We start from the raw sequence: 56,108 nt of genomic DNA on the forward strand, positions 1-56,108 counted from the left end.
GGCCAGGATCGACACGCTGCTGCACCGGCAGTTCCTGGAGCCCGTGCTGCGCGGCGCCTATCCCGCCGAACTGCTTCCGGTCATCGAGCGGGCCGCGGGCCTCGACCACATCCAGGACGGCGACCTGGCCGTCATCTCCCAGCCGATCGACCTGCTCGGCGTCAATTACTACGCGCCGACCGTCGTACAGGCCCAGCCGAGTCAGCCCGCCGATCCTGCCTATCCGGGAAGCGCGGGAATTCTCTTCTGTACCGTTCCCACGGCGGTGACCGCGATGGGCTGGCCGATCGTCCCGAACGCGCTCCCGCTGCTGCTGCGCCGCCTTTCCAGGGAATATCCCGACACCCAGTTGATGCTCACCGAGAACGGCGCCGATTTCGTCGACGTGATATCGGGCGACGGCATTCACGACGTCGACAGGATCAATTTCATCGAGGAGCACCTGCGGGCACTCCGGGTGTCGATCGAGGAGGGCGCGCGGGTCAGCGGATATCTGCTCTGGTCATTGCTGGACTGCCTGGAATGGGCCGACGGCTACCAGCGCAAGTTCGGCGTCTACCACGTCGACTTCGCCACCCAGCGGCGGCGGCCGAAGGACAGCGCCCACTGGTACCGCGAGGTCGTCAAGCGCAACGGCCTGGGCGAGAGCCGCCCGAAACGGCCCACACTGGAGACCGTCGCCGCCCGCGCCTCGGTCTCCAGGGCCACGGCGTCACGCGTCATGAACGGCGAGGCGTCGGTCAGCTCGGAGGCCCGCGCCAGCGTGCTGCGCGCCGTACAGGAGCTGGGCTACGTCCCCAACGCGGCGGCCCGCAGCCTGGTCACGCGCCGCACGGAGTCGATCGCGCTGGTCCTGTCCGCGCCCAGGCCCGGCGGCGAGGCACTGACGGCGGCCGTCGTCCAGTACGTCACGAGCGTCCTGGAAGGGGCGGGCAAGCGGATCACACTCATGCTCGCCGACACGGCGGAGAGCCACCGGCGCATCGTCCAGCACGTCGAGGCCCGGCTGGTGGACGGTGTCATCCTCGCCACGCCGGACCGTACCGGCCCGCTGACCGAGCGCCTGACCCGCACGGGCCTGCCGCTGGTCCTGCTCGGCAAGCCGCCGGTCGCCTCCCTGATCCCTTACGTGGACGTGGACAACATCGGCGGCGCGGCGGCGGCGACGAACCACCTCCTGACCACCGGCCGCCGCCAGCTGGGCATGATCTGCGGCCCCCTGGACCTGGTCTCGGTCCAGGACCGCCTGACCGGCCACCGGAGCGCGCTCGAACGGGCGGGCATGCACCCCTTGATCGCCACCGCCGACCCCACCTTGGAGTCGGGCGCGGAGGCGGCGCGACGCCTGCTCGCGGACAACCCCCGGCTGGACGCCGTCTTCGCCACCTCCGACCACCTGGCGATCGGCGCGCTGCGCGCGGCCCGTCAGGCGGGCCGCCGGGTGCCCGAGGATCTGGCGATCGCGGGCTTCGACGACATAGACGCGGCCTCCTGCACCACCCCGTCCCTCACCACCGTCCAGGCCCCGGTCGCGGAGCAGGCCATGGCACTGGCCAGACTCCTGCTGTCGAGGCTGGAAGGCAGACACACCACGTCGGTCATCGTCCCGACCCGCCTCGTGGTGCGGGAATCCACCTAGACGGTCGCACCGCGTCCGGCTCACTCGGCCGGGCGCGGGGGCTACAGCGCGTCGGCGAGATGGGGGAAGACCTTGGACACCTTCGCGAGGAGATAGTCCCCGTACGTGCCGCTGAACGCCCGCAGATCCTGCCCGTCCCAGCGTGCGCGGCCCCCCGGTGTGTACGGGAGCGGCGGCACCTCGCAATCCCACCCGGGATCGAAGAAGAACGGATAACTCAGGCGCTCGTTGCCGCTCAGGTTGCGTACCCGGTGCGGAGTGGACCGGTAGAGGCCGCCGGTCAGCTTGTCCAGCATGTCGCCGATGTTGCAGACGAACGTGCCCGGCAGCGGCGGGGCGTCGATCCAGCCGCTTGAGGTGTGGACCTGGAGCCCCTCGTTGCCGTCCTGAAGCAGGAGAGTGAGCAGCCCATAGTCGGTGTGCTCGCCGACGCCCCACTCGTCCTTGTTCGGCACCGCGGGCGGATAGTGAAATATCCGGAAAAGGATGGTCGGATCGGCCGTGTAGCCGGTGCGGAAATAGTCCTCGGGCAATTCCAGGCTGAGCGCGATCCCCGACATGACGGCCTGGGCGACGCCGGTCATCGTGCCGAGGTAGTCGAGTACGGCCGCGCGCAGCTCGGGCACCTGCTCGGGGAACAGGTTCGGGCCGCGCAACGGCAGCCCGCTCGCGGGCTCCTCGGCGCCGAAGTAGACGCCTTCCTTCTGGTCCGGCCGCCCGGAGGTCAGCTCGTCGCCGACCGGGAAGAACCCGCGCCAGGCCCGGCCGCCGCGCTCCATCGAGATCTCGTTCTTCACCTCGACCGGCAGCTCGAAGAAGCTCCTGGCCGCGGCGTCGAGGCGGGCGACGAGGTCGGGGGAGACCCCGTGGCCGGAGACGTAGAAGAAACCGCTGTCCCGGCAGGCGGCGCCGATCCGCTCCGCCACGGCGTCGGAGTCTCCTTTGGAGAGGAGCGGTGAGATGTCGATCACCGGCAATTCGCTCACGACGCCATTGTTCCGCATTCCCGGCGATTAGCATCGAAAGACAGGACCGCGTTGGAGGCCGCATGGGCTTCACTCGCCGGAACGAGCACGAGCACGGGGACGAATCCGACGAGCCACGACAGGTCGCCCGCATCGCCCCCGCCGCCGCGTACGACGGAGACCTCTACCACCTGCCCGACTGGGCGCAGCGCCGCCGCGAGGAACGCGAGCTGGGCCGCGCCCACGCCACCGACGGCCAGATCGACACCCTCACTCTCGAAACCGGCAGCGTGCCGCGCTTCCACGAGCTGGAGGACGAGCGCCTGGCCGAACTGGCCCAGATCGAGAACCTCACCGAGCGAGAGATCCAGCAGGCCCGCGCCGAGTTCGAGGCACAGAAGATCAAGCTGACCGAGTCGCAGCGCGCGTTCGGCGAGATCCGCCAGGCCCTCGACGACAGCCAGCGCCGGGTGCGGGAGCTGGAGCAGCCGAGCAGGCGCCCCGGCGACGGCCGCCCCAGCTCCATCGCGCTGTCCGGCAGCCGCTGGCCCGTCGTACGCCGCTGGCTGCCCGCCGCGCTGCTCCTGCTGCTCCTGCTGATCGTCGAGGTGCCCATCCTCTACCAGGTCATCCTGAACTGGGGCGACAGCGTGGCGATGACCGCCCTGCTCGCGGCGGGCGCCGCGTTGATCATGCTGGTCGCGCCGCACATGTACGGCAGGTCGTTCCGGGCCTGGCAGGAGAACGGCAGCCCCGCCAAGGGACGCTGGCTGCTGATCGCCGTCGCGCTCGTCTGGCTCGGCCTGATCGTCGCCGTGGCCGTGCTCCGCCGCGAGGCCCTGGTCAAACCGCTGGTCGTGGACGGACAGGAGATCGGGCCCACCTCCTCCGGCGTCGGCCTCCTGCCCACCATGATCCTGCTGCTCGCCCTGCTCGTCGCCACCGCGCTGATCGCCGCCGACCTGGGGCGCAGGATGCACAACCCCAACGACCGCCGCCTGCGCGAACTGCGCGCCAAACGCGACGCCGAGGCCGCCGACTGCGCCGCCGCCCAGGCCGACTACCAGCGAGACGCCGGGTACGCGGAGAGCGTCGCCCAGTACCTCCAGGCCGTCGAGCGGCGGCAGGCCAGCAGGATGAGGCAGCTCGACAGCGGCTTCGACAGCCTCGGCACGGCGTACCTGGGCGGCGTGGTGGAGGGCCTGCGCGACCCGGAGGCGGCGAGCTGGGCCGAACGCATCGTGGTCAGACGCCGCAGCACTCAGGGAAGCTGAGCGTCTGATCAGCTCGCGCGCTCGGCCTCGCCGCGCTCAACACAGAACTCGTTGCCCTCAGGGTCGCGCAGCGTCACCCAACCGCGCCCGTCGGCCTTGCGATGGTCCTCGTGCAGCTTCGCCCCAAGGGAGATGATGCGCTCCACCTCCTCGTCGCGGGTCCGGTCGGTCGGCATCCAGTCGAAGTGGATCCGGTTCTTCACCGTCTTGCCCTCGGGCACCCGGATGAACAGCAGGCCGGGCACGGGCGAGGGCGCCACGAGGAGCACCTCGGGGTCACCCGGCTCGTCCTCGTCGGACAGCGGCCACCCGGTCACCTGACTCCAGAAGGTCCCCAGCTCGTACGGTTCGGCACAGTCGATCGTCACATGGCGCAGAATCATGCCGCCAACCCTAGCCAGGTGATCAGAGCGGTCCCGCCATATCCCCCGATAGGCGGCGATCAGGTAGTGGAGAACGTGAACCAGTTGACGTTGACGAAGTCGGCCGGCTGCCCGCTGCTGAACGTCAGGTAGACCGTGTGCGTACCGGTCACCCCTGAGATGTTCGCCGGAACCGTCCGCCAGCTCTGCCAGCCGCCCGTGTTGGCCAGCGCGAAGTCGCCGATCGGCGTGGCTGTGGGGCTGTCGAGCCGTACCTGTACGAGCCCGCTCACACCGCCCGCCGCCCCCGACGCCACCCTGGCCTTGAACTGCCCGGCGGCCGTGGAGCCGAAGTTCACCCCGTCGAAGCGGAGCCAGTCGCCGTTGGCGATGGCGCCGACGTTCTGGCCGCCGCCCGTGTCCGTGGTGGTCTCGACGATGGTGCCCGACTGGGCCTGGTAGCTCTCTGCCTGGATGGTCGAGCGGGCGTCCACCCCGCCTGGCGGGTTGGTCGGTCCGGAGCCGCCGCTCTGCCATACCGCCACGTAGTCGACGACCATCGGCCGCCCCGGCACGGTGGCCGCGACCGGCGTCCCGCTGCCGGCCAGCGCGTTCGGGAACGCCCCGCCCATGGCCACGTTGAGCAGCAGGAAGTAGCCGGCGTGACCGGTCATGTTGGCCCAGCTCGTGGCGTCCATCTGCGACTGGCTCACGCTGTGGAACTGCTGGCCGTCCACGTACCAGCGCAACTGGTTGGGGCTCACGCCGCGGTCCCACTCGAAGCGGTAGGTGTGGAAGGCCTCCTGGCACGTCGAGCCGGGGCAGGCGCGGTTGGCGCCCAGGCCGGTGGTCTCGTTGCACGGGCCGCCGGGGCTCACACCGCAGTGCAGGACGCCCCAGACGGAGTTGATGCCGTTGACGTTCTCCATGATGTCGAACTCGCCGATGCCCGGCCAGTTCCAGTAGTTACCCCGGTACGGCGAGCCGAGCGCCCAGAACGCCGGCCAGTAGCCGAGGGCGGCCTGACCGGTCACGTTCGGCATCTGGATGCGGCCCTCGATGCGCAGCACCCGCCCGTCGGCCGGCTTGAAGTCGGATCGTGTCGTCTCGATCCGCGCCGACGTCCATTCGCCGGAGCCGCTGCGCTGGGGCGTTATGCGCAGGTTGCCGGCGCCGTCGAGGCCGAGGTTCGAGGAGGAGCCGGTGTAGTTCTGGATCTCGCCGGTGCCCCAGTTGCCCGGTCCGCCCGGGTACGCGTGCCCGGTGTCCACGATCCAGTTGGCCGACGAGGGCGGCGCGCCCGCGGTGCCGTTGAAGTCGTCCGACCAGACCAGTGACCAGCCGGAAGGGGTGGGGGGCACGGCCGCGGACGCGCTCACGGCCACGTGCACGAGGAGGGCGGCGAGCACCGCCAGCGCCATGGCCACCGCCGCCAAGCGCCTGCGGCTCGGAGATTGTGCTGCCATTCCTTGCTCCTGGGGGGATGCGGAGGCTTGAGCAGGGGTTGTTCGTGCTAGAGAGCGCTCTCTCACCGAGACGTAAACACAGGCGTAACGCCGTGTCAACACAGCCTTGACGGCTCAGAGTCAGGCCAGCGGCCGACAGTAGAGAGCGCTCTCGAACACGCTCCGCTACAGCAGGTCGACCGGGCTCGCTCCCGCCGCCTCGAACGTCTCCTTCCAGAAGCCCTCCAGCAGCGGGAAGCGGTCAGGGCTCGCCGTCTTCTCCCGCAGAAACCCATGCACGACCACCCCGTAACCCGCTAGATCGGGCATCAACTGCGACTCCCGCAACTGCTTGGCCTTCTGCTTTCTGGCGGCCTCGCTCAGGTCGAGCTTGTTGATGTTCAGCTCGCCCCGGTTGTTGATGAGGTCGCTGAACACGATGATCTGATGCGCCTTGTCCGGCTGCCGCTGCGCGCTCATCTGCTTGACCAGATACCGGAGCGCGCCGAGCACATCCGACCCTTGGCCTTCGGTCGGGCAGTCGAAAAGCTTGACCGCCCGGGGGAGCACCTCGGTGATGCGATGGGTCCGGATGCGGTCCTCGACGACCGGGTTCGCGTTGGGGTTCTCGGCCTTGGTCGCCGCGATGGACACCGGGTCCTGGCGGCACGTACTGCTTTCGGAGCTTGCGGTCACGGCGGCGTACGCGATCCAGTCGCAGCCCTGGGCGAAGGCGGGCAACTTGGAGGTCACATCGCTGCGGGAGGTCGCCGGATCGGCGTAACTCGTGGAGTCGACCACCACCCCGCACACGGCCTTCGCGTCAGTCCCACACCCAGCGACCCCGCCCACCACCAGCACCACCACGGAGACCGACGCCATTGCCCGTCGCGTGACGCCTGCCCAGGCCGCCGAAGCCGTAGTCCGTCGCCCGACGCCTGCCCAAGCCACCGGCGCCCTTGTCTGCAGCATGGCACCTGCCCAAGCCACTGACCGCCCCCAAACGCCTGGCCGCCGCCTGGCCGCCTGCGTCAGGGGCTCCCCCCGCCCCCCGGCGTCGCCGCCACCTCCGTCCGTCATCGCCTTCCTCCAGCCCTCGGTCCGTCATCCTCCGACCCGGCGTCCAAATCAGAGGCGGCAGATAAACCGGAGGTAGCGTCCGAATCGAAGCCGGCGTCCGAACGGAGGCCTCCATCGGAGACAGCGACCGCGCCGAGGTCTCCAGCGGCAACTTTCGAGTCTTGGTCGCCATCAGCAACCTCTGAATCCAGGTCGGCATCGGCGGTTGCCTCTCTTGGCAGAGAGCGCCGCACCTCGCCGGGCAGCGCCTGCGGTATGACCTCGGCGTGCCATACCTCGATCCGCGCCTCGACCTCCTCCATGATCCGCCCGATCTCCTCCCGCCCGGAGACCGCCGCCGCACTGTCCCCCGAGGAGTCCATCGCGATGACCTCGCCCTTCCACAGCGACGGAATCTCCTCCTTGCGCGGATGAGCCCGCATCACCCCACCCCGATAGGCGGCGATGAGCTGCTCGGCCCTGGCGTGCACGGTCTCCACGGCGTGGTTGCGCTCGATCAGCGCGCTCTCCCACTCCTGCGTGAGCCGCTCGATCTGCGCCCTGGCCCGATGAACCGTGTCACTGGCCTCCTGTAACACCACCCTGCGCCGCGCCTCACCCCGCCGCCGCCTGGCCTCCGCGATGGAAATGAACGCATCCTCCCCACCAGCCGAGGCCCGCGTCGAAGCATCGGCAGAAGCAGCAGCGGAATCACCCGCCGACCCAGCACCCTCGACGCCAGCCCCAACCCCAGCCCCGGCAATGGACCCGGAGCCCGACCCTGACGCCGACGCCGACGCCGACGCCGACCTTGGCCCGGACCCGTTGCCGTAGCCGCCGTCCGGCCTCAGATCCGCCCGCCCAAGCTCCCGCAGTATCGTCTCCCGAGCCCCCACAGCCCGCTCGAGCAGCGCCGTCCTGGTGGCCGCGAGCCGCCGATCAACCTCGGTGATCCGCTCCCGAGCCAGCGCACGCACCTCGGTCACGTACGAAGGCTGGAACTCCGGATCCGTGAATTCCCCAAGCGGATGCTCCCGGGCATCCCGCATCCCCTGCCGGCGCGCTTCCTCCCGCTCGGCCAGCGGATCGCCCGCCCCCCACTTGAACAGCCGCGACCAGAACGCCATCCGCGTCTCCCGGCACAGAACCGCTACCCGACTAGAGTGCCCTGAAGGCCCACCCTAATCGCTCAATCCCCACCCAAAGCGGCCCTCTCCTGTTCCCGCCTTTGGCTATGTCGCGACCGCGTTCCCCGCCGAGGCGGCGGCCCGCGGTGACGTGGGCGACGTGGACCACAACCAGACCGTTCGCAAGGCGCTGCCCTTGGTGATCGCCGGTTTCACTCAGTGATGTCATCAGGGGGATTTCAGGGATCCCCTTGAGGCCGGGTACGGAGCGGGTCGCCCAGAATTGAGCACCATGAAGATGGAGAGAACGGCGGTGATCGCGGGCCTGCTCGGGCTCGCGGCGGTGTTGACCGGATGCGGCGCCGGTATTACGTCCGAGGCGGACACCGCGTCGTACGACCTCACCGACAAGGTGGCAGCACTGCACATCGAAGCCGACGCCGGCACCGTGGACGTGGTCGAGTCGGATCGGCAGGGCATCCATGTGATCGAGCGCCTCAACTGGCGCAAGAACAAGCCGACGACCCGCCGCGAGGTACGGGGTGACACGCTGGAGTTGGCGTTCGACTGCCCGACCAGTTGGGGACTGGGCGCCTGGGGCGTGACCTGCGACGTGAGCTACCAGGTCGAGGTGCCCAAGGGCCTGCGCGTCAAGGTCCGCTCCGACTCGGGGGACCTGACGCTGAAGGGGCTGTCGGGCGCGCTGGATGCCACGAGCGACTCCGGGACCGTCGAGGCCAGCGGCCTGACGGCCAAGGACGTCGCCGCGAAGACCGACTCGGGGGACATGACTCTGACCTTCACCGGACCGCCCGACAAGGTCACGACCGTCACCGATTCGGGCAAGACCGTGATCCACGTGCCGCAGACGCCCTACCGGATCGACGCCGAAACCGACTCCGGGAACAAGGTCATCAGGACCGTCAGCGACACCTCGGCCCCGCGTTCGATCGCGCTGTCCAGCGACTCCGGGGACATGGAGGTCGCGACTCCCTGAAGCCCTCCAGGCGAGCCGTCACAGGGGTGGCGTCGCGAAAATTCAGCCGTGGCCGCACGGCTGACGGCGCTCGACCGCTACGCCATGGTTCGACCGGCGACGGGCACGACGCTGAGGACCTGGTGCTATCTAGCGCTTAGAGGCTCCTAATCTCGCCGGGCTCCTTCGGGCCAGATCACCCGGACGGACATCTCCCGGCCCCGGGCCTCGGCCACCATGTCAGCGGTGCCGCCATAGCCTCGGGCGGGCTGTCCGTCCCAGACGGCGAACAACACATCGGCGTCGTCGAACATGCGCGCACTGGCCGTCATGTGGGACTCCGAGGTGGACTCCACGAAGTCCAGCCTGTGGACCCGGAGCGCCCGGCTCAGCAACTCGTCGTAAGCCGCATGGCACTCGCTCGGCAGCCCGTCTCGATACTCCTTGGCCGGAATCACGGCCTCCAGTACTCCTCCAAGGTCCAGCACCCCGCGAGCGAATATCTGATCGGCTCCATCCGCCAAACAGGACAAACCACTGATGTCGGGCCGGTACTCCGCGAGCGCCTCACGTACCGCCCGATCGACCAGTACGGCAGTCTCGTCCGGCAAGCCCCGATGGCCGGAGACGGCGATGCGGACCATGATCCCCCTCAGAGCAGAGTGGCGTGAAGACGTTCGTCGATCTACGCATGGCACCCCTCCGCCGATCCGGCCCGAGCCGCCCACCGAATCGCCCTGCGCTACGCGGCACTCCGCGTGTCGTACCCGCTCTCGCCGCTGATCGCCGGAGCACCGCCGTGTCCTTGACCTTGCAACAAGTGCTTAGCAGTACCCAAGAACAGCTCTCTCTCCAACATGGGTTGCGGAGAGACCTTGGACGAACTGGCCGGAAATCCACACGCCGAGATCAGACTCCAGAAATCGAGGACATCTGCGGTATGCAGGTAATTCGATGGCAACCTAAGGAGGGGTGGAAGTGGAAATCACTTACGCCGATGTCAGCTGGCTCGCCCGCGGATGGGAGTTAGGCGACATATGGTGTCTGACCTTCGTACGAGGTCTCGATGAGGCGGAGGCGCTACGGCGGTTGGGCACCGCCGAAGAGAGCATCCGGCCGCTGACCTACAGGGAGCTGACCGACGAAGGACTGTTTCCGCGGACGGCTCTAGCTGGGCGCCTTGAGGGCTGGGTGGTGCTCATCGAGCGGAACGGCTGCGAGGCGACAAAACCCGATGCCGTGCGAGCGCTGTCGGCGGGGACGGAGCTCGTATCCGTATTTCGGCACGACTACGCCACCGATCTGTTCGTGTACGCCATCGATGGGGATCGGCTGACTTCCTTCGATCCGAGGAAGCCCGCATGGCGGTACGGCAGCGATCCGGATTGCCTCCTAGAGGCGATGCGGGAGGTGGGTGTCCATCCGACGTACCCCTCGGAAGACCATGTCACGCGAGAGGCGGATATCAGCGCCGAGGCTCCGACAATGAACGAAGCGCTTATGCTCGCGGCCCGGCTGACGGGCGTCGTGCTGACCAAGGAAGTGTTGGACGGGCCGCTAATGGGCGGTGTTGTCGGCGCTCAGGCCGACGCCACTCTAGAAGAGGACGCCGGGCAACTGGCGACAACATCGCTTCGAACCGCCGACCTGTTTGCGGCGATGCGGCGAGATGGCCCGTAGCCGAACATGTCGATGCGGGAGAAGACCTCCCGTAGTCCGGTGAAGGGCATCGAGTTTCGCGGTATATGAGCGGGGGCTGCGAAAGAAAAACACCACCCCTGCAAGACGCGCAGGGGTGGTGCAAGGGGAGGGAAGGAAGTCAGCCCTTCTCGGCCTCGCCGGTGGCCTGTTCCATGGCGTCCTCCGGGGAGGCCTCCAGGTCCTGTTCGGCGTCGGCGCCGGCCTGGGCGGAGGCCTTGTCGAGGCGGACCCAGCTGGTCACGCTCTCCACCGCGAACAGGACGAACAGGTACGCCGTCAAGACTGCCAGCACCGGCGTCAGTACGCCCAGTGCCGCGCCGATCCCGATGATCAGCAGGCGTAGCTCCCAGCCGAGCCCCGCGTGGAAGACCCAGGCGGGCGGCCAGATGCTCTGCCGCGTCCGGTAGACGGTGTCGTACGTGTGGTAACCCACGACGTACACGAGCACGAACAGCAGCCACTTCGGTACGTCGGCCGCCAGCCCCACCGCGATGATCGTGAGGAACTCGGCGCCGCGCAGCAGCGGTGGGGTGAGCCAGTCGAGGCGGCCGAGGTGGTCGCGGGGGGCGGTCGGGAGCACCAGCAGGAGCACGATCAGCGGCGGCAGGAGCAGGATCGGGCCCGGCTTCAGTACGCCGGTGACCGTCACGGCCACCACCGCCAGCAGGGCGACGAGCGTGGCCGGGACCGGCGGGATGCCCTTGCCGATGCGGCCCGCCAGCGCGTGTACGAGAGGGCCGTCGTCGCGGTAGGCGAGGAGGCGGGCGGTCTGGATGCGGCGGCGTTCCTCGTCGGGATCCGGCGTGGGAGTAGCTGCGGCCAGTGGTGCGGTGATCATGCGAGCGACCTCATGAGGCGTCCGGTGAGGGTGTAGGCGGCGGCGACGGAGCCCCAGATCACCAGGGTGAGGAAGGTGATGCGGGCGTCGAAGAGGGCGGCGGTGATCGCGATGGCCGCGAACCGCTCGCCGATGGGGAAGACGATCATCTTACGCGCCCAGTGCACCGCTCGGAACCGCCCGGCGCGGGTCCACATCTTGAGCACGCCGCGGATGCCCTGACTGCGCTCCACCTTACGACGCTCCAGCGCCTTGCGCAGGGCGCGGTCGTCGGGGGCGTCCAGGGGCAGTGTGGGCAGCTGGGCGGGCGGTTTGCGGCGGTTGGAGACACCGAAGGAGAAGTCGAGCAGGTGGCGGGTGGACTGCAGGCCGAGCGCCGCCAGCGCGAGAATCCAGATGTCATCGCCGTTGCCCGACACGACCCAGCCGATGGCCAGGCCGGCGAAGACGACGTATTCCTTGAAGCGGTCGAAGGTGGCGTCGAGCCACGCGCCGAGCACGCCGAACTTACGGGCGTAGCGGGCGACCTGGCCGTCGACGCAGTCGAAGACGAAGGCGAAGTAGATCAGCACGCCGCCCGCCACCATCCACGGCCGGGCCCCGGTGGCGAAGCAGGCCGCGGCCAGCACGCCGAGCGTGATCGAGATCAGCGTGACCTGGTTGGGCGTCAGGCCGCGCCGGGCGGCCCAGCGGGCGATGAAGCGGGAGTAGGTGGAGACGAAATAGGTGGTGAAGAAGCCGTCCGCACCCTTGACCGCGTTGTCGAGTCTGGCGCGGTCCTCGTCAATGCCGGACATCTCGGTGCCGGCCTCGTTGACCTCCTCCTGGGTGGTGACCCGGCGGTAGAAGAGGTCGCGGCGGCCGCGGATGCCGACGGACACGCCCTTGCGGACCAGGCCGAAGACGATCAGCTGGATCAGGTCGTCGTCGGCGCCGAACGAGCCGGCCATGTCGGCGAGCTCGCGGCAGGTCTCCGCCAGCGTGGGAGCGTTGCGCGCGCTCACGTGCAGGGGGCCGAGCAGCGCCGTGTTGGGCCTGGTCACGGCGTGGTTGGCGGTGCCGACGGAGATGACGCGGGACTTGCCGGCGCGCGCGCGGACGGGCAGCCCTTCGAGCTTGTTGAGCCCGATCTCCGGCTCCGCCTCGTCGATCGGGACGATGTCCTCTTGCGCCTGGTCGACCACGTCCGGGCGCGGCTCCTTGGCGACGAGGGCCAGCGCGCCGCGCTTGGCCTTGGTGATCTGGTAGATCAGCTCGTCGTGGACGATCGAGTTGTCCGGGATCAGGAACAGGTTCTCCGTTGCGGACTCGGCTACGTCGGCCAGCGCGCGCAGAGCGGAGGCCACGTCGCCGGGCTCGATCGTGGCCGGCTGCGGATCCAGGGAGAGGATCTGGCTGCGCAGCCGTTCGGCCACGGTGGGATTGCCAGGCAGCGCGGCCAGCCTCAGGCCGGTCGGAGCGGTGTCGGGGCCGGGCGAAGAGCCCAGCAGGACCACGCGGGTCATGACTCCCTTTCGAGGCGGTTGCGGGGGGTTGAACAACGGGTAGAGCGGGGACGGACGTCAAAGTCTAGTGAGGGTTGCGCAAAGTCGCTCCATCCGAGCTCTGCGAAGCCGTTCTACCCGGGCTTTGCGAAGCCGTTCTACCCGGGCTTTGCGAAGCCGTTCCGCCCGGGCTTCGCGAAGCCGCTCCACCCGAGCATGACCTTGGCGCGCCATAGGATGGGCGAGTGAGTCTCTATCGTGACGAAGGCGTGGTTCTGCGCACGCAGAAGCTCGGTGAGGCCGATCGCATCATCACCATCCTGGCCAAGCGCACCGGCAAGGTGCGCGCCGTGGCCAAGGGCGTGCGCCGCACCACCTCGCGCTTCGGGGCCAGGCTGGAGCCGTTCACCCACGTCGACCTGCAGCTGCACACCGGCCGCACGCTTGATGTCGTCACGCAGGCGGAGACCCTCAGGCCCTACGGCGAGGCGCTGGCGATCGACTATCCCCGCTACACCGCGGGCACGGCGATGCTGGAGACCGCCGACCGGCTCACGCAGGGCGAGAAGGAGCCGGCGCTGCGGCAGTTCCTGCTGCTGGTGGGCGGGCTGCGCACGCTGGCCGACGGTGAGCACGAGGCCAGGCTGGTGCTCGACGCCTACTTCCTGCGCTCCCTGGCGGTCGCCGGCTACGCCCCCGCGCTGGACGCGTGCGCCCGGTGCCAGGCTCCGGCGATCAGGGCGTTCGCCATCGTGGCCGGTGGTGTGGTGTGCGGGGCGTGCAAACCGTCCGGATCGGTGGTGCCCGCGGGGGAGACGATCGGGCTCATGACCGCGCTGCTGCGCGGCGACTGGGCCACGGCCGACGCGTCGCAGTCACGGCATCGCGGCGAGTGCAGCGGCCTCGTCGCCGCATACCTCCAATGGCATCTCGAACACGGAATACGCTCTCTCCGACACGTCGAAAGGGAGCCTGCGTGAACGTCCGACCCCCGACCCCGCATCCGTCCGGCGCCGTTGCGCCGCCGATCCCGCGTGATCTGGTGCCCAAGCATGTGGCGATCATCATGGACGGCAACGGCCGCTGGGCCAAGGCTCGCGGGTTGCCGCGCACCGAAGGGCACAAGGCCGGCGAGGCGTCGCTGTTCGACGTCATCGAGGGCGCGCTGGAGCTGGGCATTCCCTACCTGTCCGCGTACGCCTTCTCCACGGAGAACTGGAAGCGCTCGCCCGACGAGGTCCGCTTCCTCATGGGCTTCAACCGCGACGTCATCCGCCGCCGCCGCGACGAGTTGCACGCGATGGGCGTACGGGTGCGCTGGGCGGGCAAGCCGGGCCGCCTGTGGAAGAGCGTGATCTCCGAGCTGCAGACCGCCGAGGAGCTGACCAAGGACAACCGCAAGCTGACGTTGCAGTTCTGCGTCAACTACGGCGGCCAGGCCGAGATCGTCGAGGCGGCGCTACGGCTGGCGAACGACATCGCGGCGGGCCGGGTCAAGCCGTCGAAGGTCAACGAGAAGGTGTTCGCCCGTTATCTGGACGAGCCGGAGATCCCGGAGGTCGACCTGTTCGTACGGTCGTCGGGGGAGCAGCGGTTCTCCAACTTCCTGCTGTGGCAGTCGGCCTACGCCGAGATGGTGTTCCTCGACCGGCTCTGGCCGGACTTCGACCGCCGCGATCTCTGGGAGGCGTGCGAGACCTTCGCCAAGCGCGACAGGCGCTACGGCGGGGCGATCCCCAACCAGATCCCCAACCAGGTCTAGACGATCCGGCCAGGGCGCGTGCTGATCTCACCCCTGAGTCAGGAGAAGCGATCCAGCCCGGTGAGTTCGCTGGAGAGGGCCCATAGCCGGGATGCGGAGTCGGGATCGACCGCCCACGGCTTGACACCGCCGATGAGCATGTCGTCGGTGATCGCGGGCTCTGCGATGTCGCAGTCCTGGCAGTAGGCGCCGCCGTGCTCGTCGAGCAGGGGCGAGGTGGCCGCCCATACGGCCGTCGCCGCGCCCTGGGCTGGAGTCTTGAAACCCTCGGCGTGCCGGCCGTCCCGGGTGATCCAGCCCTGGGCGATCTGCTCCTCTTGGGGGATGTGCCGTTGCAGTTCAGTGAGGATGCTGCCGGGGTGCACCGCGAAGGCACGCACGCCCCTGGCCGCGCCGAGGGTGTCGAGGTGGACGGCGAACAAGGCGTTGGCCGTCTTGGACTGCCCGTAGGCCGACCAATGGTCGTAGCCGTGGCGGAAGTGCGGGTCGTCCCAGCGGATGTCGGACAGGAAGTGCCCGGACGAGGCCACGGACACCACTCGTGCCCCGGTGGGGGGCAGCGCCGGGCGCAGCCGGTTGACCAGAGCGAAGTGCCCGAGGTGGTTGATGGCGAAGTGCGCTTCCCAGCCGGAACCGATGTGCCTGTGCGGGTAGGCCATGACGCCCGCGTTGTTGATGAGGATGTCGAGGGTGCGGCCGGTTTCCAGGAACCGGTGGCTGAAGGTCCGGATGCTGTCGGCGTCCGACAGATCGAGCTCTCGCACCTCCGTTCGCGGAACGCCGTACAGCGCCTGCCTCGCCACCGCGGGACGGCGGGCGGGCACGATGACGTGTGCCCCGGCGCGGACCAGCGCGCTTGTGGCCTCCAGGCCGAGGCCCGAGTAACCGCCGGTGATCAGGACGTTCTTGCCGGATAGCTGGATACCGGCCAGAACGTCGTTCGCTGTGCTGCGCGCGTCGAAACCCGACCCGATCTTGTGTTGCGTGATTGCCATGCCTCGAACGATAGAATCTAGAGTGCAATCTAGGTCAAGCTAGGCGGAACTCCATGAGCGAGCAGGCAACTGAAGATGCCCTATCCATCGGCGACGTCGCGAAGGCGACCGGGCTGGGCGTGCACGCGCTGCGGTTCTTCGAACGGGAGGAGCTCTTCCTCCGCCCGATCCCGCGCACGGCCGGGGGGCAGCGGGTCTATGGCCTGGCGGATGTGGAGTGGCTCCTGCTGTGCAACCGGCTGCGGGACTCCGGCATGCCCATCGCCGGCGTGAAGAGGTTCGCCCGACTTGTTCGATCAGGTCCGGGCAACGAGCCGGAGCGGCTCGCGCTCTTGGAGGAGCATGAAAGAACCGTCCGGGACAAGATCGCCGACTTGACGGCGAGCCTGGAGATCATCCATGGCAAGGTCCTCACCTATCGCAAGCATGTCGAGGACGGAACCGCGGCCGGACTCTGGTCGCCACCGCCGTCTCCGTAGGCGTGGTCAAGATCCCCTTCCGCGCCCAGATCACATTTCATGACAAGTCATGTCTTGTTATGGTCGGGCCCTTGCAAAGCTGACACGTTCTCTTCACTCTTCTCCCCATAGGCGTAAAGATCAGCTCTACTCCATGGCGTGAAGGAGAGCGTGTGCCGTCCACCCCCCATTGGCGTGCGATCTTGATCGCGGTCGCCGCCGCTGTCACCCTCATCCTCCCCCAGGGCGTGGCCCAAGCCGCGCCCGACCCGGGAAAGATCAATCAATCCGTCCAGGCCGACCTGGCAGCCGACGGAAAGGCCACCTTCTGGGTACGCCTGAAGGGCACCGCGGACCTCAGCGGTGCCCGCCGGGCCAAGACCAAGGACGACAAGGCCGAGCAGGTCTTCGAGGCCAAGAACGCCAAGGCCGACAGCTCGCAGGCGGCCCTGCGCAGGCTTCTGGACTCCCACGAGGCCGACTACACCCCGTACTGGATCGTCAACGCCGTCAGAGTGACCGCCGGCCCCAAGCTGGCGGCCGAGATCGCCACCCTGCCGGAAGTGGACCGTATCGACCCCGTACGGACCGTGTCGCTGCCGAAGCCGGAGCCCGGCAAGGCCGAGGCGAAGGTCAACGCCGTCGAGTGGAACATCGACCGCGTCAACGCCCCGCGCGTCTGGAACGAGCTCGGCGACCGCGGCGAAGGCATCGTGGTCGGCACCATCGACTCCGGCGCCCAGTTCGACCACCCCGAGCTGGCCGCCGCCTACCGCGGCAGGAGCCCTGACGGCTCCGTCGACCACAACTACAACTGGTTCGACCCGGCGCGCATCTGCCCGAGCGCGGCGCCCTGCGACAACCTCGGGCACGGCACGCACGTCATGGGCACCATGGTCGGCGCCAACGGCATCGGGGTGGCCCCCGGCGCCAAGTGGATCGCGGCCAAGGGCTGTGAGGTCAACACCTGTACGGACGCCTCGCTGCTCGCCGCCGGCCAGTGGATGCTCGCCCCCACCGACCTCAACGGCGCCAACTCGCGCCCCGACCTGGCCCCGGACATCGTCAACAACTCCTGGGGCGGCGTGGGCTTCGACCCCTGGTACAAGGAGATCGTCGACGCGTGGGTCGCCGCCGGCATCTTCCCGGCCTTCGCCAACGGCAACGAGGGGCCCGCCTGCCGGACCAGCGGCTCGCCCGGCCAGTACGTGAACAGCTACAGCGCGGGCGGCTTCGACGTCAACAACGTCCTGTACGCCCGCTCCAGCAAGGGCGAGGGCGAGAACGGCGAGATCAAGCCGAACCTCGCCGCCCCCGCCGTGGACGTCCGCTCCTCGGTGCCCGGCAACGGCTACGACAGCTACACGGGCACGTCGATGGCCTCGCCGCACCTGGCCGCGACGGTGGCGCTGATCTGGTCGGCCTCGCCGGGGCTCCAGGGTGACGTGGCCGCCACCCGGCCGCTGCTCGACAGCACCGCGATCGACGTCAACGACACCAGCTGCGGCGGCACCGCCGCCGACAACAACGTCTGGGGCGAGGGTCGCCTGGACTCCTTCGCCGCGGTATCCGCCGCGCCGCGCGGGGGTCTCGGCGACCTCAAGGGTACGGTCACCGCCGCGGGCAGCCCGGTGTCCGGTGCCACGGTCACCCTGTCCGGGCCGCTGAGCCGTACGGTGGTCACCGGGACGGACGGGACGTACGCCGTCCCGCGCCTGCTGCCGGGCGACTACCAGATCACCGCGGAGAAGTTCGGCTACGACAAGGGCAGCGCGACGGCGACGATCGCGGCCGACCAGAGCACCACCACCGACGTGGTGATGACCCAGAAGGCCACGGGCGTGGTCACCGGTACCGTCACCACGGCGGGCACGCCGGAGCCGGGCGCCACGGTCGAGGCGGCCGGCACGCCCGTCAGCGCGGTCACCGACGCCGCGGGCCGCTACCGGATGTCGCTGCCGAACGGCACCTACGACCTCACGATCACTCCGGTCTCCCGCTGCGCCAGCGGCGCCACGGCGTCCGTCACGGTGGCCGGGGACGTGACCAAGGACGTCGAGCTGCCGTTGCGCGGTGACGACTTCGGCTACACCTGCCGCAGCGCCGCCGCCCCGTACGTCGCGGGCACCGACAAGCTCGCGCTCACCGGCGACGACGAGGCGCAGCAGGTGACGCTGCCGTTCCCGGTCCCGTTCTACGGGGTGGGGCAGAGCAAGGCGTGGATCAGCACCAACGGATTCGCCACCTTCGCCACCGACAAGGTCGTCACCGGCAGCAACAGCAAGCTGCCCAGTGCTGGTACGCCCAACAACGCCGTCTACCCGTACTGGGACGACCTGGTGGTGGACGCCGAAAGCGGCATCTACACCGGCGTCACGGGGACGGCACCGCACCGCCAGTTCGTGGTCGAGTGGCGCAACGCGAAGTTCTACTCGGCCGCCGATCAGCGCATCTCGTTCGCGGCCCTGCTGGGCGAGGACGGCACGATGAGCTACCGCTACAAGGACATCGAGAGCGAGCGCGAGAAGGGCACCAGCGCCACGATCGGCATCGAGAACGCGACGGGCACCGACGCGCTCCAGTACGCCAACGAGGAGGCCGCGCTGTCCACCGGGCAGGGCCTGACGTTCATCGCGAGCAGGCACGGCCTGGTGACCGGCTCCGTCACCGACGCCAACGACGGCAAGCCGCTCGCGGGCGCGACGGTCAAGGTGGGCGACGTGGCCACCTACACCACCGGTGAGGACGGCGCCTTCTACGGGCAGGTCCTGGCCGGCGACTATGAGGTGGTGGTGTCGAAGGAGAACTACGGCACCTTCACCAAGACCGTCACGATCGCGCCGACGACGGTCACCAGGATCGACACCGCGCTGATCACCGGCCGGGTCAGCCCCTCGGTCAGCGAGCTGACCGTGGTGATGCCCACGAACGCGGCCAGGACCCGCACGATGGAGCTGACCAACCTCGGCTCGCCCACGGCGTACACCGTCACCACCGACCCGGCGCAGAGCTGGATCGGCGTCACACCGACGGCGGGCAACCTGGCCAAGGGGCAGGCGGTCACGCTGAAGGTCAGCGTGTCCAGCACCGGTGTCCAGCCGGGCACCTACCGCTCGGGCAAGCTGATCGTGAAGTCGGCCAGCGGGCGGCAGCCGATCATCGAGGTCACGGTGACGGTCGTGGTGCCCAAGCTCCAGGTGGCTCTGGAGGCCGGCGGCACCAAGGCCGTGACCGACACCGCCGGTGACGCGTGGACGGCCGACAAGAAGTACAGCACGGGCGGCTACGGGTATATCGCCACCTCGACCCGGACGGCCACCTCGTCCAAGGCCATCAAGGGCACCGACGACCAGGCGCTGTTCAAGTCGGCTCGCGAAGGGATGCTGGAATACCGCTTCGACAACGTGCCGGCCGGGACGTACACCGTCGAGCTGGACTTCGCCGACGTCAAGTCGACGCAGATCGGCCGCCGGGTCTTCGACGTGCTCGTCGAGGGCCAGCTCGCGATCCCGGCACTGGATCTGGCGCTGGAGGCGGGCACGTACACGGCCGTCAGCAGGCAGTACACGGTGAAGGTCACCGACGGCCAGCTCAACGTCCGCTTCGCCACGCGGCAGGGCATGACGATCGTCAACGCCATCCGCATCTCGGAGCGGCCCGACAAGGCCTCGTGAAACAGCCGGAATGACCCGGGCCCGCCTCTAAGGCGGGCCCGGGAGGCTCTTCAGCGGGCGCTGTGTAGTATCGCAGGTTCCCCCATCATGGTGAAGGGCGATCGTCCATAGCCGGGGAGGCCAGGGGCAGGGTGACCGCGACCTCGAAGCCGCCTGACGGCTTCGGCCCGGCGGTGACCGTTCCGCCATAGAGCTTGACGCGTTCGCGCATGCCGATCAGGCCGTGACCGTCCCCGTCCGGGGTGCGCGCCGACCCCCTTCCGTCGTCGATGACGCGTAACTCCAGCTCGGCGCCGTAATGGAGCGAGACCGTCGCCGTGGCCGGGCCCGCGTGCTTCAGCACGTTGGTGAGGGATTCCTGGACGATCCGGTAGGCGCACAGGTCGATTCCGGGGGGCAGCGGGCGTACGGCGCCGGTGATCGACATCTGCACCGGCAGGCCGGCCGAGTTCACCCGTTCCACCAGCTGTTCGAGCCGTTGCAGGCCAGGTGCCGGGTCGTAGCCGTCCGTGTCGTCGTTCGCCTCGATGCGCAGGACGGACAGCAGCCGTCTCATCTCGCCCATGGCCTCGCTGCCGGTGTCGGCGATGGTGGTCAGCGCGCCGCGCGCCGTGGCGGGGTCGGTGCCGAAGACGTACCGGGCGAGCCCCGCCTGGATCACGATGACCGACATGTGGTGGGCGACCACGTCGTGCAACTCGCGGGCGATGCGCACCCGTTCCTCGGTGACGGCGCGCCGCGCCTTGTCCTCCTGCTCCTGGCGCAGCCGTCCGGTGAGGTGGGCCAGCTGCTTGTTGCGCTCGACCAGCATCCGGGTGCTGTTGCCGAACGTCCAGGCGACGGCGACCATGATGCTCACCTGCAGGACGTTCGGCCAGGCGAAGTCGGGCGGGGCGAGGAACGCGGCGTGCCACCAGATGGCCGTCATGGGAAGCACGCAGGGGAGCGACACGGCCGGACGCCACCGGCTGGCCACGGTGTACAGCGCCAGCAGCGGCGCCACTTCGTTGAACCTGGAGTCGTAACCGGCCAGGTGGAAGACGAGCGCCGCGGCGCAGGAGATCGCCAGAACGGTGATGGATGCGCGCCGTCGCCAGGCCAGGACGAGGTTGGCCACCAGCGTCAACCCCACACCGACGGCGTCCATGGGACGCTCCGCGTAACCCGCCTCGGTCCCGCCCACGGAGAACAGGAACGTCAAGGTGATGGCGGCGACCGCCGCGCCGAAAGCCAGGTCGACGATGAAAGGGTTCATCGCGGCCAGCCGTCTGAGGGACGACAGCAGCTTTACCCGCATCAGCGCATGTTAGCGGCGATCTCCGCGCGCCGCTGGACGGCTTGGGCGCGGACCATCCGCGCGTACAGGCCGTGCCGGTCGCCGAGCAGCTGCGGTGGTGTGCCCGACTCGGCCACGCGTCCGCCGTCCAGGACGACGACCGTGTCGAACGCGTCCAGACCCCCGAACCGATGGGTGATCATCACCGTCGTCAGCCCCCTGCGGCGCCGCAGAACCGCGTGGACGACCTCGCGCTCGGCCAGCGGGTCGAGCGCGGACGTCGCCTCGTCCAGGACCAGGACGGGCGCGTCGCTCAGGAGCGCGCGGGCGAGGGCGAGGCGCTGGCGTTCCCCGCCGGACAACAGCGCGCCACGCTCGCCGACCACGGAGTCGTAGCCGTCGGGCAGGGCCATGATCCGCTCGTGCATCCTGGTGGTCGTGCAGGCCGCGATCAGGTCGTCCAGGCCGGCGTCAGGGGCGGCGTAGCGGAGGTTGTCGGCGATGGAGCCCTGGAAGAGCAGGGCTTCCTGCGGGGCCAGGCAGACGCGTCCGCCGGTCCGTACCGAACCCTCCGCCGGTTCGTACAGTCCGGCGAGCAGGTGGCCGAGCGTCGTCTTGCCCGATCCGTTCGGGCCGACGATCAGGGTCGTGGAGGCGGCGGGCAGGTCGAGGGTCACCTCGCGGAGCGCCCACCGGGTCTCGCCTTCCGGCCCCGCGTAGGCGTACGAGGCGCCCGCGACGCTCACCTCACCCGCTCCTGCTCCACCCACGGCGGGCGGCGGTCCCGGCGGCAGGTCCAGGTACTCGAAGACCCGCTCGAAGGCCGCCTGGGCGGTACGGAACTCCGTCGAGATGTGCAGGATCTGCCAGAGCGGCTGATAGAGCCTCGACTGCAGGACCACGAACGCCATGAGCGTGCCGGGAGTGATCCCGTCCATGAGCCCGGCCGCGACGAACACGATGTACGGAGTCAGGACGAAGAAGATGTGCCCCGCGCTCAGCACCGACTGAGCGGCCAGGCTCGCGCGGACGCCCAGCCCGGCCAGCCGTTCGCTCTCCGCGGCGAACACCGCGGCCTCGTGGCCGTCGCGCCCGTGCACCCGGGCGAGCGTGATGCCGCCCAGGGAGAGGCGTTCGGCGGCGATGGAGGCGATCTCCGCGCGGGCGCGCTGGCCGGCGGCGGAGAGGATCTTGAGCGCGCGTCCCGAACGGGCGGTGACCCACAGGATGGCCGGCGCCAGGCAGAGGGTGACCGCCGCGAGCCGCCACGATAGCGAGAACATCGCTCCCAGCGCGAACAGGAACCCGAGCAGGCTGCCGAGCAGGCTGGGCAGCGTGTCCTTGATCGCGTCCTCGATCTGGTCGGTGTCGTTGGCCAGCCTCGACTGGATCTCGCCGCTCCGCGCGGCGGCGAAGAAGCCCAGCGGCATTCGCTGCAGGTGGCCGAACAGCCGCGTACGCAAGGAGTGGATGATCCGCTGGGCCATGCGGGCCGAGATCCACGCCTGGGCCAGGTCGACGCCCGCCGCCCCGGCCGCGACGACCGCCGCGAGTGCGGCGATCAGGGCCAGCAGGCCCGGCCGCGGGCCGCCCGCGCCGAACAGGGCACGGTCGAAAACGACCTGGGTCAGCAGCGGGACGGCCGCGTTCAGCGCGGAGAAGATCGCGACCAGCAGCACGACGAGCAGGACGGCACGACGGTACGGCGCGAACAGCCGGATGATCCTGCGGGTCGTCACGACGTCCGCCCTCTCGGAGATCTGGAACGGCGTGCGGCCGATGCCAAGCCGCACGCCGCTCTCGCCATCAGTTGGTGTCGGTGCAACCCGGGTGCTTGATGCAGTGGCTCAGCAGCGCCGACTCCGAGATGCTCGGCTCACGCTCCTGCAGGTTCTGCAGGTCCTGAACGTCGAAAGACATGTTTCTCCCCCCTCTCTGGTTCCGTTTTCTTCGGGTATCACCGCGCTCGAAGCACGGTGAGCTCATGGGCTGGGCGTCCGATGACGTCGTCGAGCATCCACAGGCGCGGATGTCCGTGACGCAGACGCAGCAGGAAGGCGAGGACGCCCGCGGTCCCGCCCAGGTAGGTCGGCAGGATCCGGCCCAGGCGGTCGGGTACGTGCAGCCGGCCCGCGCGCCTGACGGCCCGCGCGGTCAGGCAGGTGGCCAGATCCTCCGCCCATCGGTGGTACCGCTCGTCCCCGGTGAATTCGGCCATGTCGAGCAGGAAGTCGCCTTCGCCCGGCAGGCCGTGACACAGCACCGAGCCCGACTGCCAGCGGGTCCGGTGTACGGCGACCGCCGCCTGTTCGGCGAGTTCCAGCGCGATCGGGTCGCCGGTGGCGCGCCAGTAGCGGATGAGGAACGAGCCGACGCCCGACGATCCGCTGCACCAATGGGGGCGGCGCGGCCGTACGGACTCGGGCTCGTCACGCCGGTACGGCCACCAGGCCGCACCTTCTTCGACGTCGGCGCAGGCGTAGAACGTGTAGGCCACCTCGCGCACGGTCTCCAGCCACTCCGCCTGGCCGAAGGCGACGCCCCCGTAGAGCAGGGCGGTGCCGATTCCCGCCAGGCCATGGGCGAAGCCGAAGTGGTTGGTGCCGGCGAGGCTGGAGTCATGGGAGGCCGGTGTCAGCCATTGCGGGCGTCCGTCGAGTGAGGACCGCGCGTCGTGCAGGCTCTGCAGCATCCGCGCGGCCCGCTCGCGCAGCGCGGCCTCATCCGCGCGGATGGCCAGGCGCAGGGTGGCCATCGCGCACCCGGCCAGGCCGTGGGTCATGTCGGGGCTGGGATGGTCGGTCGGCAGCCGGTACGCGGCCCGCACCGCGAAGTCCCTCGACTCCGCGTCCCGCGCCGCCTCGTACAACGCCCAGAGGGCACCGGATCGCCCGGCGTAGAGGCCGGACGGCCAGACGTCCTCTTCGGCGAGGCGGCGGCGGAGCCAGCGCGAGACGGCGTCGGCCTGTTCGGGTGGGAGGACGGGGAGGATGCCGGCCGCGCCCGCGCTCACCGCGCAGGGGTCGGCTTCGAGCCCATAGGTGATGTTGGGCCAGGGGGACGGGCTGTCGGGGCGGTCGTCCATGGTCTCGGCCAGCCAGGCGAGCCCGTCGGCGACCAGGTCGTCCGCGCTTGGTGGAACGCGTCGCGCGTGGGGCCGTTCGAGCTGCGCCTGTTCTTGGAGCTCGGCCAGGAAGCGCGCGCAGGCGTCGAGCGTCCAGCGGTCCTCGGGCTCGGCGAGCAGGCCCGCCACCATGGGCCGGAGCACCGCCAGAGCGGGATTGCCCTCGGCGACCCTGGCCAGAAGGTCGCCGGCGCGGGCGCCCCAAGCCGGGCCGGCCTCCTCGTCCTCCGCCAGGCCGAGCTCGGCGCCGACGGTGAGGAAGTACACCAGCGCGCCGAGGCTATAGAGATCCGCCGCCGCCGTGGGTGCCTGGCGGAAGGCTCCGGAGTGCGGCGCCAGCTCCGGCGCGAGATAGCCGGGGGTGCCGCCGATCATGACGGTGCTGTCCCGCTTGGCCGCGTACTCGAGGTCGACGAGCCGGATCTGGCCGTCGGGCAGGATCATGACGTTGCCGGGGGAGAGGTCCCGGAAGACGTAGCCCTGCTCGTGCACCTTCCGCAGCAGATCGACCAGGCGCGCGACGACCGGTATGACCTGCTCGGTCGGACAGCCGAAGCCGTCCTGGCCGAGAGGTGTCGCGTGCGCCTCCGTCCATCGGTGCGCGGTGTGGCCCGGCACCAGCTCCTCCGCGAGGAAGGCATGGCCGCCCTGCTCGAAGGCGTCCACGACGGCGGGCACGCCGCCGGTGGTGGCGAGGTCGTCGAGAGCGGCACGTTCCAGAGCCAGCCGGTCCTTGGCGTCGCGGCCGCTGAGGTCGGAGGAGGCGTGCGGGCGGCCCTCCTTGATGACGACCTCGCGGCCGGTCTTCGTGTCTTCGGCGATGTACACGCCGCCCCTGTTGGCGTGTCTGATCGCCTCCCGCACCACGAACCGGTCGTTGAGCATGACCGCGGCCGAGCCCGTCTTTTTCGCTGGTTGGGGGAAAGGGCAGGTCGCGAAGCTCGGCGGGGTGAAGGAGGCCGCCCGTTCGTCGCGGACCAGCTCCCCTCCCGGAGCGCGCAGCCGTACCTCGTAGAACCCGTCGTTGCCCAGCGTCCGGTGCCCGGAGAAAGCCCCATAGCGGTAGTGGACGAGGCCGCCCGCGCGGTAGGGCCGGTCGGAGAGGATCGCCGGGCCCGGCAGACCTCTGGTGGCCTCGTCGAGGAGGGCGGCCAGGCGTACCGCCTCGGCGTCGCAGGCCGGGTAAGCGGTGACGAACTTGCCCGCCTGCGCCCGCGCGCAGTGCGGGGCGAGCAGCTCCCAGTAGTCGCCGAGCCGGTCGGGGAACTTGAAGGCGCATCCCGCCTCGACGAGCACCCGGGAGACCTGGGCCAGCACGAAGGGAGCCGACAGCATCGTGGCGGAGACGTGCAGCTTCCAGCCCTGATCGGGCATCGGATAGCCGTCGGGAGTGACCCGGCACCAGAAATCGGCCGCCTCGATCGTCCAGCCGCCGTCGCCGGACCGTGCCAGCTCGTCGGTCACGAGGTCGCGCAGAATGGTCGCGTCCGCCGCCATGGCACTACCTCCCGAAGTCCGGCGCCGCTGTTTGGAGCGCTCCATAGGAGGGTGGCCGACGGGTCTTGCATTTCGCTGACAGGGGCTGTCGGCGCCTGACCGATCGTCGCGACGCCGCGGTTGTGTGTGCTCCAAGACCGGCGAGCATCTGGGCCGTGGCCTGCCCGATGCCGGAGGCCGCTCCCATCACGAGGGCCGACTTGCCGGTGAGATCGAACAGGGCACGGTACCGGTTGGTCATCTTCTGTCTCCAGTGTCAGTAAGAGTGTTCTATGGAAGCATCCAGCCCAGTACGGGAGTGGACTGGAGGAGGACCAGCAGGGAGATCAGTGCCAGCAGGGCGAGGCTGTAGCCGATGACCTTGCGGAAGATGTCCCCCTCCTTGCCCTGCAGGCCGACCACGGCGGCCGCGATCGCCAGGCTCTGCGGGGAGATCATCTTCCCGACGACGCATACATGGACAAACCCCTCGGCGGGTTCGAGATGGCCCCTGACACGGGGTCACCGGGGTGGAGGGTGAAGCGGCGATCCCCCGAAGCCGCAAGCCGGGCGGGGTGTCAGATCGTCAGGCCGCCGGGCCGGCGGTGACGAACGCGGGCTTGAGGGTCAGGCGGCGACGATCGCCGCGTTCTCCCCCAGAAGCGCGAGAACGACCGCCGTGTCGAGCAGCAGTGAGGGGATCAGCCGGACCCGGAACACCGCGAGAATGGCCGCCACCTCGTTCGCGTGAGCCGTGTCGATCACCGGGACGGGCAGGCGGGCGGCAGCGGCGGCGGCGTCGGCCAGCAGCTGCTCGCGCGCCGCGGCGTACTCCGCGCTGCGGGCGATCGGCTCCAGCCGCCGCCACACCTGCGGCATGAAGCCGCCGATCGCGCGGTAGTAGCTCAGCACCCGGGGATGGCCGTGTACGGTGCGGATCTCCTCGTACACCCGTGCCAGCTCCTCGCCGGGCGGAGTGCCGTCCGGCACGATGGTGACCGCTTCAGGGGCGACGCCACGCGGGCCCGGATCGGCCGGCGCGGGGGTGGTGCCGTCGAGCGCGAGGGCCGCGGGGGCGCCTGCGGTCAGCCCCCGGTACCAGCACGAGGCCAGCAGCAGGATCTCGGGCAGCAGCCGGTGGAACGTGATCGTGTAGCGCCGGATGTCGTCGCCGGCCGCCAGCTCCTCCGGTGCGGGCAGCAGCCCGGCCGGCACGCCCAGCCCCGCCGCGGCCTGCTTGAACTCGGGTGACCCGATGACCGGCTTGAACCGGTTCCAGGCCGGGACGAGGTAGTCGGGGTAGTTCGCGAGCGCCTGGAAGATCGGGCTGACGAACGGTACGCCCAGGTAGCCCGGTACCTCTTCGATCACCTGGGCGGTTTCGGGGGTCAATTCGGGCTTGCCGGGCAGCGACGGCAGGAGCACCGCGCCACGGGCGGCATCGCCGGGCTCCGTCGTGATGATCGCCTCAGCCCGCGGGCCGACCGACGAGGAGCTCTTCGAAGATTGCATGCAACGTAGGGTACAAACTTGGATCCAATTGCTCAAGAGGGTGTTTCAGCACTGTTTCTGGCCGCTACCGGATGGCCCGTGAACACGCTCCCGACCTGTCCGGGAGCGTGTCGGGTCAACCGGCTATGGGCGTCGTGCCGCCCAGGCGGTCCTCGTGGTGCGGACGTGGAGGTCGCCCCGCCGCAGGATGCCGTCGGGCCTTTCGTCGTCGAGAAGGGCGTCGAGTGCGGCCAGGTCGTCGGCGCTCAGCCGTTCGCCCAGCCCGGTTCGCAGGCGTCGCAGGGCCAACTGGGCGTAGCGGCCGGTGGAGGCGGGCAGAGGTGGCGTCAGGTCGACGGTGAAGACCCGTTCGGTCTCGACGGTGAATCCGGCCCGGGCCAGGAGTGGGCCCCAGTCGGCGCCCATATGCGGGAGTCTGGCGCCGCGCTCCTCGGCCATTGCGGCGCGGCAGCGCGCTTCGAGTCCGGGGCGGCCGATGCCGAGGTCGTCGGGCAGAAAGCGCGGGAAGGAGTCGAGCTCGACCGCCACCAGCAGCCCGCCGGGGCGGAGCGCCGTGCGGACGTCGGTGAGCGTGCGGACGGGGTCGGCCATGTGGTGCAAGGACGAGGCCGCCCACACCAGGTCGACGGGGTCGAGATCGGGCCAGGCCGCGTCCAGATCCGCCTGAACAGTGCGGACACGATGGGCCACGCCCCGTTCCTCAGCCTTCTTTCGGAGATGGTGCAGATAGTGCGCGGACATGTCCAGCGCCGTCACGTCGGCCTTCTCGAAGCGCTCCAGCAGGGCGAACGTGCCGGTGCCGGTCCCGCTGCCGAGGTCGAGGAGGTGGCTGGGGGCCGGGTCGCCGGCGAGCCGGCGGACCCAGGCGGTCACCTCGGACAGGTACGCGTGCAGCACCTCCGCGTCGAGATCCAGGAGTTCGGTCATCACGGCGTCGTCGGTTCCGGCCGCGGAGTGGTCATGGTGGGTTGCCATGTTCGGAGACTATGTCCGTTGTGCTGGTTTGGCATAAGGTCTTGCGTATGAAGCAAGACGGAGACCTCGACGGCTTGGTCCGCAAGCGGATCAGAGGACTGCGTACGGCCCGAGGCTGGTCACTCGACGATCTGGCGGCCCGCTGCTACCTCAGCCCGTCCACCCTGAGCCGGATCGAGACGGGCCACCGGCGCATCAGCCTCGACCAGCTGACCGCGATCGCCCGCGCCCTGGGAACCACCCTCGACCACCTCGTGGAGTCGGTCACCGACGACGATGTGGTGATCAGGCCCCAGCGCAACGAGGCACGGGGGATGACCATCTGGACGCTGAGCCGGGAGTCGGGGCCGCACGGCATGACCGTGGCCAAGATGCGGCTCACCAAGCCGCCCCCACGGGACCCCGCCGAGCTGAAGGTCCACCCCGGCCGGGACTGGTTCACCGTTCTGTCGGGAGCCGTCGTCCTCCTGCTGGGGGAGCGGACCATCGTGGTCGAGGCCGGTCACGCGGCGGAGTTCTCGACCATGATCCCGCACGCCTTCGGCGCCCACGACGGTCCGGCCGAGATCCTGACCATCCTGGAGCACGACGGAGAGCGCACCCATCTCCGCCCTTCGCCATGACCAGGCCAAGCCAGGATCAGGACAGGTACAGCCCGGCGGACGTCCGCAGGGCGTCGAGCCGGCGGCTGGCCGCGGCCTGGACGTCCTCGACATGGATGCGCGCCTGCCGCTCCGCGCCCTCACGGTCGCGGTTCGTCAGCGCTTCGACGATGCGCTGGTGGCCCGCCACGCAGGTGACCACCTCGTCCGGGGTGAAGAGGACGGCCATGTTGTACGTGATGCCGAAGTCGCGGTTGCGCAGCCATTCGTCCAGCAGCCGGCCGTTGCCCGAGGCCCGCACGATGGCCTCGTGGAAATCGCGGTTCATCCGCCCCAGCTCGGCCCGTGGGCGCTGGATGAAGTCCTCCATCGGCCCGTCGTAGAACGCGGCGATCGTGTCCAGTTGCTCCTCGGACGCGCGTACGGCGGCCAGCCCGGTGGCCATCGACTCAAGGGCGCACCGCACCTCGTAGATCTCGCGGATCTCGTCCGGCGTGTGCTCGCGCACCACCCAGCCCTGCCGCTCCCGGACGACCAGCCCCTGATCGACCAGCCGCATCAGCGCGACGCGTACGGGAGTGCGGCTGCTGTTGAGCCGCGCCGCCACCTCGTCTTCCGGAAGCCGCTGGTTGGGCCGGTATTTTCCCTGGAGGATCGCGGCGCGTATGTGCTCGTACGCCTGGTCGCCGAGCGACTCCCCGCTACCCGCGCGGGGCCTCCTGCGCTTGACCGCAGGCTCCTCCGCACGTGCTCCGCCGGGTCGTTCGGCCATCAGTCCTCCGGTCCGTCGCCTGTCATGGAGATTCTCCCAGTATGCGATGAGATCCAGAAACCTGAGGAGCCTGCGATCAAAGCGCCGTTGGCTAAGGTTGTGGCCGTGTCAGGTGTGGCTCAGTTAGAGGTTCCACGGGTGTCCGACGACGTGCCGGACGTCGTCGTCGTGGATGGGCGGGCGCAGTCCTACAGCGGCAACGTCCATGAAGAGCTCAAAGTGGTTCTCGTGCTGGACTCCGGATTCACCGTTCGCAGACGTGGCACGGCATTCCACGCCGCTCCCGGCCAGTTGCTCGCTCTCCATCCGGACGACGCCCATTCCGGGCAGCCGGACGATCCCGGGTCGGCGCACTGGCGGATCATGTGCGTGTCGCCGTCGTTGATCGCCGAGGTCGCCGCGCCTGACGCCGTGCGTTACGGGGATCCGGTGATCCGGGACGGCGCGCTGGCGGAGCGCTTCCGGTCCGTACACAGTTCTCTCTACCTGCCGCCGGGGCAAGCCGGTTCGGCGCTGCGGCAGGAGACGGGGGTGCTGGAGTTCGTCGCCGCGCTCGCTCGGCACGCCTACGATGCCGAGGGCGGAAGGGACACCAGGCAGCGGGCCCCCGAACTCGTACGTGAGTATCTGCGGGCGAACTTCTCCCGCAATGTGACGCTGGACGAGCTCAGCGCGATCGCGGACCTCAGCAAGTATCGGCTCGTCCGCGCGTGCACGGCGCGGTTCGGTCTGCCGCCGCACAAGCTGCATCTGCGTCTCCGGCTGGATCGGGCCAGGGAGTTGCTCCGGCGCGGCACGGGGATCGCCGAGGTCGCGTACGAGACGGGATTCCACGACCAACCCCATCTGACCCGGGTGTTCGCTCGAGCCTACGGAATGACCCCCGCCATGTATCAGTCGACCTATCGAGGCACGGCGTGGACCGGGTGGGCCTCGCGCTGATCCGGGCGGGGCAAGAACGTGCAATACGGATGCCGATCACGGTCGATAGATTCCTTTGCGTCGCCAACTTGGCGTGAATGTGAAGGAGATCCTGTGATGCGATACCGACTGCTTGGTCGTACCGGTTTGAGGGTTTCTGAGGCGTTTCTGGGCACGATGACCTTCGGGCAGGACTGGGGATGGGGCGCCTCCATCGAGGAGTGCCGCAAGATGTTCACCGCCTATGCCGAAGCGGGCGGGAACGTGATCGACACCGCCAACCGCTACACCGAGGGCAGCAGCGAGCAGATCGTCGGCGAACTGCTCGGCACCGACCGCGACCGCTTCGTGCTGTCCACGAAGTACACCCTGACCATGGACGGCACCGACCCCAACGCCGGCGGCAACCACCGCAAGAACCTGGTCCGTTCGGTCGAGGCCAGCCTGCGCCGGCTGGGCACCGACTACATCGACCTGCTGTGGGTGCATATCTGGGACCCCAGCACGCCCATCGAGGAGACCATGCGGGCTCTGGACGATCTCGTACGGGCGGGCAAGGTCCTGTACGTCGGGATCTCCGACGCGCCCGCCTGGCTGATCTCCCGCGCGAACACCATCGCCGAGTTCCGCGGTTGGACGTCGTTCGCCGGCCTCCAGCTGCCCTACAGCCTGGTCAAACGCGACATCGAGCGCGAGTTGCTGCCCATGGCCGCCGCTCTGGAGCTGTCGGTGGCCGCGTGGTCGCCCCTGGCCGGCGGTGTCCTGTCCGGCAAGTTCACCCGGTCCGGTGCCGACGGTCCGTCCCGGGTCGACCGCGCCACCATCTCCGAACGCGACCTGAGCATCGCGCGCACGGTGGACGCCGTGGCCGACGAGCTCGGTGTCTCCTCGTCGCAGGTCGCCATCGCCTGGACGCGGGCGCACCGGCCCTGGATCCACCCGATCCTCGGCGCCCGCACCCTGGACCAGCTGACCGACAACCTCGCCGCCATCGACCTGGAACTGCCCGAAGAGGCGGTGCGGCGGCTGGAGCAGGCCGCCTCGATCGATCTGGGCTTCCCGATGGAGTTCATCATGGACACCACCACCGACTTCGTCTACGGACCCAGCGGAAAGCTGGTCGACGGCCGCCCCGTCGGATAAGCGCGACGCCGGGCCGGATCGGCGGCTGAGCCACCCCTTTTGAAACAGGAGCCGTACCTCCCGGGGTCGGGACGTGGCGGTCTCCGGCGTCGTCCTGGTGCCGCAGGCCCACCCGCGCCCGGCGGGCGGCTGGAAGGTGGTCGTGGACGCGCACGGCGCCAGCGGCATCGCCGCGGACTGCGCGCCGTCGCTGATGCGCGACCTGTACCACGGCGACCAGATGGTCCGCTTCCTGGAGCAGGGGTACGCGGTCGTCGTCCCGGACTACGCGGGACTGGGCACGACCGGCCGTCCGGAACTGGTGAACAAGACCGCTGAGGCGGAGGACATCGCCGGGGCGGTGCGGTCCGCGCGCCAGGCGGTTCCGGGCCTGTCGGGAACTGGGTGCTGTGGGGCCACTCCCAGGGCGGCGGCGCCGCACTCGGCTTCGCCGAACGCCAGGTGACGTGCCCCGAGCCGGGCTACCGGGGCGTGGTCGTCACCTCGCCGGCCCGGGGCACCGCGATGGGCATCGACGACGGCCATGCCCGACATCCTCGCCTGGGTCGGGGCCCGGTTCGCCGTCGTTGAGACCCCTTGATGCGGGTCCTGAAAGGCGTTCCCGGGCGAACACCCGGTGAACGCCAAATGTCGGAAAAGCGTAGATGTGATCGTAACGATAGAGAGACACTTCGGACATATCAGACCGTGAGCATGATCACATGACGACTCCGTCCTCGCGATTAACGGTGACCGATGGCAGAAGCCCCTTCTGAGGGGCTGTCGCGGCCGCCCCTGGAAATAGACCACGACCAGCTCAGGAAGCACGCGGCGCCCGCCTTCGACGACGCGTCCGCGGCGGTGCGGCGGGCCGTCGGGAAGGCCGCCGACGCGCTGGGGGCACTGGGCGGCTGGCCGGTGAACGAGCCGGCCGACAAGGCGTTCGTCGAGTGGTACAAGCCGAAGCGCGACGAGATGCTCCGCATGATCGAGGACTTCGCGGCCGTGTACGCGGACATCGCCGACGGCATCCTGACCATGCGCCGCAACGTGGCCGCCGTCGACTGGGGTATGGCCGACGACATCAAGATCGCGGACGTGCCGGTCTACAGCTGGCCGGTGGAGGACCCTCCGTGATCCCCATCAGGCCGATGCTGTCGCCGACGGCCCTGAACGGGGCCAGGGTCCTGTCACCCGCCACGCTGATGACGACCCTGCTGCTGGCCTCCGCCGGGACGATGGTCGCCCTGCGGATCTACGCCGGCGTCACCGCGCCGGAGATCGACCCGGCGGAGCTGCGCAAGGCGGCCGCCGCCTTCCGCGAGCTGGCCGACGACCTGAACGGCCCGGAGCAGGCTCCCCCGCACGGCCACACCGAAGGCGTCGCCGGGATGGCCGACAGCGCCGCCGCCTCGGTGTGGAACAACAACGGCGGCCAGGGGGTGGACGCCTTCGCCCAGCTTTACATCCTGCGGATCATGGGCTTCCCCGCCGCGTTCGCCAAGGACTGCCGCGTGCTCGCCGCCGGCTGCGACGCCTACGCCGACCTGGTGGAGGGGGTGCGCAAGCAGCTCGCCGAGCTGGACAAGGCCATCGTGCAGCTCCTGTGGCTGGTCTGCTTCCAGCCGCTCACGACCATGCTGTACGGCGTGGCGCAGGCGATGGCCGCCGCCCAGATGGCCCGGCTGGTGAAGCTGGCCCAGACGGCCAAGGCCGTCTTCGGCGTCAACGTCGGCCGGATCCTGCAGATCTGCCTGCCGAAGTACGTACTGACCACGCTCAACTACGCCGCCATCGACGGCCCCGCCTACGCCGCCGGGGCGCTCACGCTGGACGCGGTGAGCGACGCCGCCCACGGCCGGCCGACGCGGTCGGCGGGGGAGAACGCCGGGGAGTTCGGCGGGATCGTCGCCGGGAACACCAGCTACATCCTCGGCTACGACGTGGCCAAGCTGGGCCTGCCCGGTCCCGCCACGCGGGGCGGCGAGCTGGTGGCCCGGCTGTTCGGCTCGGGGTTCGGCTACACGCCGGTCAAGAGCGCCGTGGACGGTGACGGCGAGCTCATGACGACGCCGGAGGAGTGGGCGAGCAAGGTGGAGGGACACGGCCTGCGGGCGCTCATCTTCCCGCCGGGCTGGAAGTTCGGCCGCTGAGTCCCACCAGCCATTCAGCCGGTGCTGCGCGGCGAAGGGGATGACCCGAGTTGATCCCCTCTCAAGCACCCGGCAGGATATCCGGACGTCCTTTACCCTCAATTTACGGATGACATGTCATACCGAAAGCTCCTGCCAGCGATCATCCTCGCGGCCGCGATCACCACCACCGCCGCGCCTCCGGCCAGCGCCAACGGCTTCGGCAGCGCCAACGGCTGCTGTCCCTTCGCCGACAACGGCAAGCACTGGTACAACTACGCGTCCCTGGAGACTCGTACCAGGACCGCCGTGAAAGCCGCTCTGCTCAACCTGGACTCCCAGACTGACATGACCGTGGCCCACGACACCACCGCGGACCCGAGCACCGACGTCGAGTCCTTCGACCAGTACTACGTCGACCACTGGGGCCTCGACTGGGACGGCTCCAGCACGGGCTACAACCTGTTCGCGTACTCGAAGTGCGTCAAGACCGTCGCCCCGGCCGACAGCAGCCAGCCGTGGCGTTGCGACCAGTACGAGGTCCGCTACGATCTGGCCGACATCGACTGGATGACCGCGACCCAGCGGCAGGCCCTGGCCTGTCACGAGGTCGGGCACACGGTCGGGCTCGACCACTCCACCGAGTCGACGTCGTGCCTGAAGACCGGAGCGCACAAGATCATCAAATACAGCGCGCATGATGTCGCCCACATCAACGGCCGCTACTAGGAGACCGGCGATGCGAAACCTCAAACTCCTCACGGCCGTCGCCGCCTGCGCCACCGCCGCGCTGACCGGATGCGCCCAGCAGGCCGCCCCGCAGGCCGCTCAGCAGCCGCAGCGCTCGTTCTGGTCCCAGCTCCACACGGACGCGGGTGGGACGGGCCAGTACCTCTTCGACTCCCTGGAGGACATCACCCCCGGCGCCCGGCCGTCCGGCGCGTTCCGGCCGGCCGCCGCGCTGGTGGAGGGCACGGTCGTCGGCGTAGAGCCGGGCATCGCGTACGCCTCGGACGACGACTCGCTGACGCCGCGGATCGTGCCCTACGAGAGCGGGGAGGCCGCGATCCGCTGGGCCAGCGTCGTGGTCAAGGTGGACAAGGTCCTCGCCGGCAAGCTCGGCCGCGGGTACACCGGGGGACAGATCCGGCTCCGGATCGAGCAGCCCACCGGCACGACGCTCGACGGCCTGCGCCAGTCGATCGGCACGGCCGGCCGCGGCCTGTTCTACGTGGACAACGCCCTGGACCGGGTCAAGCGGCGGGCCGCGTCGCCGCAGGCGCAGGCGTACCAGGCGTCCGTGCACCTCCCGATCGGCCAGGGGGTGTTCGTCGAGGAGAAGCCGGGGGCGGCGCTCGTCGCCCCCCTCACGGACGAGAACCGCGCCGCCCAGCTCCTGGGGACCGACGGCCGGCAGGCGCAGCTCAAGTCCGCCGGGGACTCCCCGCTGGCGCAGCTCCGCGGCCGGGCCCAGAAGTCGGCCTGCGAGAAGGGCACGGCGACGGACCAGTCCGGCTGCTGACGGATGCCACGGCTGGGCCCCGGCGGGGCCCTGCCGTGGCTGATGGCGATCTCGCCGGACCGCCGCTCACCCGGCCAGGTCGCGGACCAGCGACGGGTAGTCCTTGAGGGTGATGTTCTCGGCGAAGTCGTCCGCCATCTTCATCATGAGCTTGAGCATGAAGCTCACCTTGAACATCCAGTTGCGCATCTTGATCCGCCCCTTCGACGGCGGCGCCAGCCACGGACCGGCGTTGCCCTTCTCCGAGACCTTGGCGTACTCGCGGAAGCCCTCCTCATAGCGCTGGAACGCCACCCGGTGGTCGCCGTTGGCCACCGCCAGCTCACCCGCCAGCACGTACGCCCCCACCAGCGCCAGCCCCGACCCGAACCCGCCCAGCGTGTTGGCGTAGGCCGCGTCGCCCAGCAGCGCCACCCGCCCCTGGGAGTACCGGTCGACCTTCACCCGGCTGATCGAGTCGAGGTAGAAGTCGCCGGTACGGCGCACCGCGTCGAGGATCTCGGGCGTCCGCCACCCCATCCTGGCGTAGGCGTCGAGGACGACCCGCTTCATCGACTCGGTGTCGTAGCGGTCGTAGTCGAGGGGCGGGGAGGCGAAGACGAAGAAGGCCGACGCCTTGGGACCGCCGGCGGCGACCATCCTGCCCGGCTCGTTGTACATCTGCGCGTCCGCGCCGAACCGCTCGGGCACCTCGGCCAGGGCGTAGTAGTGGCCGAGGAACTCGACGTAGTCCGACTCGGGGCCGAAGACCAGGCGCCGGACGTTCGAGTGGATGCCGTCGGCCCCGATCACCAGGTCGAACGTGCGGGGCGCGGAGCGCTCGAAGGTGGCGTGCACCCCGCCGGGGGTCTCGGTCAGCGAGGTGATCGAGTCGCCGAAGACGTACTCGCACCCGGCTTCGACACTCCTGTCGTGGAGCAGGCGAGCCAGGTCGCCGCGGTGGATCTCCAGCTCGCCGCCGCTGAACTCGCCGGGCATCACCGCGAGCGTCCGGCCGCGCTTGTCGACGAAGGCCTGGTCCGTGCCGCCGGTCTGCAGGCGGCGCACGTCGTCCAGGATGCCCATGCGGCGCAGGACCGTCATGTGGATGTCGCCCTTGAAGTCGACGGCCTGGCCGCCGGGGCGCAGGCGGGGGGCCTTCTCGACGATCGTGACGCGGAAGCCGTAGCGGGCGAGCCAGTAGCCGAGGGCGGGGCCGCCGACGCTGGCACCGGAGATGAGGACGTTGGTGTTCTGCATGTCCACGACTCTCGCGGGGCGCGCTGACACCCTGGAGACAACCGGCTGACAGTATGCCCCGTCAGCCGTCGAGGACTGACAGCGCCTTGTCGCCCCTCAGCCGCCGATGAGGGTGGACAGCGCCTTGTCGCCGCTCAGCGCGGCGCCCTTGGCGAAGTGGGCGGCGAACACGTCCGCGCCCAGCCGCTCGGTCGCCGCCGCGGCGACCATGGTGACGTCCCGATCACCCGCGACGGTCGTGCCGCGCAGCGCCACCCCCACGCCCAGCAGGTACGCCGCCCGCTCAGCCGCCCCGTCGAGCAGCGCCAGCCCCGCGTGGCCCTCGGCGATCTCGGCCGCGTCCGTCGGCACCACCGTGCGCGCCAGTTCCAGCGCCTCCCCGTGTCTGCGCCTGGCCTCAGTGAGATCTCCCTCGGCCGCGGCCAGCCGGCCGAGCGCGGTATAGGCGAATGGCCTCATGCCCTCGGTCGCGTACGAGCCGGGAACGGCGGCGTCCAGTACGGCGGTGTAGCGGGCCCGCGCCTCATCGTGCCGGCCCGAGAATCGCGCGAGGTCGCCCCACGCCATGTTCAGCAACGGCAGCCCGCGCGACGTGCCCGTCCGGCGGGCCAGCTCGGTGGCGCGTTCGAGATCGGCGCGGGCCCCGTCCAGGTCGCCTTCCCGCATCAGCCCCGCCGCCCTGCGGCACAGCACGTCCACCAGCTCGTCCGCCGCGCCGAGCTGGCCGTTCAGGTCCATGGCCTGGCCCCAGAGCCGCCTGGCGGCCGCCCAGTCGCCGCGCCGGCTCGCGATCATCGCCAGCCATTCGAAGCTCTGCGCCATCCCCCAGCGCTCGCCGACGGCGCGGAAGCGGGTCAGCGTCTCCTCCAGCTGCCGCTCACCCTCGGCCACCTGGCCGATGTGCAGGTGGATCAGCCCCTCTCCCAGCATGGACACGGCCCGGCTCCACGGGTCGGAGCCGAGCAGCCGCCCGCGGTGCCGGGTGGTCACCGTGTCGGCCGGGCCCGCCGTCATGCCCCACAGCACGGCCAGGAACGGGTGCCGCAGCTCGCCGTCCAGCGTCGTCATCATGATGTCAGCGGCCCGCGCCCACCACTCGGGGGACACTTCCGGTACGGCCTGCAGCACGCACATGACGTACTCCTCCTCCAGCCCCGCGACCGGCTCGCCACCCATCAGATGCAGCAGCCGCATCGCGGACGAGGCGATCTGTTCGCGCCGCCCGCTCAGCCACGAGTACACCGACAGGGCCGCGACCAGCCGCGACGCCGTCTCCGGATCGTCCTCGACGGTGTGCCGGAGCGCGGCCCGCAAGTTGTCGTACTCGGCGGAGAGCCGGGCCAGCCAGTCGAGCTGTTCGGCCCGCCGCAGCCACGGGTCGGCCCGCCGGGCCAGATCGAGGAACCAGGCGGCGTGCGCGTCGCGGGTGCGCCGCTGCTCTCCCGCCTCGGCCAGCCGCTCGGCGCAGAACAGGCGGATCGTGTCCAGCATCCTGTAGCGCCCGCCGTCGGCCTCGATGAGCGACTTGTCGACCAGGTCGGCCAGCACGTCGCCGTCACCGCAGACGGCCTCGGCCGCCTCCAGCGAAGCTCCCCCCGCGAACACCGAGAACTGCCTGGCCACCTCCTGCTCCTCCGGGGTGAGCAGGCTCCAGCTCCACTCGACCACCGCGTGGAGGGTGCGGTGCCTGGCCGCCGCCGTACGGTCGCCGCGCGAGAGCAGCTTGAAGCGGCCGTGCTCGTTCAGCCGGTCGGCGATCTCCGCCGGAGTGAACGTACGCAGCCGCGCCGCCGCCAGTTCGATGGCCAGCGGCAGGCCGTCCAGCGTGGCGCAGATCCCGGCGCAGACCTCCATGACCTCCGGGCCGGCCGCGAACCCGGGCCGCACGGCGGCGGCCCGCTCGGCGAACAGCCGTACGGCAGGGTAGGAGAGGACGTCGGCGGGATCGGTGCCCGGCGGCGGCACGGCGAGCGGCGCGAGGGGGACCAGCATCTCGCCGGTGAGCCCGAGCGGCTCCCGGCTGGTCGCCATGATCGCGACGCCGGGACAGGCGTCCAGCAGCCGCCGGACCAGCTCGGCGGCGGCGGCCACCACGTGCTCGCAGTTGTCGAGCACGAGCAGCGACGGCTGGTCGGCGAGGGCGGCGACGAGGCGCTCGACCGGCTCGGGACGGTCCAGCGTGGGCACCTGCAACCCGGCCTCACGCAGCCCGAGCGCGCCCAGCACGGCCGGGGCCACCTGAAGCCCGTCGTCGACCGACGACAGATCGGCGAACCCCGCCTGCCGGCCCGGACCCGCCCGGTGGACGGCCTCGACGGCGAGCCGCGTCTTGCCCGTACCCCCAGGGCCGACGATGGTGATCAGCCGGGCGTCGCCGAGCGCGGCGATCCTGGCCAGCTCCTCCTCCCGGCCGATGAGCGGGTTGAGCGGGACGGGCACCCGCCGCCTGGAAGCCTGCTCCCGCCGCTCCTCGCCACGCAGGATCGCCAGATGCAGCGCCGCCAGCTCCGGAGCCGGATCGGCCCCCAGCTCATCGGCCAGCAACCGCCGTACCTCGTCGTAGACCGCCAACGCGGCGGCCTGCTGCCCGGAGGCGTGCAGCGCCCGCATGAGCTGACCGCGCGGCCGCTCGCGCAGCGGATGGGCCGCCACCAGCTCACGCAGCTCGGCGATCGAGGTCCCGCCGGGCAGGGCCAGCTCGGCCTCCGCCAGATCCTCCCTGGCCGTGAGCCGCGCCTCCTCCAGCCGGGCAGCCTGCGGCGCGGCGAACGGCGCGTCGGCCACATCAGCCAGCGCGGGCCCCCGCCACAGGGCCAGCGCCTCCCTCAGTACTCGGGCGGCCGGCTCGTGCTGCCCCGCGGCCAGCAGCCGCCGCCCATCCCGGGCCAGCCGCTCGAACCGGTGCGCGTCGATGTCCTCCGGCTCCACCGCCAGCCGGTAACCGGCGCCATGAAACTCCACCAGCCCCGCCGGCAGATTCCGCCGCAGCCGGGAAACGTGGGCCTGGATGGCGTTGGCCGCCCCGGCGGGCGGGTCGTCGCCGTACTGACCGTCGATGAGCCGCTCCACGCTGACCAGCCGCCCGGGGTCGAGCAGCAGCAACACGAGCAGCGCCCGAGGACGCGGCCCACCCACGGCGACCGCCTCACCGGCGGCCGTCCGCACCTCAAGCGACCCAAGGATCCCGAACTGCACGGCACCGATTCTGTCCCATTCGCCGGACATGTTCTCGCGAAGATCCACATCGCGGCCCTCATGGGCGTCGGCCCCGCCGAAGTTCCCTCACGATTGCCAGGCATGGCGGAAGCCCAGCCGGGCCAGCGTCAGCCGGAACTTGATCGTGCCCAGAGACGCCTCCAGCAGCCTGGCCTCGTCGAGCCCGTCGACATCGCGCAGCTGCCGGTCGTCGAAACCCTTGACGCGGTAGTCGTGGCGTGCTCGTGCGGGGCTCGGTGGCGTCCCTGCGAGGCGCCGGAGCTGTTGGTGCTGCGCCTCGATGCACGGCTTGGTTCGGTATGGAGCCCAGGCCCGGAACCGCGTCAACAGGCTGGTTAGCCGAAGCTTCGCTGGCGGGGCGGGCGAAGCCTTACGAGGCCTCGCCCGCCCACACGTCCCGTGGGTATCCACGTGGCTTGCTGCTACCCAAGCCAGTCTCTCCCCCTCGAGAGAGGGATACCCGATTTAACCTACGATCGCCCGGTCCGCGGACTCTCGTTGGGTTTAGCCGCCTAGGTCGGTTTTGGCCTGCGGCGGCTGTGCACCAGAGTACGGGGTGTTTTAGTTAAAAAGTGTTCTTTCGAGACGAACGTTGTCTAAATTTAACAGGACTCGGCAGCCCCTCACAACTTCTGTTCTCCCAGCTCAGAGCGCTTTGGAGCGCGGCATTGGTCTGATCCAAAGTTTAAAGCGGTTGAGTGCAACCGTTTGGAGTAGCGCAGGGGGTTGTAACGGTGGTCACGGCTGTGCCTTAAGTCCGCCATGCTTGGGATTGCACTCGCTTCGCTCCCCACGGGACTGCTACCCCGTTCGGGCGCTTGAGCGAAGCGAGTGGCTTTTGCCCGGTCCTTCGAATCCGACTCACGTCTGGAGAACGAACGATGGAGTTTAAGTTCTCAATCACTCATACGCATCCCCGCGCGAGGCAGATCAAGGAGATCAGGGAGGAGACGTCTTTCTGCCGGTGCAGGCATCGACTGCGGGCCGTCCTGGTCATTGCCGGGGCGGTCGTGTTGGCCCGCACAGGGCACCTGCCGCCTGTCGACGAGCTGCTCGGGGCGTTCGCCTAAGCGCCGGGTCGATCACGCCGATGCCTATCCCCATCTTCGGCCGGAAGCCGAAAAGCAACCCCGAGGCGTTCCTCGACTCCACCTATCCGGATAGCCCGCCCGACGTCAAGCTGCACGCACTGCTGTGCTGTGTGGCCAAGTCCGGGGGTGGGCTGCTGGACGGTGACTTCACCGCCGTGGCAAACCGCTGCAAGCTCTCCCGCGACCTAGTACAGCAGGTCATGACGGGCAACATCTTGAATGGCGATCCGCAATGGTGGGCCCTCGAAGCCCTGCTGAAGGCCTTCAACGCCTCTGCTGAGGAAATCAAAGTCGCAATGCGCCTATACAACCAGCTCGGCAGAGCGACGGGCACTGTCGTCGAGCGAAGGCTTGACAGGGAGAAGCTCCGCGACCAGGCGCTCCCCCTGGAGCCCCAATCCCCAAGTACCTCCAACCCTGTCCCTCCCTCGTCCCCGAGATCGCCTGACAGCGACGTACGACCCATAGAGGAGGCGTCGACCGGTTTCACCAGTTCGCCGCCCAAGATGGATATGTCGTGGGATTTTTCCATGCCGCCCTCGATGGACATCCCCATGTCCTTCGACGAGTGGCCCGGGTGTGCAGCACCACTACCTCTCGACTTGCCGCTCACCCCGTCCTCCACAGCCTCCGAGGCCCCCATCTCGGAGGTTCCGGTGGTGGCCACGGCCGCCAGTACGACCGTTGACGAGGTACAAGATCAGGAGCCGGAGGATCGCGACCTCGCCACCAACCAGGACGACAACAGCGAAGCCGACTTCGTCGAGCGGTTGAGTGAATATCGGATTCTCAAGGGCGAGCCGCCCTTTCGTGACATGGAAAGGGCACTGAAGGAGCGAAAGGACGTGAACGTGGAGCCGGTCACATACGGGACCTTCAGCAACATGCTCAGGAAGAACGCGCTGCCCACTGTGAGATCGCTCAAGGCCTTCGCTGCGGCCCTTGGCGACACCCAAGAGGAGATCGACGAATGGGTCAGGCAGCGCAACCTGATCCGAGCGGCGACGATCAGGAGGCGTACGACGGCATAAAGGACACTGTTCTCTCCTCCGGCCCTGGGCCTTCGGACCACACGGTCTGAAGGCCCAGGGCCCGGATGCTCATGCCGTTCACTGTCGTCCCCGGCCGCGGCTACGGTCGCGACGACGGCCTTGGCGGTAAGCGGTGGGCGGAGGCGCTCACCACTGATGCGAGGGCCTGTACGACTACGCAGGACGGTTTGCGCCTTACCGGTGTCGGTGGCGTGTCAGGTCAGGTTTTGCGCGCAGGCGGTGAGTAGGGAGGCCAGCTGTTCCACGTCGCCGGGCGGAAGGTCGGTGATCATGCGTTCCTCCACGTCGAGCACAACGCTGTGGGCCTGGTCGAGCAGGGATTGGCCCGCATCGGTGATGGTGACCGGCAGGGCCCGGCCTGAGGTCGGCTGCGTGGCGACGGAGACCAGTCCGGCCCGGGTGAGCCCGGCGAGCACGTCCCGCAGGGACTGCCGGGTGACAAAGGTACGTCGGGCCAGTTCGGCGGCCGGGGCACCGGGCGCGTCGGCCAGTGCCCGCAGCACCGCGTACTGGGACATGGACAGGCCAATCTCCCGCAGGCGCTCCTCACACGCACCACGAAATGCCTGGCTCACCTGCTTGACCAGATAGCCGACGCGCTGGCGGACATCCATTTGACTCATGACAGGAACCTTACACATAATCCTCCTTGTAAGGAACCTGACATGAGGAGAAGCCGTGCCCGCGACCACCACCATCACCGTCGACGCCCCGGTGGCGACCCTGATCAATGTCTTCACCGTCCAGGCCGACCGTCAGCGCGAGCTCGTCGAGCTGCTGGCCACCGCCACCGAGGAGGTCATGCAGCACCTGCCCGGATTTGTCGCCGCCAACATCCACGCCAGCGACGACGGCACCAGGGTGGTCAACTACGCCCAGTGGGAGAGCGCGGACGCCTTCCAGGCCATGCTCACCACCCCGGCCGCTCAGGTGCACATGCGCCAGGCCGCCGCCCTGGCGGACGGTTTCGACCCGCACCTGTACGCCGTCGCCTCAGTGCACCACCACTGAGCACGTCACCTCCAAGAGGGCAGCGATCCCACTACAGGGTGAGTTGGAGTGTCACCTTTTGATGGGTCGGCATGTAGCCGAGCGCGTCATTGACGGCGCGCATCGGGCGGTTGCTGTCGGTCGTGTCGGTCAACAGGCCATCGAGGTACGGGCAGCGCTCCCGGGCCTGCCGGATGGCCTCGGCCTTCATCCAGCGAGCCAGGCCGTGCCCGCGATGTTCAAGCAGCACGCCGGTGCTGTAATGCTGGGCATCGCCCTTGCCGTCCCCTGGGACGACCAATTCGGTGAAGCCGACGACGGAACCATCCGACTCGGTGACGGCAGCCACGGTGTGGATCAGCTCGCCTCGGCTCTCGATCGTCCGCACCGCCTGCCGTACGCGGTCGACGTCCCAATGCACGGTGCCGTAGTCGGTGTCGTCCATCGGCATGTCGTCCATGGCGCGGTGGGCCACGGCGAACGTCGCGGCCAGTTCGCCGGGCACCATCCCATCCCACGCGACCAGCCGGTACCCGAGATGCGGGCTGCTGACGATCTCCCGAAGGCCGGCGAGGTCGGCCCGCGCGAGCGGCAGTCGCGTGTAGGTCAGGGTCAGCACTTTGCGGAAACCGTGTACCGACAGGAAGGACTCTCCCGGCGAGCCAGGCTCTGCCTCCGCGATGACGGAGCGCCGGCCCTCGTCGCGGGCCGCGGCCAGCGCGGCCGTCAGCAAGAGAGAACCGACGCCGGCACGCTGTTCGGCCGGGTGGACGTGGAGATCGAGCTCGGCCAGATGATCCTGACCTGCCCTGGTGAACAGGCGAAGAAAAGCCGACCCGACGGGAAACGCCGGTGGATCGGGCGGCCAGCCAGGCGAGGCGTCGGCTGGAAGAAGTGAGCTGGGAGTCAAGCAGAGGGATGATGCGAATCGACACGATGTCTCCGGCTTGCGGGGAGGTGGGTGATAGCAGAGCTGCGGCCTTGCCGCTGAACGGTCCTGCGCATCTGCTGCACACCTCCTGCAAGTACGGCCTCGACATCCGACGCGATCGGCAAACTCTAGCGGGCGTGATCATCGCGCGGCAGATCGGCTCACGTCGACCGATCGTGCTACCGCCGGCTTCGCCGCGACTCCGTCGGCTCAGCTGGTCGTGGCGTAGCGCAGCAGGACGTTGTCGGAGCCGTCGAGGCCGCGGACCTCCGCGACGGTGAGCCCTTCGACCGGCTGAGTAAAGATCGGCGTCCCCTCGCCGAGCGCCTTCGCCCCGACGATCAGGCGCAGCTCGTCGACGAGCCCGGCGCGGAGCAGGGCGTTCCAGGTGATCCGGCTGCCGAAGGTGACGATGTCGCCGCTGGTGCGTTGCTTGAGCGCCTTCACCCACCCCTCGGCGTCGGCACGCTTGACCACGGTCGTCTGGCCCGCCCACGGCGCGATCTCCTCGTCCGTGAGCGAGTCGGAGACGACGCTGACCTCGATCCGCTTGTAGATCGCGCCGAACTGCTGGTGCACCGTGGGCGCCTCGGGATTGTCAGCTTGGACCGGCCAGAACCCCATGAACATCCGGTACGAGTCGGCGCCGAGCAGCAGCGAGCTGGCGGCCTGGATCCGCTCCAGGTTGTAGGCGTCGAACGCGGCGTCCATCGGCAGCACGAGCGGGTTGCCGTCCGCCGCCGCGTAGAAGCCGTCAAGAGACATGATGTTGCAGACAACGAGCTTGGCCATGTCAGGCACTCCGTTTCCTCCGTAGATCAGCCTGTGGAGTCCACCATGTCCGGGGGGCGCGTCGGCCGACAGATGCAAATGTCACCAGACCCACGATGTCTTTCGCCAGAACCGACCGAGGTCACGCCTGTTGCGGGAACCAGCAACACCCCTGTTGGTGTGGACGCCCGCCGGGTTGCGCATCGTGGGCGACGACCCGCGGCTGGCGGGCTCACGTCGCAAGTCGGTTCACGTCCGGGGGAGCGGGGGCCGGCAGGCCACCGCCCGGGGTTCGGGGCGGAGCCCCGATCAGCACAGCCCGAGCGTCAGCGAGGACCACGCTTGGTCAGGCCCGCCGCCGAGCCCGATAGGCGGCCACGTGCATGCGGTTTCCACACGTACGGCTGTCGCAATACACCCGGGATCGGTTGCGGGACTCGTCCACGAACACCCGGTCGCAATCAGGTGCCGAACACGTGCGCAGCCGCTCCCACTCCCCTTCCACCAGCAGGTGCGCCAGCGCCACCCCGCAGTCCGCCGCCAGGTGCTCGGAAAGCGTCGCGTCCGGGGCGAAGTAGTGCATGTGCAGCGGATGCCCGTCGTGCTCCGTCAGCCGAGGCGTGATGCGGGTCCCCGACAGGAGCGTGTTGAGCAGTCGTACGGCCGTCGGCTGGTCCGGGGCGGTGAAGACGCGGTGGAAGGCCTCCCGCACCAGCCGCACCTGCCCCAGGTCGCGGGCCGTGAGCGCGCCGATGCCGCTGACCTCTCGCGACTCGACGAAGGCGTGCAGGTCGGCCGGTTCGGCCAGGCCGTCGTCTCCGCCGGTCGACGGGGACGTGTTGACCAGCTCTACAACCGTGGCCAGCGAATGCACCATGTCATGGCCAAACGGCATGTTGACTCCTGTCGACGACCGGCTCTAGCGTGGTCGCAGCGTATCTCGCTCCAAGGGCCCCGGGGGTTTCTGTGGGTGCACATCGTCGTATCGTGCTGATCGCGATCGCGGGTGCGCTGATCATCTCCACCTCCGCGCCGCTGGTCCGGTTGTCGGGGGTCTCGCCGGCGACCTCGGCGTTCTTCCGGTGCGCGTACGCGCTGCCGCCGATGCTGGTGCTGGCCTGGCTCGAACGGCGGAGGCTGGGGCCCCTCCCGGCCCGCAGTCGCAATCTGGCGTGGCTGGCGGGCGTGCTGTTCGCGTTCGACCTGTTGTTCTGGCACCACGCTATCAAGTACGTGGGCGCGGGGCTGGCGACCGTACTGGGCAATCTGCAGGTCTTCATCGTGGCCTTCGCGGCGTGGGCGTTGTTCCGTGAGCGGCCGTCGAACCGTCTGATGCTGGCCACCCCGGTGGTGTTCGCCGGGGTGGTGCTGATCTCCGGGGTGTTCGACAGCGCGGCCTATGGGGCGAACCCGGTGCTCGGGGTCGTGACGGGCGTGGCCACCTCGATCTCGTACGCGGCGTTCCTGCTGGTGTTGAAGGGCGGCTCGGGGCGTACGGTCGGGCCGTTGACGCACGCCACCGCCGTGGCCACGGTCGCGATGGCCGCGCTGAGCCCGGTGTTCGGGGGCGCCGACTTCGTCCCGAGCTGGCCGGCGCACGGCTGGGTGCTGCTGCTCGCGCTCGGGCCGCAGGTGGTCGGCTGGTCGCTGATCGCGTACTCGCTGCCCAGGCAGCCCGCCGCGCTCACCGCCCTGCTCCTGCTCGTCCAGCCGATGACGACGGTGGCGCTGTCGGCCGTGCTGCTCGGTGAGCACCCGTCGCCGCTCCAGCTCGCCGGGTGCGGGGTGATCGTGTTGGGCGTCCTGTACGGCTCGCGGCGCGCTCAGCCCGCCCGCACCGTGGCCGAGCAGCCGGAGCAGGTGCCGAACACCTCGACCGTGTGAGTGATCTCGGTGAAGCCGTGCTCGGAGCCGACCGTCTCCGCCCAGCGTTCGACGGTGGGGCCGGCCACTTCGACGGTCCGGCCGCAGCGGCGGCACACCAGGTGGTGATGGTGGTCGCCGCTGGCGCAGGCGCGGTAGACGGACTCGCCGTCGTCGGTGCGCAGCACGTCGACGAGACCGCCGTCGGCCAGCGCCTGGAGCGCCCGGTAGACCGTGGTCAGGCCGATCTTGGCGCCGTGGGCGCGCATCTCGGCGTAGACGTCCTGGGCGCTGCGGAAGCCCTCACTCTGGCGGAGGGTGTCGTGCACGGCGTCACGTCTGGTGGACATCATCACGTGACCTCCTCGACGCGCATGCGGGATCGCTCGCTCACTGTGGACTCCTGGGGTCTGCCTCGCCGTACGAACTTACCGACACCGAGGGCCAGGACGAAGCCGCAGAGGGCAAGAAGCACGATCGCGGCGCCCGGCGGCACCCTGGCGGACAGTGTAGAGGCGAGCAGCCCGCCCACCGCCGCGACGACGCCGAACAGCATGGCCAGCGTCATCGTCGAGCGGAACCCCCTGGTCAGCTGCTGACCGGTCGCCACCGGGATCACCATCAGCGCGCTGACCAGCAGCAATCCGACCACGCGCATGGCGATGACGACGGTCAGCGCGGCCGTGACGGCGATCAGCAGGCTGAGGAAGCGCACCGGCAGGCCGCTGGCCTTGGCCATCTCCTCGTCCTGGCAGAGCACGAACAGCTCCCTGCCGAAGATCACCACCACCGCGATCACCGCGACGGCTAGCGCGCCGATGACCCAGATGTCCTCGGTGGTGACGCTGGCGATGGCGCCGAACAGGTAGGAGTTCAGCTTGGCGTTGCTGCCACCCGGCGCGATGCCCATGAGCATGACGCCCCCCGCGATGCCGCCATAGAACAGCAGCGCCAGCGCCACGTCGCCACTGGTGCGCCCGCGCGCCCTGACCAGCTCGATGGCCACGGCGCCGATGACGGCCACGGCCACGGCGGTGAGCACGGGCGCCTGGCCCGTCAGGAAGCCCAGCGCGACACCGGTCAGCGCCACATGCCCGATGCCGTCACCGAGCAGCGCGAGCCTGCGTTGGACGATGAACGTGCCGACGGCGGGCGCGCAGAGCCCCACCAGCAGCGCCGCGATCAGCGCCAGCTGGAAGAACTGCGTGCCCAACAACTCGATCATGGCTCTCCCCGCCATCCGGAAAGCGGTCCCGCGGTCGTCTCGGCGGCATGCGGGTGCACGTGCTCGTGTCCCGGCCGCGCGCAGTCGCCCTCGGGCCGTGGTGGTCTGCCGTCGTGCGCGATCCGGCCCTCCCGGACCACCACGCCGCGGGTGATGAGCGGCTCGAGCGGGCCGAGCTCGTGGGCGACGAGCACGATGGTCTTGCCGTTCAGCACCAGCGTGGCCAGCGTATCGGCGAGCAACTGCTGAGTGTCGGCATCGACACCCGCGGTGGGCTCGTCCATGACGTAGGTGTCGGGTTCGCCGGCCAGCGCGCGGGCGATGAGCACCCGCTGCTGCTGGCCGCCGGACAGCGACTGCACCGGGTCGCCCGCCCGGTCCGCCAGCCCGACTGCCTCGAGGGCGCTCGCCGCCGCCGCCTTGTCCGCGGGGCTGGTCCGGCGCAGCCGGCTCTGCCTGGCGACGCGCCCGGAGGTCACGACCTCGCGGACCGTGGCGGGCACCCCGCCGCCGACGGCCAGGCGCTGCGGTACGTAGCCGATGCGCCACCACTCGCGGAACTTCGCCGGCGGTGAGCCGTACAGCAGGGTCTGGCCGCCCGAGAGCGGAGTGAGGCCCAGCAGGGCGCGCACCAGCGTGGACTTGCCGGAGCCGTTGGCGCCCATGAGGGCCACGACCTCGCCGGGGCAGACCGTGAGGTCGATGCCGCGCAGGATGTCGCGCCGGTCCAGGCTCACCCGGCCGCCGGTCATGGCGAAAGCGGTCTCGCCTGTGCCGCTCATCTCGTACACCCGCTCATCCCCAATGCGCCCGTCATGCCGTACACCCCAATGCGGTCTGCAAGGTCTTCAGGTTGTCGCGCATTCCCGACAGGTAGTCGCCCGACGGCTTGCTCTCCAGCGGGTCGAGCACCGCCGTCCGCGCGCCGACCTCCTTGGCGAGCACCTCGGAGACCTTGGGGCTGACCAGGGCCTCGGTGAAGATCGTGGTCACCTTCTCGTCCTTGGCCAGCTTGGCGACCTCGGCGATGCGGGCGGGGGAGGGCTCGGTCTCCGGGTCCAGCGTGACGCCGATCTGCTTGAGGTGATAGCGGTCGGCCAGGTAGCCGAACGCCTCATGGGCGGTGATCAGCGTCTTGGTCGCGCAGGTGGTCAGGCCCTTGGCGTACTCCTGGTCGAGGGTCCCCAGGGCGCCCGCAGTCTTGACCGCGCGGTCCCGGTAGCCCTGGGCGTGCGCGGGGTCGGCGGCGGCCAGTCGCTCGCCGAGCTTGGCGGCGACGGTGGCCAGGCGGGACGGGTCCAGCCAGAGGTGGGGGTCGTAGCCGATGTCGTGGCCCTCGGCGTGCTCGCCGGCGGGCAGCGTCTTGACGGCGGTCGCGGCGTCGAAGCTCTTGTCCTCGGCGACCGCGTCGTCCACGGCGGGCTGGACGCCCTTGATGTAGACGGTCAGGGTCGCGTCTTCGAGCTGGGCCACCTGGTGCGCGCCCAGCTCCAGGTCGTGCGGTTCGACGCCGGGGGCGGTCAGGACCGACACGCTCACGTCGGGGCCGCCGACCTGCTCGGTGAGCCACTGGAGCGGGTAGAAGGCGGCGATCACAGCGGGTTTGTCGGACGCCGCAGTCTCCGCGGCGCCGGAGTTGGAGCACGCGGCGGCCGCCAGGGCGGTCGCGAGGATGGCAGCACCGATTCGGGGCGTTCGGGACATCACGCCCCCGATTATGGGGAAAATGAAAATGATTGTCAAAATCTCCGGCTAAAACACTCCGAAGCGGTCGGCCGCGAGGACCAGCAGGAAGGCCAGCATCACGACTCGCAGCAGCCGCCCGCCGAGCCCCAGCGACGGCCAGGACAGGTACGCCAGCCAGCCCACGAACCCCAGCGCCGGCAGCACCGCCACGCCGCCCAGCCAGTTGTCCACGGCGAACCCGGTCAGCAGCAGCACCACCAGCACGGCGGGCGCCGCCCACTTGGGCACCTGCGTGAACAGGAACGTCATCGGGGTCGCGCTGCGCTCCTCGACGGCCTTGCGCAGGCCGGTCGCGCCGGGGGTGAAGAACTGCTCGCCGGCGGGAAGCGGCCGCCGGGCATTCCCGCGGCGCTTGTCGTTGGTGGCCACGGCCCGAGCCTAGCCCCGTCCCCATCCGGCGGCAGGTAGGGCGGCCAAGCGCTCGAATCGGACACCGGGTGCGGGCAGGTCAGGGGCTGGAATCGCCCAGCGGTACGTAATCGTCTGACATCCTGGTGTGCGTGCTCGCCGTCATCCGTTACACCGTCCCAGAGTCCCAGTCCCAAGACTTCGTCAAGCAAGGCCATGTCATCCTCCAGACGCTGGCCGACCAGCCCGGATTCCTGCGCGGCCGGTTGGCCCGCTCGGTCGATGAGCCCAACCTGTGGGCGCTGGTCAGTGAGTGGGAGGGCGCCGGGTTCTACCGCAGGGCCCTGTCCGCGGCGCGGATGGCGATGTATCCCCTGATGATCCTCATGGTCAACGAACCAAGCGCGTTCGAGGACGTCTATCTTCAAGACGGTGAGTAGAAATACTCGCGCGCGAGGGCTCGTGAGCGTCCCCTAAGCTGGGAGCTCACCCATTCCCTTCGCCGACCTCCAGTTGGAAAGAGACGCAACCAAAATGGCACGACGCACAGACGTCATGGACACGATCGTCAGCCTCGCCAAACGCCGCGGGCTCGTTTACCCGTCGAGCGAGATCTACGGCGGACTGCGCGCGTCGTGGGACTACGGTCCCCTGGGCGTCGAGCTGAAGAACAACGTCAAGCGGCAGTGGTGGCTGTCGATGGTCCAGTCGCGCGACGACGTGGTGGGCCTCGACTCCTGCGTCATCCTGGCCCGCGAGGTCTGGCAGGCCAGCGGTCACGTGGAGACCTTCACCGACCCGCTGACCGAGTGCCAGTCGTGCCACAAGCGCTACCGCGCCGACCACCTCCTCGAGGCGTACGAGGAGAAGAACGGCAGGGCGCCCGAGAACGGCCTGGCCGACATCACCTGCCCCAACTGCGGCAACAAGGGCGCCTTCACCGACCCGAGGCAGTTCAGCGGCCTGCTCAAGACCTACCTCGGCCCGGTCGAGGACGAGTCGGGTCTGGCCTACCTGCGCCCGGAGACCGCGCAGGGCATCTTCATCAACTACCTCAACGTGCAGCAGTCGGCGCGCAAGAAGATCCCGTTCGGCATCGGCCAGGTCGGCAAGTCCTTCCGCAACGAGATCACGCCGGGCAACTTCATCTTCCGCACCCGCGAGTTCGAGCAGATGGAGATGGAGTTCTTCGTCAAGCCGGGCAGCGACGAGGAGTGGCACCAATACTGGATCGACGAGCGCTTCCGCTGGTACTCCGATCTGGGCATCAACAAGGACAACCTCCGGCTCTACGAGCACCCCAAGGAGAAGCTGTCCCACTACAGCAAGCGCACGGTCGACGTCGAATACCGCTTCAACTTCGCCGGCGGTGAGTGGGGCGAGCTCGAGGGCATCGCCAACCGCACCGACTTCGACCTGACCGCCCACTCCAAGGCGTCGGGCGTCGACCTGAGCTTCTTCGAGCAGGACACGGGCGAGCGTTACGTGCCCTACGTCATCGAGCCGGCGGCGGGTGTCGACCGGGCCACGCTGACGTTCCTGCTGGACGCCTACAGCGAGGACGAGGCGCCCAACGCCAAGGGGGTCATGGAGAAGCGCACGGTGATGCGGCTCGACCACCGGCTCGCCCCGGTCAAGGCCGCGGTGCTGCCGCTGTCGCGCAACGCCGACCTGTCGCCGAAGGCCCGCGACCTGGCCGCGCAGCTGCGCCGGCGGTGGAACGTCGAGTTCGACGACGCGGGCGCGATCGGCCGCCGCTACCGGCGCCAGGACGAGATCGGCACGCCGTTCTGCATCACGGTCGACTTCGACACGCTCGAGGACCACGCGGTCACGATCCGCGAGCGCGACTCGATGGCTCAGCAGCGCATCTCCCTCGACGCCGTAGACTCCTACCTCCGCCAGCACCTGAACGACTAGTTTTCTTTTACGGCCGGCAGTGGCCAGCCCCACCCGCCCTACGTGGCCGGGCCCCGTCCAGGGGCACGCTCCTGCGGTTTACGGGGCTGGCCGCCGTGACGTGCGCATTGTTGACCCCGTTCGCGGTCTTTCCTGGACCGTGGGCGGGGTCAACGTCGTTAGAGCAGGTGGGCAAGGGCATCAGCGGCGGGCGCGGCTTCGGCATGCCGCCAGGGTGATGGCGTACGCGATCGGGGGCAGGACGAAGATCGCGGCGCGCAGGCCGTACACGATCCAGAGGTAGGTCTCGTGCGGTGCCACGAGGAGTGGCATCGGTGCCTTCGGGTCCGGCGGGGTCTCCGAGACCCACGTCCCGGCCCACAGCACCGTGAAGAACGTGATCACCGCCACCCCGAGCGCCGTGCGGACGGGCGCGTGCGAGGGGCGGTCCAGGAGGTTGTGCACGCGGCGGTCCCCGGTGAAGCGGCGCTCCAGGAACGGATAGAAGAGCAGGACCGTGAAGAAGGCGGCCAGGACCAGCATCGGGATCCAGAGGCCGACCTGCAGGACGAAGCCGCCGACGGTGATCTCCCAGGGCGGCGTCAGGCGTAGCGCGCCTTCCAGAACGCCGGAATACCAGAACGGCTGGGCCGAGGGCGGCCAGCCGCCGGGCTGGTACGCCCCGTGCTCCCACACCGGGTTGACCCGGACGAAGGTGGCCAGCAGCGTGATGACGGCCATCGTGAACAGCGTGGTGGCGCCGTTCTTGACGGCGAAGTACGGGAAGAACGGGCCGCCCGTGACCCGCGTCTCGTCCGACGCCGGGGTGCGGTGCTCGGTGTGCTTCTGCCGCCAGGTCAGGACGATCCCGTGCAGCGGCACGAGCGCCAGCAGGATGCCCGGCACCAGCAGCACGTGCGTCACGAAGACGCGCGGGATGACCTGGCCGGGGAAGCCGCCGTCGAAGACGAACGCCGACAGGTGGCCGCCGATGAGCGGGATCGACAGCAGCAGGCCCTGAGCCTCCCGCAGGCCGGTCATGGCGAGCTGGTCGGCGGGCAGTGAGACGCCCAGGAACGACTCGAACAGCACCAGCCCGAACAGCAGCACGCCGGTCATCCAGCTCAGCTCCCGCGGCTTGCGGAAGGCGGCGGTGAAGAAGACGCGGAACAGGTGGGCCACGATCGACAGCACGAAGATCGTCGCCGCCCAGTGGTGCATCTGGCGCACCAGCAGGCCGCCCCTGATGTCCAGGCTGAGCTCGCGTACCGAGGCGAAGGCCACGTCGGGGTTGGGCTTGTAGAAGAAGACCAGGAACGTGCCCGTCAGCACGAGCAGGACGAACGAGTACAGGGCGAACTCGCCGAGCAGGAACGACCAGTGGCTCGGGAAGAGCTTGCGCAGGTTCGGGCCGAGCCAGCCGGCCAGGCCGAGGCGCTCGTCCAGGTAGCGCGCGGAGCCCTGCGCGGCCTTGGCCGATCCGGCGACCAGGCGGGCCGAACGCTGGGGCTTGGTAGGAGTGGCCATCGGGCGCCTCCTGCTAGGGGGTGCTCCTGATTGTGAACCTTACCTCTGGATCTTTCAAGAATTGGTTTATACCAATTGGTATAAACCAATTCTTGGTCAAACAGAACATAAATTGGATTAGACCGGTGATAGGCCTTTCACCAGCTGAAACGTTGACTTAACCGATGAGTGCAGTTTCATCATGATTATCGCCGGTAGAGTCCGAACCAGAGGCGTTGATTGGAGCTGTGGTGGCCAAGTACGTTTACGACTTCACCGAGGGCAACAAGGATCTCAAGGATCTTCTCGGCGGCAAGGGAGCAAACCTCGCCGAAATGACCAATCTCGGGCTGCCCGTCCCTCCCGGGTTCACGATCACCTCCGAGGCATGCCGCCACTATCTGGCCGAGGGCGCGGTCCCCGACGGCTTGGAGCGGGAGGTGGCCGAGCACCTGACCGCGATGGAGAAGCGGATGGGCAAGACGCTCGGCCAGGCCGACGACCCGCTGCTCGTCAGCGTCCGCTCCGGCGCGAAGTTCTCGATGCCCGGCATGATGGAGACCGTCCTCAACATCGGGCTGAACGACGAGTCCGTGCACGGCCTGGCCAAGCAGGCCGGCGGCAACGACCGCTTCGCCTGGGACTCCTACCGCAGGCTCATCCAGATGTTCGGCAAGACCGTGCTCGACATCGACGGCGAGCTGTTCGAGCACGCGCTCGAATCGCTGAAGGGCGACCGGCAGGACACCGACCTCGGGGCGGCCGAGCTGCAGGGCCTGGTCGAGACGTTCAAGGGCATCGTGCGCGACGAGACGGGCAAGGACTTCCCCGCCGACCCCCGCGAGCAGATGCGCCTGGCCGTCATGGCCGTCTTCGACTCCTGGAACGCCCCGCGCGCCATCCTCTACCGCCGCCAGGAACGCATCCCCGCCGACCTCGGCACCGCGGTCAACATCGTGGCCATGGTCTTCGGCAACGTCGGCAACGACTCGGGCACCGGCGTAGCCTTCACCCGCGACCCCGGCTCCGGCCAGCAGGGCATCTACGGCGACTACCTGCAGAACGCCCAGGGCGAGGACGTCGTCGCCGGCATCCGCAACACGATCCCGCTCCAGGAGCTGGAGCGCCTCGACAAGAGCTCGTACGACGAGCTCCTGCGGATCATGGAGACGCTGGAGAACCACTACCGCGACCTGTGCGACATCGAGTTCACGATCGAGCGCGGCAAGCTCTGGATGCTGCAGACCAGGGTCGGCAAGCGCACCGCGGCCGCCGCGTTCTGCATCGCCACCCAGCTTGTCGACCAGGGCCTCATCACACTCGACGAGGCCGTCACGCGGGTGACGGGCGACCAGCTGGCCCAGCTGATGTTCCCGCGCTTCGACTCCGGCACCGAGAAGAAGAAGATCGCCAAGGGCATGAACGCCTCGCCGGGCGCCGCCGTCGGCAAGGTCGTGTTCTCCTCCGCGCGCGCCGTCGAGCTGGCCGGCCAGGGCGAGGACGTCATCCTGGTGCGCCGCGAGACCAACCCGGACGACCTGTCCGGGATGATCGCCGCGCGCGGCATCCTGACCAGCCGCGGCGGCAAGACCTCACACGCCGCCGTGGTCGCCCGCGGCATGGGCAAGACCTGCGTCTGCGGCGCCGAGGAGCTGGAGGTGTCGATCGGCGAGCGCAGGTTCACCGCGCCGGGCGACATCGTGGTGAACGAGGGCGACCTCATCTCCATCGACGGCACGACCGGCGAGGTCTTCCTCGGCGAGGTGCCCGTGGTGGACTCGGCCGTGGTCGAGTACTTCGAGGGCAGGGAGCCCGACGACGACCTGGTCCGGGCCGTGGACCGGATCATGCGGCGGGCCGACGAGGTGCGCCGGCTGGGCGTGCGGGCCAACGCCGACACCCCGGACGACGCGGCCAGGGCGCGCCGCTTCGGCGGTGAGGGGATCGGGCTGTGCCGTACGGAGCACATGTTCCTGGGCGAGCGCCGGCAGCTCGTCGAGGACCTGGTGCTGGCCTCGGGCGAGGAGGAGCGCCAGGCGGCGCTGGACGCGCTGGAGCCCCTCCAGAAAGCCGACTTCGTCGGGATATTTCAGGCTATGGAGGGTCAGCCGGTCACGGTCCGGCTCATCGACCCGCCGTTGCATGAGTTCCTGCCGGACCTCACCGACCTGTCGGTCAAGGTGGCCACCGGGGACGGCAATGACAAGGACCGCAAGCTGCTGGGCGCCGTCAAGCGGCTGCACGAGCAGAACCCCATGCTCGGGCTGCGCGGTGTGCGGCTCGGCCTGGTCATCCCCGGCCTGTTCGCCATGCAGGTACGCGCCATCGCCCAGGCGGCCAAGGAGGTGCCGGGAGCCAAGCCGGAGATCATGATCCCGCTCGTGTCCGCCGTACAGGAGCTGGAGGCCGTCCGCGAGGAGGCCGCCGGGATCCTCGCGGACCTCGGCGTCGAGGCCCTGATCGGCACCATGATCGAGACGCCCAGGGCGGCGCTCACCGCGGGCCAGGTGGCCGAGGCGGCCCAGTTCTTCTCCTTCGGCACCAACGACCTGACCCAGATGACCTGGGGCTTCTCGCGTGACGACGTCGAGGCGGCGTTCTTCTCCCGCTACCTGGAGCTCGGCATGTTCGGGGTGTCCCCGTTCGAGACCCTCGACCGTGACGGCGTCGGCCGCCTGGTCACGATCGCCGTCGAGGAGGGCCGCGCGGCCCGCCCGGACCTCAAGCTCGGCATCTGCGGCGAGCACGGGGGCGATCCCGACTCGGTGCACTTCTGCCACCAGGCCGGGCTCGACTACGTCTCCTGCTCGCCGTTCCGCATCCCGGTCGCCCGCCTGGAGGCCGGTCGCGCGGCCTTCGCCGAATGCGACTCCGACACCCGGTAAACAGCCGACACCCGGCAAAACAGCCGACGGCCGGTGAACAGCCCCGGCGCCCGCTAGACGGTCGCCTCCGCCTGCTCCAGCGTGGCAGGCACGTAGTCGTGACGCATGCCCAGGTCGCCCAGCCACTTCCGCAGCCCCGGAACGGCGGACGGA

General features: G+C 69.5%; 53 protein-coding genes (2 of these 53 running past the window's edge). 22 read left to right on the plus strand and 31 right to left on the minus strand.

What is annotated here, in order from left to right:
• Window positions 1–1,639, plus strand: the 3' portion of a protein-coding gene (locus AB0B61_RS08250) for a GH1 family beta-glucosidase (protein WP_358429553.1). The gene continues 698 nt to the left of window position 1, outside the view; the window shows 1,639 of its 2,337 coding nt (coding positions 699–2,337); the start codon falls outside the window, past its left edge; the stop codon is at window positions 1,637–1,639.
• A gap of 41 nt (window positions 1,640–1,680) precedes the next feature.
• On the opposite strand, the gene AB0B61_RS08255 is transcribed toward AB0B61_RS08250, so the two are convergent.
• A complete protein-coding gene (locus AB0B61_RS08255; protein ID WP_358429555.1) occupies window positions 1,681–2,625 on the minus strand; it encodes a 2-oxoglutarate and iron-dependent oxygenase domain-containing protein in 945 nt (314 codons plus the stop codon).
• Window positions 2,626–2,687: 62 nt separating this feature from the next.
• Here AB0B61_RS08255 and AB0B61_RS08260 point away from each other — a divergent pair, with 62 nt between their 5' ends.
• The gene (locus AB0B61_RS08260; protein WP_358429557.1) at window positions 2,688–3,878 is read left to right on the plus strand and encodes a hypothetical protein; all 1,191 of its coding nucleotides are present in this window, start codon (window positions 2,688–2,690) and stop codon (window positions 3,876–3,878) included.
• A gap of 8 nt (window positions 3,879–3,886) precedes the next feature.
• Here AB0B61_RS08260 and AB0B61_RS08265 read toward each other — a convergent pair whose 3' ends face one another.
• From AB0B61_RS08265 to AB0B61_RS08280, 4 genes are all read right to left on the minus strand, one after another.
• Window positions 3,887–4,261, minus strand: coding sequence for a VOC family protein (locus tag AB0B61_RS08265; RefSeq protein ID WP_358429559.1), 375 nt, complete (start codon window positions 4,259–4,261; stop codon window positions 3,887–3,889).
• Between the two features lie 59 nt (window positions 4,262–4,320).
• On the minus strand, window positions 4,321–5,706 hold the full coding sequence (locus tag AB0B61_RS08270) for a glycoside hydrolase family 16 protein (protein ID WP_358429561.1): 1,386 nt from the start codon (window positions 5,704–5,706) through the stop codon (window positions 4,321–4,323).
• Between the two features lie 165 nt (window positions 5,707–5,871).
• Window positions 5,872–6,567, minus strand: coding sequence for a hypothetical protein (locus AB0B61_RS08275; RefSeq protein ID WP_358429563.1), 696 nt, complete (start codon window positions 6,565–6,567; stop codon window positions 5,872–5,874).
• Between the two features lie 194 nt (window positions 6,568–6,761).
• Window positions 6,762–7,871: a hypothetical protein gene (locus AB0B61_RS08280; protein WP_358429565.1), complete on the minus strand. Its 1,110-nt coding sequence runs from the start codon at window positions 7,869–7,871 to the stop codon at window positions 6,762–6,764.
• Window positions 7,872–8,163: 292 nt separating this feature from the next.
• Here AB0B61_RS08280 and AB0B61_RS08285 point away from each other — a divergent pair, with 292 nt between their 5' ends.
• Window positions 8,164–8,868: a DUF4097 family beta strand repeat-containing protein gene (locus tag AB0B61_RS08285; protein WP_358429567.1), complete on the plus strand. Its 705-nt coding sequence runs from the start codon at window positions 8,164–8,166 to the stop codon at window positions 8,866–8,868.
• Between the two features lie 146 nt (window positions 8,869–9,014).
• Here AB0B61_RS08285 and AB0B61_RS08290 read toward each other — a convergent pair whose 3' ends face one another.
• Window positions 9,015–9,491, minus strand: coding sequence for a hypothetical protein (locus AB0B61_RS08290; RefSeq protein ID WP_358429569.1), 477 nt, complete (start codon window positions 9,489–9,491; stop codon window positions 9,015–9,017).
• A 328-nt stretch (window positions 9,492–9,819) separates the two neighbouring features.
• Between AB0B61_RS08290 and AB0B61_RS08295 the strand changes: the two genes are divergently transcribed.
• Window positions 9,820–10,527, plus strand: a complete 708-nt coding sequence (locus AB0B61_RS08295; protein WP_358429571.1) for a DUF6461 domain-containing protein — start codon at window positions 9,820–9,822, stop codon at window positions 10,525–10,527.
• 139 nt (window positions 10,528–10,666) lie between these two features.
• Here the strand turns inward: AB0B61_RS08295 and AB0B61_RS08300 are convergent, their stop codons facing one another.
• Both AB0B61_RS08300 and AB0B61_RS08305 read right to left on the minus strand, forming a co-directional pair.
• Entirely contained in the window at window positions 10,667–11,386 is a 720-nt protein-coding gene (locus AB0B61_RS08300) for a DUF5941 domain-containing protein (RefSeq protein ID WP_358429573.1), read from the minus strand.
• A complete protein-coding gene (locus AB0B61_RS08305; protein ID WP_358429575.1) occupies window positions 11,383–12,891 on the minus strand; it encodes a CDP-alcohol phosphatidyltransferase family protein in 1,509 nt (502 codons plus the stop codon). The genes AB0B61_RS08300 and AB0B61_RS08305 overlap by 4 nt, the downstream gene beginning before the upstream one ends.
• Window positions 12,892–13,115: 224 nt before the next feature.
• Here AB0B61_RS08305 and recO point away from each other — a divergent pair, with 224 nt between their 5' ends.
• Window positions 13,116–13,850, plus strand: a complete 735-nt coding sequence (gene recO, locus AB0B61_RS08310; RefSeq protein WP_358429577.1) for a DNA repair protein RecO — start codon at window positions 13,116–13,118, stop codon at window positions 13,848–13,850.
• Window positions 13,847–14,632 (plus strand): isoprenyl transferase, encoded by a 786-nt coding sequence (locus AB0B61_RS08315; RefSeq protein WP_358429579.1) that lies wholly within the window; start codon window positions 13,847–13,849, stop codon window positions 14,630–14,632. The genes recO and AB0B61_RS08315 overlap by 4 nt, the downstream gene beginning before the upstream one ends.
• 38 nt (window positions 14,633–14,670) lie before the next feature.
• On the opposite strand, the gene AB0B61_RS08320 is transcribed toward AB0B61_RS08315, so the two are convergent.
• The gene (locus AB0B61_RS08320) at window positions 14,671–15,627 is read right to left on the minus strand and encodes an SDR family NAD(P)-dependent oxidoreductase (RefSeq protein WP_358429581.1); all 957 of its coding nucleotides are present in this window, start codon (window positions 15,625–15,627) and stop codon (window positions 14,671–14,673) included.
• Between the two features lie 53 nt (window positions 15,628–15,680).
• Here AB0B61_RS08320 and AB0B61_RS08325 point away from each other — a divergent pair, with 53 nt between their 5' ends.
• A complete protein-coding gene (locus AB0B61_RS08325; RefSeq protein WP_358429583.1) occupies window positions 15,681–16,106 on the plus strand; it encodes a MerR family transcriptional regulator in 426 nt (141 codons plus the stop codon).
• A 152-nt stretch (window positions 16,107–16,258) separates the two neighbouring features.
• On the plus strand, window positions 16,259–19,759 hold the full coding sequence (locus AB0B61_RS08330) for a S8 family serine peptidase (protein ID WP_358429585.1): 3,501 nt from the start codon (window positions 16,259–16,261) through the stop codon (window positions 19,757–19,759).
• 85 nt (window positions 19,760–19,844) lie between these two features.
• On the opposite strand, the gene AB0B61_RS08335 is transcribed toward AB0B61_RS08330, so the two are convergent.
• The 7 genes from AB0B61_RS08335 to AB0B61_RS08365 form a co-directional block, all read right to left on the minus strand.
• Window positions 19,845–21,056: a sensor histidine kinase gene (locus AB0B61_RS08335; RefSeq protein ID WP_358429587.1), complete on the minus strand. Its 1,212-nt coding sequence runs from the start codon at window positions 21,054–21,056 to the stop codon at window positions 19,845–19,847.
• Window positions 21,056–22,828 carry an ABC transporter ATP-binding protein gene (locus tag AB0B61_RS08340; RefSeq protein ID WP_358429589.1) on the minus strand — a complete coding sequence of 591 codons (1,773 nt, stop codon included), beginning with the start codon at window positions 22,826–22,828 and terminating at the stop codon, window positions 21,056–21,058. The genes AB0B61_RS08335 and AB0B61_RS08340 overlap by 1 nt, the downstream gene beginning before the upstream one ends.
• A 164-nt stretch (window positions 22,829–22,992) precedes the next feature.
• Window positions 22,993–25,656: a class IV lanthionine synthetase LanL gene (lanL, locus tag AB0B61_RS08345; protein ID WP_358429591.1), complete on the minus strand. Its 2,664-nt coding sequence runs from the start codon at window positions 25,654–25,656 to the stop codon at window positions 22,993–22,995.
• 4 nt (window positions 25,657–25,660) lie between these two features.
• The gene (locus AB0B61_RS08350; RefSeq protein ID WP_358429593.1) at window positions 25,661–25,897 is read right to left on the minus strand and encodes an SDR family NAD(P)-dependent oxidoreductase; all 237 of its coding nucleotides are present in this window, start codon (window positions 25,895–25,897) and stop codon (window positions 25,661–25,663) included.
• Between the two features lie 29 nt (window positions 25,898–25,926).
• A complete protein-coding gene (locus tag AB0B61_RS08355; protein ID WP_358429595.1) occupies window positions 25,927–26,094 on the minus strand; it encodes an L-lactate permease in 168 nt (55 codons plus the stop codon).
• A gap of 168 nt (window positions 26,095–26,262) precedes the next feature.
• Window positions 26,263–27,147 (minus strand): hypothetical protein, encoded by an 885-nt coding sequence (locus AB0B61_RS08360; protein WP_358429596.1) that lies wholly within the window; start codon window positions 27,145–27,147, stop codon window positions 26,263–26,265.
• 123 nt (window positions 27,148–27,270) lie between these two features.
• The gene (locus AB0B61_RS08365; protein ID WP_358429598.1) at window positions 27,271–28,122 is read right to left on the minus strand and encodes a class I SAM-dependent methyltransferase; all 852 of its coding nucleotides are present in this window, start codon (window positions 28,120–28,122) and stop codon (window positions 27,271–27,273) included.
• A gap of 47 nt (window positions 28,123–28,169) precedes the next feature.
• Here AB0B61_RS08365 and AB0B61_RS08370 point away from each other — a divergent pair, with 47 nt between their 5' ends.
• The gene (locus AB0B61_RS08370; RefSeq protein ID WP_358429600.1) at window positions 28,170–28,745 is read left to right on the plus strand and encodes an XRE family transcriptional regulator; all 576 of its coding nucleotides are present in this window, start codon (window positions 28,170–28,172) and stop codon (window positions 28,743–28,745) included.
• A 16-nt stretch (window positions 28,746–28,761) separates the two neighbouring features.
• Here the strand turns inward: AB0B61_RS08370 and AB0B61_RS08375 are convergent, their stop codons facing one another.
• A complete protein-coding gene (locus AB0B61_RS08375; RefSeq protein WP_358429602.1) occupies window positions 28,762–29,496 on the minus strand; it encodes a GntR family transcriptional regulator in 735 nt (244 codons plus the stop codon).
• Between the two features lie 138 nt (window positions 29,497–29,634).
• Between AB0B61_RS08375 and AB0B61_RS08380 the strand changes: the two genes are divergently transcribed.
• The 7 genes from AB0B61_RS08380 (at window position 29,635) to AB0B61_RS08410 (ending at window position 35,193) form a co-directional block, all read left to right on the plus strand.
• A complete protein-coding gene (locus tag AB0B61_RS08380) occupies window positions 29,635–30,438 on the plus strand; it encodes an AraC family transcriptional regulator (protein WP_358429604.1) in 804 nt (267 codons plus the stop codon).
• 96 nt (window positions 30,439–30,534) lie between these two features.
• Window positions 30,535–31,560 carry an aldo/keto reductase gene (locus AB0B61_RS08385; protein ID WP_358429606.1) on the plus strand — a complete coding sequence of 342 codons (1,026 nt, stop codon included), beginning with the start codon at window positions 30,535–30,537 and terminating at the stop codon, window positions 31,558–31,560.
• A gap of 73 nt (window positions 31,561–31,633) precedes the next feature.
• Window positions 31,634–32,005, plus strand: a complete 372-nt coding sequence (locus AB0B61_RS08390; protein ID WP_358429608.1) for a hypothetical protein — start codon at window positions 31,634–31,636, stop codon at window positions 32,003–32,005.
• 290 nt (window positions 32,006–32,295) lie between these two features.
• Entirely contained in the window at window positions 32,296–32,676 is a 381-nt protein-coding gene (locus tag AB0B61_RS08395) for a hypothetical protein (protein ID WP_358429610.1), read from the plus strand.
• Complete coding sequence (locus tag AB0B61_RS08400) at window positions 32,673–33,692, plus strand: hypothetical protein (protein WP_358429612.1); 1,020 nt, start codon at window positions 32,673–32,675, stop codon at window positions 33,690–33,692. Before AB0B61_RS08395 ends, AB0B61_RS08400 begins: the two co-directional genes overlap by 4 nt.
• Before the next feature lie 114 nt (window positions 33,693–33,806).
• Complete coding sequence (locus AB0B61_RS08405) at window positions 33,807–34,400, plus strand: matrixin family metalloprotease (protein ID WP_357947583.1); 594 nt, start codon at window positions 33,807–33,809, stop codon at window positions 34,398–34,400.
• A 10-nt stretch (window positions 34,401–34,410) separates the two neighbouring features.
• On the plus strand, window positions 34,411–35,193 hold the full coding sequence (locus tag AB0B61_RS08410) for a hypothetical protein (RefSeq protein WP_358429614.1): 783 nt from the start codon (window positions 34,411–34,413) through the stop codon (window positions 35,191–35,193).
• Between the two features lie 66 nt (window positions 35,194–35,259).
• Here the strand turns inward: AB0B61_RS08410 and AB0B61_RS08415 are convergent, their stop codons facing one another.
• The 3 genes from AB0B61_RS08415 to AB0B61_RS08425 all read right to left on the minus strand — a co-directional run bounded on the left by AB0B61_RS08415 (window position 35,260) and on the right by AB0B61_RS08425 (window position 39,975).
• A complete protein-coding gene (locus AB0B61_RS08415; protein ID WP_358429616.1) occupies window positions 35,260–36,432 on the minus strand; it encodes an FAD-dependent monooxygenase in 1,173 nt (390 codons plus the stop codon).
• A 96-nt stretch (window positions 36,433–36,528) separates the two neighbouring features.
• Window positions 36,529–39,627 carry a BTAD domain-containing putative transcriptional regulator gene (locus tag AB0B61_RS08420; protein ID WP_358429618.1) on the minus strand — a complete coding sequence of 1,033 codons (3,099 nt, stop codon included), beginning with the start codon at window positions 39,625–39,627 and terminating at the stop codon, window positions 36,529–36,531.
• An 87-nt stretch (window positions 39,628–39,714) separates the two neighbouring features.
• Window positions 39,715–39,975 (minus strand): hypothetical protein, encoded by a 261-nt coding sequence (locus AB0B61_RS08425; protein ID WP_358429620.1) that lies wholly within the window; start codon window positions 39,973–39,975, stop codon window positions 39,715–39,717.
• 763 nt (window positions 39,976–40,738) lie between these two features.
• Between AB0B61_RS08425 and AB0B61_RS08430 the strand changes: the two genes are divergently transcribed.
• Window positions 40,739–41,770, plus strand: a complete 1,032-nt coding sequence (locus tag AB0B61_RS08430; RefSeq protein ID WP_358429622.1) for a hypothetical protein — start codon at window positions 40,739–40,741, stop codon at window positions 41,768–41,770.
• Between the two features lie 215 nt (window positions 41,771–41,985).
• Here the strand turns inward: AB0B61_RS08430 and AB0B61_RS08435 are convergent, their stop codons facing one another.
• On the minus strand, window positions 41,986–42,414 hold the full coding sequence (locus AB0B61_RS08435) for a MarR family transcriptional regulator (RefSeq protein WP_358429624.1): 429 nt from the start codon (window positions 42,412–42,414) through the stop codon (window positions 41,986–41,988).
• A 55-nt stretch (window positions 42,415–42,469) separates the two neighbouring features.
• On the opposite strand from AB0B61_RS08435, the gene AB0B61_RS08440 reads away from it, so the two are divergent.
• Window positions 42,470–42,802 carry an antibiotic biosynthesis monooxygenase family protein gene (locus AB0B61_RS08440; RefSeq protein ID WP_358429626.1) on the plus strand — a complete coding sequence of 111 codons (333 nt, stop codon included), beginning with the start codon at window positions 42,470–42,472 and terminating at the stop codon, window positions 42,800–42,802.
• Between the two features lie 31 nt (window positions 42,803–42,833).
• Here AB0B61_RS08440 and AB0B61_RS08445 read toward each other — a convergent pair whose 3' ends face one another.
• From AB0B61_RS08445 to AB0B61_RS08455, 3 genes are all read right to left on the minus strand, one after another.
• Window positions 42,834–43,691, minus strand: coding sequence for a GNAT family N-acetyltransferase (locus AB0B61_RS08445; RefSeq protein WP_358429628.1), 858 nt, complete (start codon window positions 43,689–43,691; stop codon window positions 42,834–42,836).
• A gap of 231 nt (window positions 43,692–43,922) precedes the next feature.
• Window positions 43,923–44,504, minus strand: coding sequence for a dihydrofolate reductase family protein (locus tag AB0B61_RS08450; protein ID WP_358429630.1), 582 nt, complete (start codon window positions 44,502–44,504; stop codon window positions 43,923–43,925).
• Window positions 44,505–44,829: 325 nt separating this feature from the next.
• Window positions 44,830–45,378: a CGNR zinc finger domain-containing protein gene (locus tag AB0B61_RS08455; protein ID WP_358429632.1), complete on the minus strand. Its 549-nt coding sequence runs from the start codon at window positions 45,376–45,378 to the stop codon at window positions 44,830–44,832.
• Window positions 45,379–45,470: 92 nt separating this feature from the next.
• Here AB0B61_RS08455 and AB0B61_RS08460 point away from each other — a divergent pair, with 92 nt between their 5' ends.
• Window positions 45,471–46,367 carry a DMT family transporter gene (locus tag AB0B61_RS08460; protein WP_358429634.1) on the plus strand — a complete coding sequence of 299 codons (897 nt, stop codon included), beginning with the start codon at window positions 45,471–45,473 and terminating at the stop codon, window positions 46,365–46,367.
• Here the strand turns inward: AB0B61_RS08460 and AB0B61_RS08465 are convergent.
• Genes AB0B61_RS08465 through AB0B61_RS08485 form a run of 5 tightly spaced genes read right to left on the minus strand, consistent with a single transcriptional unit; the run spans window position 46,307 to window position 49,686 of the window.
• Entirely contained in the window at window positions 46,307–46,696 is a 390-nt protein-coding gene (locus AB0B61_RS08465) for a transcriptional repressor (RefSeq protein ID WP_358430423.1), read from the minus strand. The genes AB0B61_RS08460 and AB0B61_RS08465 overlap by 61 nt on opposite strands.
• Before the next feature lie 2 nt (window positions 46,697–46,698).
• The gene (locus AB0B61_RS08470) at window positions 46,699–47,571 is read right to left on the minus strand and encodes a metal ABC transporter permease (protein WP_358429636.1); all 873 of its coding nucleotides are present in this window, start codon (window positions 47,569–47,571) and stop codon (window positions 46,699–46,701) included.
• On the minus strand, window positions 47,568–48,353 hold the full coding sequence (locus tag AB0B61_RS08475; protein WP_358429638.1) for a metal ABC transporter ATP-binding protein: 786 nt from the start codon (window positions 48,351–48,353) through the stop codon (window positions 47,568–47,570). Before AB0B61_RS08475 ends, AB0B61_RS08470 begins: the two co-directional genes overlap by 4 nt.
• Before the next feature lie 31 nt (window positions 48,354–48,384).
• Window positions 48,385–49,275: a metal ABC transporter substrate-binding protein gene (locus AB0B61_RS08480; protein ID WP_358430426.1), complete on the minus strand. Its 891-nt coding sequence runs from the start codon at window positions 49,273–49,275 to the stop codon at window positions 48,385–48,387.
• A gap of 48 nt (window positions 49,276–49,323) precedes the next feature.
• Window positions 49,324–49,686, minus strand: coding sequence for a DUF6703 family protein (locus AB0B61_RS08485; RefSeq protein WP_358429640.1), 363 nt, complete (start codon window positions 49,684–49,686; stop codon window positions 49,324–49,326).
• Between the two features lie 131 nt (window positions 49,687–49,817).
• On the opposite strand from AB0B61_RS08485, the gene AB0B61_RS08490 reads away from it, so the two are divergent.
• On the plus strand, window positions 49,818–50,105 hold the full coding sequence (locus tag AB0B61_RS08490) for an antibiotic biosynthesis monooxygenase family protein (RefSeq protein ID WP_214638288.1): 288 nt from the start codon (window positions 49,818–49,820) through the stop codon (window positions 50,103–50,105).
• A gap of 94 nt (window positions 50,106–50,199) precedes the next feature.
• Window positions 50,200–51,585, plus strand: a complete 1,386-nt coding sequence (locus AB0B61_RS08495) for a glycine--tRNA ligase (RefSeq protein WP_358429642.1) — start codon at window positions 50,200–50,202, stop codon at window positions 51,583–51,585.
• A 180-nt stretch (window positions 51,586–51,765) separates the two neighbouring features.
• On the opposite strand, the gene AB0B61_RS08500 is transcribed toward AB0B61_RS08495, so the two are convergent.
• Window positions 51,766–53,091 (minus strand): cytochrome b N-terminal domain-containing protein, encoded by a 1,326-nt coding sequence (locus tag AB0B61_RS08500; RefSeq protein ID WP_358429644.1) that lies wholly within the window; start codon window positions 53,089–53,091, stop codon window positions 51,766–51,768.
• 230 nt (window positions 53,092–53,321) lie between these two features.
• On the opposite strand from AB0B61_RS08500, the gene ppdK reads away from it, so the two are divergent.
• Window positions 53,322–55,955, plus strand: coding sequence for a pyruvate, phosphate dikinase (ppdK, locus tag AB0B61_RS08505; RefSeq protein WP_358429646.1), 2,634 nt, complete (start codon window positions 53,322–53,324; stop codon window positions 55,953–55,955).
• Window positions 55,956–56,008: 53 nt separating this feature from the next.
• Here ppdK and AB0B61_RS08510 read toward each other — a convergent pair whose 3' ends face one another.
• Window positions 56,009–56,108 carry the 3' end of a M48 family metallopeptidase gene (locus tag AB0B61_RS08510; protein ID WP_358429648.1) on the minus strand. 1,400 nt of this gene lie beyond the right edge of the window, so the window shows 100 of its 1,500 coding nt (coding positions 1,401–1,500); the start codon falls outside the window, past its right edge; it ends in the stop codon at window positions 56,009–56,011.

It is taken from the genome of Nonomuraea sp. NPDC049158 (assembly GCF_040648335.1).
Taxonomy (GTDB): Bacteria; Actinomycetota; Actinomycetes; order Streptosporangiales; family Streptosporangiaceae; genus Nonomuraea.

What these genes read in the sequence shown, in the direction of transcription:
- AB0B61_RS08350 (WP_358429593.1), bottom strand. Translation starts at nt 25,897, where the DNA reads ATGACCAACCGGTACCGTGCCCTGTTCGATCTCACCGGCAAGTCGGCC.
- AB0B61_RS08335 (WP_358429587.1), bottom strand. Translation starts at nt 21,056, where the DNA reads ATGCGGGTAAAGCTGCTGTCGTCCCTCAGACGGCTGGCCGCGATGAAC.
- AB0B61_RS08430 (WP_358429622.1), top strand. Translation starts at nt 40,739, where the DNA reads ATGCCTATCCCCATCTTCGGCCGGAAGCCGAAAAGCAACCCCGAGGCG.
- AB0B61_RS08285 (WP_358429567.1), top strand. Translation starts at nt 8,164, where the DNA reads ATGAAGATGGAGAGAACGGCGGTGATCGCGGGCCTGCTCGGGCTCGCG.
- AB0B61_RS08270 (WP_358429561.1), bottom strand. Translation starts at nt 5,706, where the DNA reads ATGGCAGCACAATCTCCGAGCCGCAGGCGCTTGGCGGCGGTGGCCATG.
- AB0B61_RS08360 (WP_358429596.1), bottom strand. Translation starts at nt 27,147, where the DNA reads ATGCAATCTTCGAAGAGCTCCTCGTCGGTCGGCCCGCGGGCTGAGGCG.
- AB0B61_RS08320 (WP_358429581.1), bottom strand. Translation starts at nt 15,627, where the DNA reads ATGGCAATCACGCAACACAAGATCGGGTCGGGTTTCGACGCGCGCAGC.
- AB0B61_RS08375 (WP_358429602.1), bottom strand. Translation starts at nt 29,496, where the DNA reads ATGGCCGAACGACCCGGCGGAGCACGTGCGGAGGAGCCTGCGGTCAAG.
- AB0B61_RS08405 (WP_357947583.1), top strand. Translation starts at nt 33,807, where the DNA reads ATGTCATACCGAAAGCTCCTGCCAGCGATCATCCTCGCGGCCGCGATC.
- AB0B61_RS08450 (WP_358429630.1), bottom strand. Translation starts at nt 44,504, where the DNA reads ATGGCCAAGCTCGTTGTCTGCAACATCATGTCTCTTGACGGCTTCTAC.
- AB0B61_RS08300 (WP_358429573.1), bottom strand. Translation starts at nt 11,386, where the DNA reads ATGATCACCGCACCACTGGCCGCAGCTACTCCCACGCCGGATCCCGAC.
- AB0B61_RS08475 (WP_358429638.1), bottom strand. Translation starts at nt 48,353, where the DNA reads ATGAGCGGCACAGGCGAGACCGCTTTCGCCATGACCGGCGGCCGGGTG.
- AB0B61_RS08385 (WP_358429606.1), top strand. Translation starts at nt 30,535, where the DNA reads ATGCGATACCGACTGCTTGGTCGTACCGGTTTGAGGGTTTCTGAGGCG.
- AB0B61_RS08370 (WP_358429600.1), top strand. Translation starts at nt 28,170, where the DNA reads ATGAAGCAAGACGGAGACCTCGACGGCTTGGTCCGCAAGCGGATCAGA.
- AB0B61_RS08275 (WP_358429563.1), bottom strand. Translation starts at nt 6,567, where the DNA reads ATGGCGTCGGTCTCCGTGGTGGTGCTGGTGGTGGGCGGGGTCGCTGGG.
- AB0B61_RS08480 (WP_358430426.1), bottom strand. Translation starts at nt 49,275, where the DNA reads ATGTCCCGAACGCCCCGAATCGGTGCTGCCATCCTCGCGACCGCCCTG.
- AB0B61_RS08305 (WP_358429575.1), bottom strand. Translation starts at nt 12,891, where the DNA reads ATGACCCGCGTGGTCCTGCTGGGCTCTTCGCCCGGCCCCGACACCGCT.
- AB0B61_RS08455 (WP_358429632.1), bottom strand. Translation starts at nt 45,378, where the DNA reads ATGCCGTTTGGCCATGACATGGTGCATTCGCTGGCCACGGTTGTAGAG.
- AB0B61_RS08365 (WP_358429598.1), bottom strand. Translation starts at nt 28,122, where the DNA reads ATGGCAACCCACCATGACCACTCCGCGGCCGGAACCGACGACGCCGTG.
- AB0B61_RS08435 (WP_358429624.1), bottom strand. Translation starts at nt 42,414, where the DNA reads ATGAGTCAAATGGATGTCCGCCAGCGCGTCGGCTATCTGGTCAAGCAG.
- AB0B61_RS08495 (WP_358429642.1), top strand. Translation starts at nt 50,200, where the DNA reads ATGGCACGACGCACAGACGTCATGGACACGATCGTCAGCCTCGCCAAA.
- AB0B61_RS08355 (WP_358429595.1), bottom strand. Translation starts at nt 26,094, where the DNA reads ATGATCTCCCCGCAGAGCCTGGCGATCGCGGCCGCCGTGGTCGGCCTG.
- AB0B61_RS08290 (WP_358429569.1), bottom strand. Translation starts at nt 9,491, where the DNA reads ATGGTCCGCATCGCCGTCTCCGGCCATCGGGGCTTGCCGGACGAGACT.
- AB0B61_RS08465 (WP_358430423.1), bottom strand. Translation starts at nt 46,696, where the DNA reads ATGTCCACCAGACGTGACGCCGTGCACGACACCCTCCGCCAGAGTGAG.
- AB0B61_RS08260 (WP_358429557.1), top strand. Translation starts at nt 2,688, where the DNA reads ATGGGCTTCACTCGCCGGAACGAGCACGAGCACGGGGACGAATCCGAC.
- AB0B61_RS08470 (WP_358429636.1), bottom strand. Translation starts at nt 47,571, where the DNA reads ATGATCGAGTTGTTGGGCACGCAGTTCTTCCAGCTGGCGCTGATCGCG.
- AB0B61_RS08415 (WP_358429616.1), bottom strand. Translation starts at nt 36,432, where the DNA reads ATGCAGAACACCAACGTCCTCATCTCCGGTGCCAGCGTCGGCGGCCCC.
- AB0B61_RS08395 (WP_358429610.1), top strand. Translation starts at nt 32,296, where the DNA reads ATGGCAGAAGCCCCTTCTGAGGGGCTGTCGCGGCCGCCCCTGGAAATA.
- AB0B61_RS08280 (WP_358429565.1), bottom strand. Translation starts at nt 7,871, where the DNA reads ATGGCGTTCTGGTCGCGGCTGTTCAAGTGGGGGGCGGGCGATCCGCTG.
- AB0B61_RS08500 (WP_358429644.1), bottom strand. Translation starts at nt 53,091, where the DNA reads ATGGCCACTCCTACCAAGCCCCAGCGTTCGGCCCGCCTGGTCGCCGGA.
- AB0B61_RS08325 (WP_358429583.1), top strand. Translation starts at nt 15,681, where the DNA reads ATGAGCGAGCAGGCAACTGAAGATGCCCTATCCATCGGCGACGTCGCG.
- AB0B61_RS08265 (WP_358429559.1), bottom strand. Translation starts at nt 4,261, where the DNA reads ATGATTCTGCGCCATGTGACGATCGACTGTGCCGAACCGTACGAGCTG.
- AB0B61_RS08410 (WP_358429614.1), top strand. Translation starts at nt 34,411, where the DNA reads ATGCGAAACCTCAAACTCCTCACGGCCGTCGCCGCCTGCGCCACCGCC.
- lanL (WP_358429591.1), bottom strand. Translation starts at nt 25,656, where the DNA reads ATGGCGGCGGACGCGACCATTCTGCGCGACCTCGTGACCGACGAGCTG.